Genomic DNA, 55,247 nt, shown 5'->3' with positions numbered 1-55,247 from the left:
TCGCCGCCCCCCTGCGGGTGGCCCTCGGGCTGCGCCGGAGGATCGCCGACCGCGTCGGACGCATGATCGACTGGCGGATCGTGCACCCCGTCGAGGGCAACCGGCTCTACGAGCTCTACGGGACCGTCGACGAGCAGCGGCGCCAGCTGCACGAACTGCGCGAGTCGCGGGACGACCTGGCCCACCGGCTCGGTGAGCTGGAGCGCCAGTGCGCCGAGATGGACCGGCTGCAGAAGTGGTCGGCCAACGAGCTGGAGCGGATCATCCCGCAGATCGCCGGGCAGGAGTCCCAGCTCGAGTCGTTGCGGGAGAAGATCGCCCCGGTGCCCGCCGCCGACCAGGCGCAGATCGAGGAGTCGCGGACCCTCATCGAGGAGATCCGCCGGGAGCACAGCCAGATCCGAGTCCGCCTGACCGCGGTCGCCCAGTACGAGGACCGCCTCCGCAAGCTGGAGGACCGTACTCCGAGTAACTGAAGCATCCTGTATACAACGCTGTGTTACCAGTGTTCACAGTTTACGGTTCAACTGTGAATTGTTGACCCGATTAATCCAGGGGTCAACGTGCCCACATGCCCGTCCGTGCGGGACCCTGGGGTTACACAGGCGGGTGTAAGGGGCCGGGACATGGTGGACGTGCAGTGGTGGCTGTCGGGCTACGACAACCGAGTGCATGCGTTCGGCTGCGCCGGAGCGGGACGCGAGTTCGGTGAGGCGCTGTGCGAGCACAGCGTGCCGAACGACAAGATCACGTGTACAGACGTGGGTGAGCGCTGTCTGGCCTGCCTGCTGATCTACGGCGACATGCTGGCCGACACACACGGCGATGCGGTCTGGCGCGCCTCCTAAGGGGTCAGATACAACACTCTCGAACATCTGTACGATACCCCACGAGTCCCCGCTCACGCCAGCGGCGGGCGCGAAGTTGCTTCGGGGGCGCCGGTACGTTGGGGCGCATGCGTGAGGTTCGGATCGGCAAGCACACGGTGGGGCAGGGGCACCCCCCGTTCGTCATCGCCGAGATGTCGGGCAACCACAACGGCGACCTCGACCGGGCGCTGGCGATCGTCGACGCGGTCGCGGCCACCGGTGCGCAGGCGCTCAAGCTGCAGACCTACCGCCCGGACACGATCACGATCGACGTCGACCTGCCCGCCTTCCGCATCTCCGACTCCCACGACCTGTGGGGTGGGGAGAACCTGTACCGGCTCTACGAGAAGGCGCACACGCCCTGGGAGTGGCACCGGCCGATCTTCGAGCGGGCGCTGGCGCAGGGGCTGACGGTGTTCTCGAGCCCCTTCGACCCCACCGCCGTCGAGCTGCTGGAGTCGCTGGACGCGCCCGCATACAAGATCGCCTCCGCCGAGATCGTCGACCTGCCGCTGATCGAGCTGTGCGCCAGGACCGGCAAGCCGCTGGTCATCTCCACCGGCATGGCCGACGTCGCCGAGGTCCACGCCGCGGTCACCACCGCGCGGGCGGCGGGCAACGACCAGCTGATCGTGCTGGGCTGCACCGCGTCCTACCCGGCCGACCCCGCCGACAGCAACCTGCGGGGCATCCCGCTGATCGCGGACACCTTCGACGTGGTGCCCGGCCTGTCCGACCACACGATGGGCATCGGCGTGCCGGTGGCCGCCGTGGCGTTGGGTGCCTGCGCGATCGAGAAGCACGTCACCCTCTCCCGCGCCGACGGCGGCGTGGACAGCGACTTCTCCCTGGAGCCGGCCGAGCTGGCCGCCCTGGTCACCGAGACCGAGCGGGCCTGGCGCGCGCTGGGCAGCCCGCGGATCGGCCCACGGGAGAGCGAGCGCGAGGTCCTGCGCCTGCGGCGCTCCCTGTACGTCGTCGCCGACGTCGCCGCCGGCGACGAGGTGACCAGGGAGAACGTCCGCTCGATCCGCCCGGCGGGCGGCCTGCCCCCGGCCGAGCTGGACACGGTTCTCGGCCGCCGCTTCCGGACCAACGCCGCCAAGGGCACCCCGCTCACCTGGGACATCGTCTAGCCCACGCCCCCGATGCCGACGTACGCGGCGACGGGATGCTGTCGGACCCCCGCCGTACTCTGGTGACCGGGGGCCGGAGGCCAAGCCCTACCGCAACCAGCGCAGCGCGGCCTCCGCCATCTCCTCCGGCGTCCGGTTGAAGGCGATTGCCGCATCGGGAGCGTGCCGGCGCACCAGGTTCAGGATCGTCTCGAACAGCTCGAGGTACGGGTCGTGCTTCCGGATCCCGCCGCCGACCACGACGCAGGCGTACTCCTTGCGGGTCAGCGCCTCGACGACCAACCCCTCGGTCGTGTCGTCCACCGGCACCAGGCACAGGTCGGCGTCGATGCCGTGCTCGTCGAGCCGGGCCCGTCCTCGGGCGATCGCCTCCCTGACCGGCTCGGGGTCCCAGCCCTCGAGCCGGTCGGGATCGAGACCGACAACCAGTACGCGTCCCTGTGCCATGCGTCCTCCTTCGACGACGTCAGTGCGCGAATTCCCACCGGGTCGCACCGTGCGGCTCGGCGCCGGCCACGCCGACCGCCGAGTGCAGCGTCATCCGGTACAGGAACCAGGGCGGAGGCCCCGCACTGGGCGCGCTGTACGGGGCGGTGAACGCGTTGCCCTCCACTCGTGCCGGCCAGCCACCGGAACGGTAGACCGATGCCACCCGCTCCAGGGTGGACGGGTCGAGCACGCGGACGGCCTCGCCCTCCAGCGTGAGGTCGATCCCGGGCAGGCGCACCGACACCGCGCATGCCGGGTTCACCGCCAGGTTCCGGGACTTGCGTGTGCCGGGGCCGCTGACGAAGTACAGCGTGTCGTCCAGCCAGATGGCGCCGATGCCGGTCACGTGCGGTCGCCCGTCCGGCCGCACCGTCGCCAGGAAGAACGGCAGGTTGGCGGCGGGGGTCTCGGTGGCGAGAAGGTCGCGCGGACGGCTCCAGGGCAGTTCGTCGGAGCCGTATCCACAGAGGTTGCGGGTCGAGCTTGTCTTGGTCATACCTCAGCGTCGAACGGGCCCGTCCCGCTTCGACACCTCTTCCAGAACAGTCAGCCGGCGGCGGGCGTACTCCGGCTCCAGCGTCCACGCGGCCGCCACCTCCCAGGCATCCACCGCCGCCCGCGCGATCCGGCCGCGGGGAGCGGGCAGGGGAGGGCCGGGAAGGTCGGCGAGATCGAGGTCGGGGTGGTCGACCCGAGCCTCGTCCCAGTCCAGCAGCCCGACGCCCTCTTCGGTGACCCGGACGTTGGGGCCGCACGGGTCGCCGTGCACCACCGTGTGGTGCCCGGCGAGTTGTTGCCAGGCATTACGGCACAGTGCCACGACAGCTGGCGGCATCGGATCGAGGTCGACATCGCCGCCCCGGTCCTCGGTCAGCAGCTCGCGGGTCGAACGGAACCCAGGCCGCTGCGGCCAGCCCGCCGTGAGCGAGTGGAGGCGAGCCAGCTCGGCGGCGACAGCGGGCCACTCCCGCTCGGTCGGCTCCCGGCCGGGCAGCCACCGCTGCACCACCACGCCCTCGACCTGCCGCCGCCCGTCGTCGGCCGGTACCAGCTCCGGGACCCGGAACCCGTGGTCGGCCAGGAACGCCAGCAGGTCCAGCTCCCACTCCAGGGCCGCCGTGGAGCGCCGGGGCTGCCGCGCGACCAGCCGCTCACGGCCCCGTCGCACCTCGAGCACCACGTTGCGGTTGCCGCCGAGCCGGTCAACGACCTCGACCCCCGCCCACGGCGACAGGTCCACTACGCGTGGCCGAAGAACGCGCGCACCTCGCCGATCACCCGGTCCACGTCCGCGTCGGACAGGTCCGGCCAGAGCGGCAGCGACAGCTCCTCGGCGTAGAACCGCTCGGCGCCCGGGCACATCCCCCGGCGGTAGCCGAGGTCGGCGAACACCGGGTGCCAGTACACCGGGATGTAGTTGACCTGCACGCCGATCCCGCGCTCGCGCAGGAACTCGTACAGCTCGCGGCGCCGGCCGCCGAGCACCCGCAGCGCGAACAGGTGCCACGCCGGCTCGGCGCCGGGCAGCGTCACCGGCAGCGCCACCCCCTCCAGGTCGGACAGGCCGGCCCGGTACCTGGCGTGCAGCTCCGCCCGCCGCGCGACGAACGACGACAGCCGGGAGAGCTGGCTCGAACCCAGCGCGCACAGCACGTCCGGCAGCCGGTAGTTCAGCCCGAACGCGTGCACCTCCTGGTGCCACCCGCCCTCGTCCGGGAAGCGCTGCCGCGACCGGTCCCGCACCAGCCCGTGGTTGCGGAACTCCTGGGCCCGCCCCAGCAGCTCGGGGTCGGCGGCGCACACCGCGCCGCCCTCGGCCGTGGTCAGGTTCTTGGTGGGGAAGAAGGAGAACGTGGTCAGGTCAGCCCACGACCCCACCGGCCGGCCCTGCCAGGAACCGCCGATCGAGTGCGCCGCGTCCTCCAGCAGCAGCGCGCCGGCCTCGTGCGCGAGCTCGCCCAGCGTGCCGAGGTCGGCCGGGTGCCCGGCGAAGTCCACCGCGGCGACGACCTTCGTCCGCGCGGTCACCGCCGCCTTGACCGCGTCCGGCAGCACGTTGGCGGTCTCCGGCGACACGTCGGCGAACACCACGGTGGCGCCGTGCATGGCCGCGGTCGCGGCCGTCGCGACGAAGGTCATCGGCGAGCACACCACCTCGTCCCCCGGCCCGACGCCGGCGGCGGCGTAGGCGACGTGCAGGGCGGCGGTTCCCGAGGTCACCGCGACCGCCGGCACGCCCCCGGTCCACCCGGCGAGGTCGGCCTCGAAGCGGGTCACCGCCGGGCCGGTGGTCAGCCAGTCACCCCGCAGCACCTCGGCCACGGCCTCGACGTCGGCCGCCACGACCGACTGCCGCCCGTAGGGCAGGAACTCAGCCATACTGCTGGACCAGGCCGTGCAGGTCCTCGTCGGTGAGCCAGAGATCGTTGGTGTCCGAGCGGTAGGCGAACCCCTCCGGCACCGGCCGGCCGTGCTCGGGCGGCTCGTAGCCCCAGCCGGCGATGTGCGGCATCACCACGTACCGGTCGTCGAGCAGCAGCGTCCGGCGGGAGTCGTCCGGGGCGATCATCTCCTCGTGCAGTTTCTCGCCGGGGCGGATCCCGACCTCCTTGAGCGGCGAGTCCGGCGCGATCACCCTGGCCAGGTCGACGATGCGCATGCTGGGGATGCGCGGCACGAACAGCTCGCCGCCGTGCATCTGGTCGAAGGAGTCGACGACGAACCGCACCGCCTGCGGGAGCGTGATCCAGAACCGGGTCATCCGCAGGTCGGTGATCGGCAGCGCCTCGCCGCGCTCGGCCAGCGAGCGGAAGAACGGGATCACGCTGCCCCGCGAGCCCATCACGTTGCCGTACCGGACCACGGAGAACCGGGTCGGGTGGCCGGCGGCGTAGTGGTTGCCGCTGATGAACAGCCGGTCGGCGCACAGCTTGGTGGCGCCGTAGAGGTTGATCGGGCTGGACGCCTTGTCGGTGGAGAGCGCGACGACCTTCTGGACCCCGCAGTCGATCGCGGCCTCGATCACGTTCTGCGAGCCGGTGACGTTGGTCTGCACGAACTCGAAGGGGTTGTACTCGGCGGTGTCGACCTGCTTGAGTGCCGCCGCGTGCACCACGTACTCGACGTCGTGCATGGCGCGCTCGAGGCGCCGCCGGTCCCGCACGTCCCCGATGAACCAGCGCAGGCGGGGGTCGTCGCCGAACACCTGGCGGGCCTCGTACTGCTTGAGCTCGTCGCGGGAGAGCACGACGAGCCGCCGCGGGTTGAGGTGCTCCAGGGCGTACGCGATGAACGCCTTGCCGAACGACCCCGTCCCGCCGGTCAGCAGGATGCCGGCTCCGTCCAGCAGCGCCATCGTTACCTCCGTCGGTTCACCGGCCGTACCGGTGCGCCATCATGGCACCCGTGCGCGTCAACGCGGTCATCCAGGCACGGTTGTCCTCGACACGGCTGCCGGGCAAGGTCCTGCGCTCGCTGGGTACCCGCAGCGTGCTGGCCTGGGTGATCAGGGCGGCCGAGCACGTGCCGGCCATCGGGACGGTGATCGTGGCCACCTCCGAGGCGCCGGACGACGACATGGTCGCCAACGAGGCGACCCGGGCCGGCGCGACGGTGGTGCGTGGACCGCTCGACGACGTCCTCGGGCGGTTCGAACTGGCCGCCCAGCAGCACCCCTGCGACGCCGTCCTGCGCCTGACCGCGGACTGCCCGCTGCACGACCCCGCGCTGATCTCGCAGGTGATCGGCCTCTGGCTGGCCGACCCCGATCTCCACTACGTCAGCAACGTGCTGGTCCGCCGGTTCCCGCGCGGCTTCGACGCCGAGCTGGTGCGCCGGGATGTGCTCGCCGAGCAGTACCGCAACGCCACCGGCGGGCACCGCGAGCACGTCACCTCGGGCATCTACGCCCAGCCCGACCTCTACCGGTGTGCCGGCGTGGTGAGCGGGGAGGACGACTCCGATCTGCGGGTCACCCTCGACACGCCCGAGGACGCCACCCTACTCGAGGCCCTGGTCGGCGAGCTGGGCGAAGGGCTGCCGAGGTGGCGGGAGGTGGTGGCGCTGCTGCGCGGTCGTCCCGACCTGGTCGCGCTCAACTCCGGCGTCGAGCAGAACCCGTTGCCCACGGCATGACCACGCTCCTGCTGCGCGCCGACGGCGGCGCCACGATCGGCGTCGGCCACCTGTCCCGCTGCCTGGCCTTCGCCGAGGCCGCCGTCGGCTGCGGCTGGCGGACGCTGTTCGCCGGCGACCTGGGCGGCGCGACCTGGCTCGCCGACCGCTTCACCGAGCTCGGCGTCCCGCTGCTGGCGCCGGCCGCGTTCGCCGAGGTCGACGCGGACGTGGTGCTGGTCGACCACTACGGCCTCGGTGAGCTGCCCGAGGTGCGCGAGCGGGCGCGGCTGGTGTCGCTGGAGGACGGCCACTGGGGCCGTCGCGAAGCCGATGTCGTCGTCGACCCGAGCCTGGCCCTGTCCGCCCGCCGCCCCGACGGCTCGCCGGTGCTCCTGGCCGGCCCGCGGTTCGCGCCGGTCCGCGCCGACGTGCGTGCTGCCCGGCGGTCCGGCTTCGCCGCCGGCGACCCGCCCAAGGTGGTCGTGGTGATGGGTGGTGGCGCCGCGGCGCCGACCGTCGCCGCCGCGCTGACCGCCCTGCGCGACACCGGCGTCCCGCTCTCCGCTCGGGCCGTCGCCGCGGGTCCGGTCCCGCTGCCCGAGCCCGCGCCCGGCCAGCGCTTCGCCGTGCACCCGCCGACACCGGACCTGCCCGCCCTGTTCGCCGAGGCCGACCTGGTGGTGAGCGCGGCCGGCGTGACGCTGACCGAGCTGTGCTGCATCGGCGTCCCGGCCGCCCTGGTCCAGCTGGTCGACAACCAGGCAGCCGGCTACACCGCCGCCCTCGACCAGGGGCTGGCGGCCGGGCTCGGCACCCCGGCCGACCTGCCGGCGGCGCCCGAGGTCCTTCGCCACCTCCTGCTGGAGCCGGCGCGGCGCCGCGAGCTGGCCGAGGCGGCCTCGGCGGCCGTGGACGGTGCGGGTGCCGCGCGGGTCCTCGACGCCGCCGAGCTGACCGTCCGCGAAGCAACCGAAGGCGATACCGAGACGCTGCTGAGCTGGCGCAACGACCCCCTGACCCTGGCCTGGTCGAGAGGCCGCCAGCCGGTCGCCCGCTCGGTCCACGAATCCTGGCTGCGGGTGTCGCTGGCCAACCCGGACCGGCTGCTGCTGGTCGTCGAGCAGTCGGGGATCCCGGTCGGCACCGTGCGCTTCGACCGGGATCAGGACGCGATCTGGGAGGTCAGCATCACGGTGGCGCCGGACCACCGCGGTCGCGGGCTGGCGGGCCGGGTGTTGACGATGGGCGAGGGCGCGCTGCACGCCCGGGCCGAACCGGACGCCGTCCTGGCCAACGTGCACGAGGACAACGAGGCGTCCCTGGCCCTGTTCCGCGGCGCCGGCTACCGGTCGGCGGAGCGCCCGGCCGACGGGCCGTTCACCTGGCTGACCAAGCCCACCCCGCGCAGGGTTGTCCACAGTTTCGGTGGTTGTCCACAGCCCACCTGTTGACAGTCCTGGCTCCCTCTCGAGAACGAGTCGAACCAGACTCCGGAGTGAGCCGCCGGACCGAGGATCTGGGGCACGCTCAGGCCATGGGCATCACTCTCGACACCGAGATCCGGGATCGGCTGTCCGAAGTGGAAGAGCGGCTGCGCAAGGTGCTCGCGGACGCCGAGCACCAGGCCGTCGCCTCCGGCACCTCCTACCTGATCGCCGCCGGCGGCAAGCGCGTCCGCCCGCGGCTGGCCCTGCTCGGCGCGCAGTTCGGCGATCCGGAGAACCCGCGGGTGATCGACGCGGCGGTGATCACCGAGCTGGTCCACGTCGCCACCCTGCACCACGACGACGTCATGGACGGCGCCCAGCGGCGGCACGGGGTGCCCACCGCCAACGCGCTGTGGGGCAACGGGATGGCCGTCCTGCTCGGCGACCTCCTGCTGGCCAGGGCGGCCGAGCTGGGCGCGGACCTCGGCCTGCGCGCCCTGCGCCTGCAGACCACCACGCTCGCCCGGCTCGTCCGCGGCCAGCTCCTCGAGGCCGCCGGTCCGCAGTCCGGGAAGGACCCGATGGAGCACGCGCTGGGCGTGATGGCCGACAAGTCCTCCTCGCTGATCTCGATGGCCGTCGAGCTCGGGGCCCAGGTGGCCGGTGCCGACGAGCTCACCTGCGCCGCCCTCGCCCGCTTCGGCGAGCACCTCGGCCTCGCCTTCCAGATCTCCGACGACGTGATCGACATCTGCTCGCCGGCCACCGAGTCGGGCAAGACGCCGGGCACGGACCTGCGGGAGGGGGTCGTCACGGTGCCGGTGCTGCACGCGCTGGCCGCCGACGGCCCGGCGGCGGACCGGCTGCGCACGATCCTCGCCCGCGGCCCGGTCACCGACCCGGACCTGCACGCCGAGGCGCTCGGCCTGCTCCGCGCGTCGCCGGGCATGCTCGCCGCCCGCGCCGACGTGGACCGCCACGTCCAGGCGGCGCGCGAGGAGCTGATGGCGCTGCCGGCGATCCCGGCGCGTGCGGCGCTGGACGGCCTCGCCGGGTTCGTTCGCACCCGCAACGCGTGAACTGGATCGCGCTGACCCCGGTACACCCCGTGTTACGTGCGACGATGCCGGCATGTCAGCTCGATTCAAGGACCTGGTCATCGATGCGGAGGACCACCACAAGCTCGCCGACTGGTGGTGCACGGCGATGGGCTACGTCCGCCGCGACGAGCACGAGCCGCCGGAGGGCGGCTGGCTGCGGCCGCACGACTGGCCGGTCCCGATCGTCGACCCGACCGGCGGCGGTCCGTTGATCTGGGTCGTGCCGGTCCCCGAGGGCAAGACCACGAAGAACCGGATGCACCTGGACGTGTGGGGACAGACGGAGGAACTGGTCGAGCTCGGGGCGACGGTGCTGCGCGCGCGGGACGGGGAGATCGACTGGGACGTGCTCGCCGACCCCGAGGGCAACGAGTTCTGCGTGTTCCCGCCGCGGTGACTCCGCTCGAGGGGTTTCTCGTCGCCCTGGCCGGGATGGTCGCCGGCGGGATGAACGCGGTCGTCGGGTCGGGGACCCTGGTGACCTTCCCGGTGCTGCTGGCGATCGGGTACCCGCCGGTGGTGGCGAACATCTCCAACGGCCTGGGCCTGGTACCCGGCTCGGTCAGCGGTGCCTACGGCTACCGCCGCGAGCTTGCCGGCCAGGGGCGCCGGGTGGTGCGTCTGGCCGCGGTGACCGGTGTCGGGGCGGTCGGCGGGGCACTGCTGCTGCTCGAGCTGCCGGCGGACGCCTTCGAGGCCGTCGTACCGGCGTTGATCGCCCTGGCGCTGGTCCTGGTGCTGCTCCAGCCGTGGCTGTCGCGGCGGCTGACCGAGCGGAGCGTCCGCCACGAGCACGGCGGGGTCGTCCTGGGGCTGGGCGTGCTGGGCGTCGGGGTCTACGGCGGCTACTTCGGGGCGTCGCAGGGTGTGCTGAACCTCGCCCTGATGGGGATCATGCTCGACGAGGACCTGCACCGGCTCAACGCGGCGAAGAACGTGCTGACCGCGACGGCGAACCTGGTGTCCGGTGTGGTCTTCGTGTTCGTCGCCGAGGTGGCGTGGCCGGTCGTCGCGCTGCTCGCGCTTGGCTCGGTCGTGGGCGGTCAGCTCGGTGCGCGGCTGGGGCGGCGGCTGCGGCCGGGCTGGCTGCGCGGGTTGATCGTGGCCGTGGGGCTCGTCGCGATGGTGCAACTGTTGATTTCCTGATTACTCCGATCGGATGGGTTTGGTTGACTCGCGTTCACCTCGCCGTGGTTGGGTGGCGAAATGCCAGAAACCCGCACCGAACCCGTCCGTCTGGCTGACGGGCGCGCGCTGCGCATGACGATCGCCGAACCGCCGGGGGTGGTTCGCGGCGGCCTGGTCGTGCTGCACGAGTCGCGGGGGATCACCGAGATGGTTCGCGTGCTGGCCGACGGGCTGGCCGCGGAGGGCTGGATGGTGGTCGCACCGCACATCTATCACGGCGAGGACGGCTCGACCGAGGTCGCCGAGGAGCTCGCGGCCGGGCGGGTGAGCGGCCTGTCCGGCGAGTCCGTGCTGGCGGACACCGACATCGCCTTTGGCTGGCTGGCCCAGCACGGCATCAGCGCGGACCGGATCGGCGTGGTCGGCTTCGAGCTCGGCGGGACCGTCGCGATGGTGGTGGCGGCGAGCAGACGCATCGGGGCCGCGGTCTCGGTGGCGGCCGGGGGCATTCTCCGACCGCTGTCGGCCGGCCTGCCGGCGCTCATCGACGTGGCGGACCAGCTGCGTTGTCCGTGGCTCGGCCTGTACGGGGACAAGTTCGCCGACGAGGTCGCCCAGCTGCGCGAGGCCGCGTCCAGGTCGGAGACGGCGACCGACGTGGTGATGTTCCCCGCGGCGGACCACCGGTTCGACATCCACCCCGACGGGGCGCTCGAGGGCTGGCAGCGGATGCTGAACTGGCTGGACGCCCACCTGCGCTGAGCGTCGCCGGTAGGGCATGCTTGGCGGCTGTGACCAGCCTGTCCCACCTGGAGTTCGACTTCATCTGGGAGCACCTCGGCGTCGGCGAGCAGCCGTACCCGCTCGACGTGGCCTCCCACGGCCAGACGATGGCCGAGCGGGTGGCGCTGCGTTCGCAGGTGCGGGAGTCGTTGCGCGCCAAGGGCCTGCATGACGGCGAGCGCCTCTCGGTCCGGCTCGAGGAGCAGCTGACGCTGCTGGTGCGCGCCGGGCTCACGGTGGACGCCCAGCTGTCGGTGGGGGAGTACGTGCGCGTGCTGGCCGCCGCCGACGGTGCCGTTGGCGTCCTCGCCGCCCAGACCGATGCGGAGATCCGCGTGGCCTCGGTCCGCGAGGGGAAGCTGGTGCCGGCCGTACTGGCCCTGGTCCCCGACGAGAAGCCCGGCCCCGGCGGCCCCGCCAGGCTGCCCGCCGCCGCCTTCGACCAGGCCATCGAGGAGTACCAGACCGGCGGCTACGTGGCGCTCGAGCGGGCCCTCACCGCCGCCGGCGTGGCCGGTCGCGAACTGCGAACTGTGGTCACCCTGGTCGAGTCCGCCCGCCACGGCGGCGGCCAGGTGGCCGCCAACCGGGTGGACGCGCTCGGCCGCCGCACCAGAACCCCCGTCGTGAACTGGTTCGACACGGCCGCCGGCCGCTACCTCGCCGCCACCGAGACCACCCGGGACGGCGTCGCGTGGTTGAGCGTGGTGCCCGCGGACACCGGCCGGATCGAGCAGCGCCTCACCTCGCTCGTCCACCCCTGAACGGTGTGTGGCCAACCACCATGGCCAGCTCAGGGGATATGGGATAGGAACTGGGCATGACCCAGAACGCGTCGACACCAGAGCTGCTGTGGCGCCCCGACCCCGACCGGGTGGCGGCGAGCCGAATGGCGGCGTTCCGCACGTGGCTGCGCGCGGAGCGCGGCGTGGAGGTGGCCGACTACCAGGCGCTCTGGGAGTGGTCGACCGGCGACCTCGAGGCGTTCTGGGGTGCGCTGGCCGAGTTCCTGGAGGTTCGGTTTCACCAGCCGCCCTCGCGCGTGCTGGCCGAGGACACCATGCCCGGCGCCAGCTGGTTCCCGGGCGCGACCCTCAACTACGCCGAGCACGCCCTGCGCCCGGGTCCCGGCAAGGCCGACGCCGACCTCGCCGTGATCTTCGACCGCGAGGACGGCCGGCACGAGGAGCTGACCTTCGGCGAGCTGCGCCGCCAGGTCGCCGCGGTCCGTGCCGCGCTGGTCGACCTGGGCGTACGCCGTGGTGACCGGGTGGTGGCCCTGGCCCCCAACACTCCGAGCACCCTGGTCGCCTTCCTGGCCGCGGCGAGCCTGGGCGCGACCTGGTCGTCCTGCTCCCCGGACTTCGGCGCCCGGGCGATCGCGGACCGGTTCACCCAGATCGAGCCGGTGGTCCTCTTCGCGGTGGACGGTTACGTCTACAACGGCCGGTCGTTCGACGTCCGCCCCACGGTCGCCCAGCTCCGCGAGGAGATCCCCACGCTGCGCGCTACCGTGCTGATCGACTACCTGTCCGCCGAGGCGACGCTCGACGCGGCCATCCCCTGGAACACCCTGCTCGCCGAGCACGAGAACGCCGAGCTGACGTTCGACCCGGTCCCGTTCGACCACCCGCTGTGGGTCCTCTACTCCTCCGGGACGACGGGGTTGCCCAAGGGCATCGTCCACGGCCACGGCGGCATCGTGCTGGAGCACCTGAAGGCGCTGGCCCTGCACTGCGACTTCGCCCCCGGCGACAGGTTCTTCTGGTTCACGACGACCGGCTGGATGATGTGGAACTTCCTCATCTCGGGCCTGCTGGTCGGCACCACCGTCGTGCTGTACGACGGCAGCCCCGCCCACCCCGACCTGGGGGTCCTCTGGCGCCTGGCAGCGGCGAACCGCGTGACCTACTTCGGCACGTCGGCGCCCTACATTCAGACGTGCCTGAAACAGCACCTCAGGCCCGCGCACGAGCACGACCTCAGCGCGCTCAGGTCGCTCGGCTCCACCGGCGCTCCGCTGAGCCCGGAAGGCTTCGACTGGATCGCCGAGGAGGTGGGCCGTGAGGTGCAGATCTGCTCGATCTCCGGCGGAACCGACCTCTGCGCGGCGTTCGTCGGGGCGTCCCCCGACGTGCCGGTGTGGCGGGGTGAGCTGAGCTGCCGAATGCTCGGTGCCGCGGTAGCCGCCTACGACGACACCGGTGCCCCCGTGACCGATGAGGTGGGCGAGCTGGTGATCACCCGCCCCATGCCCTCGATGCCGATCTACCTGTGGAACGACCCGTCCGGCGCGCGCCTGCACGAGGCCTACTTCGAGCCGTACCCCAACACCTGGCGCCACGGCGACTGGATCCGCATCACGCCGAGGGGCTCGGCGGTGATCTACGGCCGCAGCGACTCGACCCTGAACCGGGGCGGGGTCCGCATGGGCACCAGCGAGTTCTACCGGGTGGTGGAGTCGTTCGACGAGGTCCAGGACTCGCTTGTGATCGACACCTCAGCCGCCGGCACCGAGGGTGAGCTGCTGTGTTTCCTGGTCCTGTCCCCCGAGGTCGCGCTGTCCGAGCTGGAGCCCCGGCTACGGGCCGAGCTGCGCGCCAGCCTTTCGCCACGCCACGTCCCCGACCGGTTCGTGCAGGTAGAGGAGGTGCCGAGGACCTTGAACGGCAAGAAGTGCGAGGTCCCGGTCAAGAAGATCCTGGCGGGCACGCCCCCCGAGCGGGCGGTCAGCCGCGACGCCCTGGCCAACCCGGACTCGCTGCGCGCGTTCCTGGACCTGACCCGTTGGGAGTCGCCCAAGGTCCTGTAGTAGGCTCGTCGCCGAGCGGCCTGGGGCCCCGGGAGGCTTCGCCTAGTCTGGTCTATGGCGCCGCACTGCTAATGCGGTTGGGGGCAACCCCTCCCGGGTTCAAATCCCGGAGCCTCCGCCATCCGGCTCCGGCCGGATGACAACTGAACATGCGCCCGTAGCTCAACGGATAGAGCATCTGACTACGGATCAGAAGGTTAGGGGTTCGAATCCCTTCGGGCGCGCTCATTGCCCCTGGTTGAGGCAATCGTGGGGCCGATCGCTCAAGATCGGCCCCACACTTTACCCACACAAAATGGGCCAGTTCATCTTAGACCTGGCTCGCCGTGTAGCCCTCCACCGTGTCCGCCAGTCGGTTGATCGCGGAAGCGATGGCCAGCAAGGCGAAGACTGTCGCTTGAGCTGCATCCTCACCCACGGCATCTTGAGCGGCGTTCTCGTGGAGGCCTGGACCGATCATGCTGTTATCGCTCACCGCAGTCACCTTTCGTCACGGGATCACCACGAACCGTATCGATGTTGGCACGGTCCACCGACACTCAGCTCTCGTGGTCGATCACGCCCAGCAGTTTCGCCACCTCAGGACTCGGCTGCGCCCGACCGAAGTAAGTGTCTTGGGTGACGCTCACGCGCTTGTGTCCGAGCTGGTCGGCGATCTCCCGCACGGTCAACCCACCGTCGTTGAGCAGAGTCGCCGCGGTCTTCCTGAAGTTGTGGCTCGTCACCCAGTCAAACCTCAGCGGGTCAAGTGCCTCCCGCAGGTCAACGTTGGTGTTGGACCGGTCCCTCAGCTTGCCCAACGGCGAGGGGAACACGACGTTCCATGGGTTCCCGTCCCGCTCCCGAGCGCGTAACAACGTCACCAGCCACGGCGGCAGGTGGAGCGTCCGCCAACCGGCTTCGGTCTTCGGTCGAGGCTGGATCACCCAGCCCTTGCCCCGCTCGTAGGTGAGTGTCCCGCGCACCTCCACTGTGGCGGCGCCGAGATCCACGGCCTCCCATGTCACCGCCAGCGCCTCGCCGATCCGCAGGCCGGTGCCGAGCATGAAGTCCACGATCGCGGGGATGTCCCGAGCCACAGCACGCTCGTCGGCCAGCAGCCCAGCCCGCAACCGCCGTACCTCGTCCAATGTCAACGCCCGAGCGGCCTTCTTCTCGACCGTGATCGGCGAGACATTCCGGACAGGATTGTGATCGATCGCGTCGTGCCGCGCGGCCAACGCCATCACCTGACTGAGCACGGTTTTCGCGTGCTTGGCCGCAGACGGTCCGGTCTTATCCCGTACGGTCGCAAGGAACCGATCAGCGACCCCCACTGTGACTTCCCGAACCCGCAGAGAGCCGACACTGGGCAGAACATGCAGTCGAAGCACGTCTTCGTAGGTGTTCACAGTGGACGTCGCCTTCTTCTGCTGCTTCAACTCGTCGAACCAGATTCGACATACCTCGGAGATGCGCGTATCGGCTGTGATTTCCCTGCTGCTCGAAACCCGAGCGCGGGTCTTCAGATACTCGACTAGCGCCCGCTCGGCTTTCGCGCCCGTCTCGCGATGCCGCTCAATCCGACGAGTAGTGCCGTCATAATCGCGATAGTTCGCCGACGCCCGCCACAACCGGGGACCCATCTGATAACGACGAATCCGGCCCCATGTTCCGAGCGGTAAAGGAGGTCGCCCCATCACGCACTCTCGCTATGAAGCGACTCGACCCACGCGATGACGTCGGCCTGCTTGTAACGGATGTACCGTCCCACACGCCGAGCCGTCGGCCCGTACCCCCGATGGCGCCATTGGTACAACGTGTTCACCGGGACACCGAGGAACTCCGAGACATCCTGGACCGTCCACAGCGGCGCAATGCGCGTCGTATCCACCACTCTCCCCCTCGCTTAGGCCGCTGATGGTTGGGTTGCCGAAAGATGGGCGGGTGGCCCTCCGGGTGGTTCGCCGGCCGCGAGGAGCGCCTTGTCGTACTCGGCTTTCCACTTGATGCGTTCGGCGATGGCGTGCATGAGTAGGTGGTCTCGTGGTGGTTGGTGGGGGTCGCCGGGTTGGACCTTCTGCCACACCAGCCGTGACCGGTCCGGCTCGTCCTTGGTGATCCCGACCTCTGCGAGCGCGGCCAGGACGAACGCCTTGCGGTCTGCGCGGTGGTCGGCGAGAGTCTTGCCGGACCACTTGCGCGAGACGAGCACCCGCCGGCCCGGAAGCCCGAGCGTGGTCCGGCGATGGGCACGCCCCTTGCACCGTCCCGGGTGCGTGCGCCCGTTCGCTCCTAACGGTTGAATGCCGTAGAGCAGCCAGACCGCGCAGCGAGGTGAGCAGGGCGTGACCTGTAGCTCGTCGTGGAGCCGGTCGTGGTGGGCTCGTTGTCGGTCGGTGTCGGCGGTGATGACTTCGCCGGTGGATTTGGTGAGGTACTTGGTGAGGTAGCCGATGTGGCGGCCGGCCTCGTCGGAGCCGCCGAGGATGCCTTTGGAGTGGACCTGTCGGCCGAAGGTGACGACGTGGGCGGGTTCGTCGACCTGGTCCAGCGCTTCAGCCCACCCGGTGAGCGGTTGGCGGGTGTCGGGGTCGACGAAGGCGCCGTGCTCCCAGACCGGCAGCTGGTCGCCGGTGTAGACCAGTTCATCGTGGGCTGGCCACCACACCTGGTGATAGGTCGCTGCGGTGACCAGCCGCAGCACCTCGTGCGGCACTGAACCGCGGATCGCGGCGTGGAGGTGGGGTGCGCAGCGTTTCTGTGGTTCGACGGTGGCGAAGTACTGCACGTCCCAGCCGACGACGCGGCGGAGGTTCTGCCACCACCGGTCCACCAGGGCAGCGAAGTGCACCGCGTCGCGAGCCGCCCGCCGGTAGTCGTAGGTGCCGGGGTTGACCGGGGTGCCGTCCTCCCGCACCGGCCCGTAGCTGTCACAGGTCAGGGTCACGAACATCGACGGCCGGAACCGCCCCGCGAACTCCCGCCCCACCGTTCGGTTCTCCACTCGCCGCCGAGGCAGCTCGGGGGCGTCCTGGCGCCGCTTCGTGGACCGCTTCACTGGCCGCTTGTCCGGCCCCTCCGGTGAAGGCAACCGGCCGCGCATGCCTAGTTGCCGAAGTTCCTCGTCGACCGACCGGATCTCCTCGAGCAGCTCGTCGGCCTCACTCGCCCCCTGCTCCGCGGCGTGCCGGTAGGCCTGGACGAGGTCGGCGCGTAGCTCCATTAACGCCGTCTGCTCCGCCGTGGGTTGGTCGGGGGTGAAGTCGGGTTCGTCGGTGAGGTGCCAGCCCTCCCGGCACTGGACCATCCGCAGCGCCCGTGCTTTCCGCGCGCAGGGTCCGCACTGGGATTCGATGGTGGAGCCGCAGGGGACGGGGACGTAGCGCAGCTCCCCGGTGTCGAGGTCGCCGACTTCCATGGTGAACGGCCGGACACACACGCCGTGTTGTTCGGCGGTGGCGGTGATGATGTCGGAGGCGAGGGGTTGGCGCATCCGCTCCGCGCGGGTTCCGGTGTTCATGCGGCCTCCCGGGTGCTGTGGACCTCTCGGAGGAGGCAGACCAGCGCGTAGAGCTCGTCGAGGGACACCCCGTCCCGCTCACCCGCGTCGAGGTCCACGAGCCCCAGCGTGTAGGCGAACAAGCCGCCGCCGTAGACGCGGAACCGGGCGCCGGTCGTGGCCCGGCCGAGCACGGAGACGTGGAGACGGTGGTCGGTGGTGTGGCTCCATTCGGCGGTAACCTCGGCGAGGGTGTGAGCCCAGAGCAGCAGGTTGGCCAGCACGCGGGCGAGGTCCATGCCGCCCTCGGGCTGGATGGTCACTTCGCTCTCGTTGGGGTAGAAGCCCACCGCGACCGGACGCGGCAGGCTACGGCCGTGGACATGGGCGCGGTAGCCACCCATCAGCACATCGAGGGTTGAGGGCACGGGGTTGATGCTGGTCATGGCTAGGAAGCCCTTTCGGGAAGAGGAAAAGGAGACGGGGTTACGCGACGCCACCGGGTGCGGCGTCACGGCGCGCGCCAGGGGCGGGGAACGAGTGGACGGTGCCGGGTCGGCTCGGCGGGTAGTCGCCGGTGACGAAGGTTTCGAGGTCTTTGATCGTCTGGTCGGGGACCCAGCCGCCCCGGATGCGCAGGGGTTCGCGGATGCCGTGGCCGAACAGGTAGCCCACGCCGGGCTCCTGTTCGCCAATCCGGTTGGCCCACGCCCCGCGTTCGTAGGCCTGGTCCCCGAGGACCATCGCGACGTGGGACTTCGTGGCCACGCGCAGGCAGATGCGGCGGGGGAACAGCTCCCGCACCGGCACGGTGTCCTTGGTGGGCTCTTGGACGTAGCCGCGGACCGTGTAGCCCAGCGCGCGGCCTTGGGTGGTGAGCAGGGCTACCCGCTCGGTGATCGCTTCCCGGAGCTTGCGGTCTCCGATGTAGCGGATCAGGGCGCCGATCTCGTCGAACTCCACGATCTCCAACGGATGATCCCGCGAGATCGGCACCGATCGGAGCCGGCCGGCGAACTCGGCCTTGCGCTTGTCGGCGCCGTCGATGAGGTCGTCGAGCAGGGCGAGGGTGTCGCGGCCGGTGACGGCGTAGCGGTGGAAGATGCGACGGCCGTAGGCCAGCTCCATCCCTTTCGGGTCGATCCCCGACAACCGAACCAGCCCGTCCCGGATCGCGGGGGCGATCGAGACCAGCGGGCACCACATCTGCGCGCCTTTGCCGGCGCCGGTGACTCCGGCGTGCAGGGTGTGGGAGCCCTGCAACGATTGGTGCCAGTCGGTGCCGTAGTCGGTGCGGCCGCTCCACACCCGCCGCAGCTCCACATCCTCCCCCCGCACCGCCGCGAGGTCGGCCAGGTCGGGGCAGGGGACGGTGTCGGCGAGCAGGTTGCGGCGCTGGAAGTCGATCGAGATCACCTTCGGGCGCAGCTCCCGCACCTGACACCGCGCCACACCCCGAGCCGTGGCCAGAGCGCGGGCGGCGTCGTCGAAGTCCTCCGGCTTCTGCCCCGGCACCAACCGGACCCGCACCTCATCCCACGACGACCCCGACCGCACCCCCAACACCCGCGGCGTCAGATCAGCAGCCGGCTTGGCCTGCCGCCGGACCTTGCTCCGGCCCAGCAGGTTCGCCGTGAGCACGACGGTGCGCTCGTGGTTGCGGATGGTCAGGCCGCAGTTGTGCAGCCACTTCGGCAGCCGCGGGGCGTAGACCGTCCACCGCAGCCACCACGACCGCACCCACCGACCCACCCACGCCTCAAACGACGACCGGTGCCGCCACCGCCACACCAGGCCCACAGCCGTGAGGGCAGCAGCGGTCAGGGCGACGGGGAGCCAGCCCCACCACCACGCCCACAAGCCCACCGAGATCGCGGCGAGGGTGGTGCGCCAGTGCACCACTACCCACCGCACCAGCAGGAACGCGAGCTTGACCGTCAACCAGACGGTCACGAACACCACGGCGAGCGTGGCCAACGCCTCCGCCACCGCAGTCAGCGCGCGGCCGATCTTGTTCAGCACCCACACCGCCAGCGCGACACCACCACCGGCCACGAGCAGGGCCATGACGGTCCCGGGGCTCATCACCGGTCACCCCCGGCGGGGGCGAAGACCAGCGGCAGCAGGCCGGCACACCGGGCGCAGCGGGTTTCCCCCGCCAGGAGTCGAGCGAACCGCCGGCACCGTGCACACCGCGAGCGCCCGGTGCAGGAGCCGGGTTGAGAAGAAGGGGAGTGATTTGCCTCTGGCGCAGCAGGGTCGGAGGGCTCTAGCCTGTCCATTGTCTACTCCGAGTTGGGTGGACAGCGCAGGAGCGGAGAAAGGTTGGTAGCCAGGAATCCGCTTCTGCGCCTACGCACTTGTTGCAGCACAACGAAGACGTGCGGCATCGCCACACGACCCAGCGTGCGTTCATCTGTCTAAACAGGACCTATTGTTATCGGCTGGTGTAGGTCTCCAGCAGGTCGATCAGATCGTTCTCGATCGTCTGGGCTTGCCGCCGTTCGATCCGCGCCCACGCCATCGCCTCGTGACGATGTCCGGGGTCGGCGGTAGCCATGTCGTCGTAGGCCTTCGCGCACCGCCGGTGGTAGGCGATGAGGTCGGTCAACCCCGCGTCGGCTCCTGGACGTCGCGCCCACAGCTCGTCGTGCAAGTTCATCACCGGGCTACGTCCGTCGCCGGCCCATGACCTGTTCGACACTCCATTTCCTCCTCTCCGCAAGGTCGATGGGATGGGTGGCGCGGAGCGGACATGGCGGGATTGCCATCGGGGATGCCCGCCCCGCGCCGGCTCAGTTGCCCGCTCCGGAGTCGCCGAACTCGTCGCGCATCAGGATCGGCTCAGGTGTCGCGTCCTCGGGCGGTGCCGGTTCCCCATCAGGGTCGATCTCGGCGGCGAGCTTGCCGGCTTCCCGAGCCAGCTCGCGGCAGAACTTGGCCAGCACCTGGTCACCGCCCGGGAACGGCGGGAGCTGAATGGCCAGGTTCACCGGGTCCATGTAGATCACCAACGCCGGCAATAGGGGCGTGACCCGCATGAACGCCGCAGCCGCCTCCCGTCCTGGTGAGCACGTCACGTTGAAACCCACGGTCATGACTCCTTGCGTGGTGGTGTGTTGAGCCGGGCGAACTCCACGCCCGCCCGTCGGTCGAACTCCTCAGCGGCGACCGCCGCTGCGTGACGTGCCCACAGCGGTATGGCCAGCTCACCGGCCAGCCCACGCCAAGCGCTCGCGACCTCGTGGTAAGCCACAGCCAGACGACGTATCGCCTCTAGATCCGTGGCTCGCGCACGCATAGCCGCGAACAGAGCGGCTGTCTGTTCTGCGTAGGCGGTGTTCCAGCGGGCGACCGCTTCCCGAGACGCCCGCATCAGACTCACGCCGCCTTCTGCTCACGCGCTGCCGCCCGGCCGCCGCGAGCCCCTCCAGGCGCCTGCATCCCCTTGGCGCGGAAGCTGTGCGCGATCCGGCCCTTGTTGTTCGCGTACGGGGTGATGGTGAGCCCGTCGAACTCGACCGGCGCGAACGGGAACCCCGGGATCTTCTCCGGCGGCACCGGCTGGTGGTCGGCGGAGATCTTGACCTTGAACTCGGCCCCGAACCGCGCTGCTTCCTCGTTGGCGTCCAGCGCGCGCACGATCCACACGAGCTGACCGGTCTCCTTGTCCCGCTCCTGCTGCTTCACCGCGGACGGATCGGCCGAGAACGCCATGGAGGGCTCCACACCGAGGACGAACGCGCCGAACGGGAACACCTCCCCGAACTCGACAGCGAACCGCGTCGGAATGAGTGGCATCGAACCGTCTCCCAACACCGGGCTAGCCGGTCTAGCTGACCTGTACAGGTAGAGAGTAAGTCAGCCTGGCTAGACAAGTCAAGGAAGACGCTAGCGTGTCTAGCTCTCTAGCCCACCTAGACAGCCATCGATACGATGCAAGAGGACAACAAAGGTGGAGGACGGAGTGGCGATGGCACTGGACCCGGACGACCCGCGACCGCCGTACGTGCAGGTCGCGAACGCCCTGCGCGCCGCGATCCTGACCAAGAAGTTCACGCCCGGGGACAAGCTGCCATCCCGTACCGAGCTGGCCAAGACCTACAACGTCGCGCCCATGACGGTGCAGAACGCCCTCCGCGAACTCCGCGAAGAGGGCCTGATCGTCTCCAGGCAGGGCAGCGGCGTGTTCGTCCGCGAACGCACCGAACGCCCGGTCGGGCTCCGCCCCCACATCGAACGTGCGTTCCAAGCCGAGGACGTGACCATCGACTTCGCCGGCTTCTCCGGCGAGACCCTGCACGGCGCCATGCAGGAACCCCTGGACAAGATCCGCATCGGCCGACTCCGCCCCAAGTCGATCAGGGTTCGGATCCTCGTACCCGACACCACCGCACCGCTAGCGATCCCCTGTCGAGCCGACGACCTCAGCGACAGCCCTCAGTTCCGCGCCCGCGCCACCAAGATCATGCACCGCTACGTCGGCGCCATCACCGACACCGTGAACGAACTGGGCAGCCTCGGCCTGGTCGACGAAGCCACCGCAGAGGTCCACGTCCACCACGCCGCCCCCCTGTTCAAGCTCTACATCGTCAACAACGAAGAAGCCTTCTTCGGCTTCTACCCCGTCCGCGAACACGTCCTCACCCTCGGCGACGAACCCCACACCGTCTACGACCTCATGGGCAAAGACGCCATCCTCTTCCACCACTCCGCCAACGACGACGACACCTCCACCGGCTCCCAATACGTCGACCAAGCCCGCACCTGGTTCGACAGCATGTGGAACACCGTCTCCACGGAGTTCATCCCATGATCCCACCGATCGATGATCCCGAAACACTGCGGCGAATTCTCGTAGGGACCGAAGCAATGCTTCTCGACTTTGACGGACCCGTCTGCTCGGTCTTCGCGGGATTCCCGGCCCACGTCATCGCCGAACAACTACGTGACGTACTTGTTCAAGGTGGGCACGTCGATCTCCCGGCTGCAGTGAAGGGTGCAGTTGACCCGTTCGCCGTGCTTTTTCACGCAGCCACTCTTGGTGAAGCAGAAGCTCGTTATGTCGAAGCTGCGTTTCGAGGGCTTGAAGCGAACGCGATTCAAAGCGCTAAGCCGACGCCGGGCAGCAACGATCTAATTTACGGCTGGAAACAGAGTGGTCGATCGATCGCAGTTGTCAGCAACAACTCCGAGCACGCCGTGGCTGCCTATCTTGACATCCACAACCTTGGTTCAGTTATCGACGTTGTCTCCGCGCGAAGCAGTGCCGACGTCGATCTACTCAAGCCAAATCCATTTCTCGTGAACCAAGCATTGGTACAACTCGGCATTCAGTCGACCAGATGCATATTCGTTGGCGATTCTGTCACCGACGTGCAAGCAGCGCGCAAAGCCCAAGTTCCCGCGATCTATTATGCCAATAAGCCGAGTAAGCTGGCACTGATATCCAATGATGGGCCAACTGCTATCACAACGTCGATTTCCTTGCTTGGCTCGCTATTGTATCAGTGAGTAGCCGGAACGGAACGATGCGTCAGCTATTCATAAGCACTGAAGTTCGGAGCGCAGCGTTTGGGGCAGCAAGTTTAACAGCGCTTGTCGGGCTGCAGTGGGTGCTAGGTTCTCCATGCGGAACCCATCCTGCCTCAGCTGGGGAAGGATCGAAGATCCGACAAGTTCTTCTAATCGAGAAAGCGTAGCTCTCTTGACGATCTGAGGCCCCCCATTGCTCAACGCGATTTTCGGTTCGCCACTCGACATTATGGTTGCCGAGAAACCGCCGATCCAGGTCGACCAGTGTTATTTGTCGCGATGCATCGCCATATCTTCCAACTTCCTTTAGTTCCCACTCCTCCAATTGTTCGATCGGAATTAGCGAGCCCAGGTAGGCATTTCGGTGCAGCGAGGCGGTAGCGATAGGTAGAAAAGCCACGACACCGCGACTGATGCTCCGGCGACGGGCTCGCTCGTTGATAAGAAATAGACGCTTTCGCGGTTCATCGAAATGACACTTGACATCAAGCATAGTCGGAGGTGTCGTGTTGGTGACTAAATCTGGTCCATTGACCGATCCGTACAGGTCAAGTAGTCCGGCAGTGCTTCGCCAAAGGCCGGACCGTTCCAGCAGTTCCAGGCCCACCAGTTCTCCCAGTGCGCCCTGGAGATCATTCATAATATTGTTGGCACGCCCACGGTCGCGTTCGGTCCTGCGATACTCGTCGTTGATGGCAGTGCGTAAGAACCCTAGAATAGCAGCAGCAATCCACACCTGGTGTGATAACTTGATCTTACGAGGTATTATCAACTCTTCTTGCAACTCAGCTAACAACACGTCGAGGACCCCTCCTCGGGTGCGACAGAAGCTAAAGCCGGTGTGACTGTGGCAACTACATCGATGGCCGCTCGCGCTCATGGAGACCGTTGGCCGACGTCTCGGTTCCGGAGCGTGGCGCCTTGCCCGGTTGGTTTCTGGTCGAGCTGACTCGGCGGGCCGCAATTCGTCGTTCGTGAACGATGGCCGCTACCCGAACCGCGGCGGTAGTTGCATCTTCATGCTCCCAAACGACCTCCAATGCCCATCCGGCATCTTGCAGCGTCCGTGCGAGGTCTTCGTCTCGGCGAAGGTTCTGTTGGATCTTGTTCGCCCAGTAGCCACTATTCGTGCGCGGTTGCTTGTAGTGATCAACACAACCATGCCAGAAGCAGCCTCGAACCTCCACCGCGACCCGCGCGGAAGGAAACACCACATCGGCTGTCCGTCGCACGTTCGGTAGCGGTCTCGTACATACCCGGTAGCGCAAACCCAGGGCATGGAGGGCTCGGCGCAGAGCGAGTTCAGGGCGGGTGTCCCGACTCCGGTTGCCCTGCATGACCCGGCGGGCAGCTTGACTCGACGCTAAAGGAGCTCTTGCCACGGCATGAGCGTAGCGAACTGCGGCAACGAGGATGCTAGCTACGACACCTGATCCGCGACCGCCTCGATGACCTTCTCGGCAAGCAGCGGAGGAACCGAATTTCCAAGTTGAGCTTGAATACTGGCGCGGCTCCCGACGAAATCGAACTCAGAGGGAAAGGTAAATAGCGCCTTCATTTCAGGCACCCGAAGCCTACGATTCTCCCAATGAAACGGTCCGATATTCGGACCAGGTTGAGCTTGAATTGTTGGAGATGGCTTATCGGGACTCAGTTTTAGGAGAAAGCTCCAATATCGACTTCGCCAACGAAATACTGGGTCCGGGTGGCCTCGTTCTGCCGTGTAATGCAGGTAGTTATCGCCTGGTGGAATACCAGGAAGAAGGTGGGCGTACTGACCGCGGACGACTTCCTCGGGTTCTGATTCTGTAACAAGATCCTTTAGGGCTTCTCCTGCTGTAACGTGAGGACGTCCAGAATTACCCGTCGTACGTCGCTCCCAGTTGCCGCCATGTGTCGCATCGGGATGCAGAGGTAGCTTCTTCCCTTTTGGCACCCCTATGACGAACAGACGTGGTCTCGCTTGTGGCACGCCGTAGTCAGCCGCGTTAAGCACCTTTGACGAGAACGTATAACCAGCCTCGTCTATCTCACGCAACAATCGTTCGTACGCAGGCCTCGATGCTCGATTATTGTAGGTCAGTGCGTACACGTTTTCCAAAACGAATGCGCGGGGTCGAGTCTCCGCGAGCACTCTGGTGTAAGCCTGCAACAGCGATGCATCAGGATCCAGGCCAGCGCGTTTCCAGTCCAACCAGAAGCCACTCTTGCTGAAGGGGGTACAGGGTGGACCGCCGATGAGGAGGTCTGGACGACCTCGGCCCAGCTTGGCAGCGCTCTTGATAGCGCGAGAGGTTACATGGAGTATATCTTCGCGAATGACAGGCGACGCCAAGCCATGAAAGTTCTTCTCCATAGTGGCAGCCGCATCCTTGTCACGTTCGACTGCCGCTACGACTGTGTACCCAGCGCGCTCTGCGCCCAGGTCGAGCCCGCCTGCACCTGAGAAGAGGGAGATCGCTAGTCCCTTGCTGGCCACCACGACCGAAGCATGCCACACTGCACCGACAAGCGGTCGACGACACGATGTGCGCGAGGTCACATCATGGATGGTCGTCTTCGGACGCCCGATCCACGTTCATGAGCGTGAGCTGAGTAGCCGGGTCGTGTGCCTGAAGCAGCTTGTCCAACTGCTTCTGTACTACGTCTCCGATCTTGAACTTGTACTTCCGCCAGTAGGTGTAAAACTCCTCGGGTGTGTCGAACTCGCCTCGTCCCTCTCTGAGATCGGTGATGCCCATGACGGCGCCCAGGTACTCGCGGGTGGTGGATGAGCGCTTTTTGCTAGCAATCTTCCAAGGCGGTTGTACGATCAACTCGAGGTCGACTACTCTCGCCGCCGATTGCTCGTCGAGCGTATAGATGCCGATGATGTCCAGATGTGACTTGTATTCGTTGAACGGGCGAAATGTGCCCGGCCATTTCAACGTTGGATACCGAAAGTACGTATTTCCGGTATACAGTGTTATGCGACTTTGAGTTTGGCCACTAGGTGCTCCGTTTTTGTTAATTTTACGACGTGCTACTTTCACGTCAACCGCATGAAATCCGCCGCCAAATTTTGATCCCGAGATCTCGATATCAGGATAGCCGCGTTCCGTTCCCCGCTGACCCTCGGCGCCATCCTCCTCAGCTACGGCTGCAAGAACGAAGTCAACGATGCTAACTTCGAGAACATTTGCCAACGCCGCGGGCTCTTTGGGAAGAGGGAGAAGGTGCCCACCTTCCGCGAGCGAAGTTTCTAAAGCCTCGGCAGTATGCGCAACGACAGGCCATTCGTGTGAGCCAGCGCGGCGGAACACGCCCTTGATGTCAAACTCATACCCGCTGCATCGGGTACGGAGCCACTCCTCGAGATCCACAGCCACGCGTCGTAGCTTGCCAGACGTCGTCAGCCGGGTTAAGCAAGCAGGCTCTCTAGCGTGGCGACCTTCGTCCTAGGGGTGTCTAGGTGCTGTGACACGGCGGCCCACGAGCGCGGTTCGCCATCGGCTGCCGAATTTCGCTCTATGGGATCAAGGCGCGCCGCCGGCGGCGGCGCACTCGGCCCGTCGCGTTGGCAACGTGGCCCCGCATCCGACGCGGCACGGCCGGCTTCCGCTCCGCTCACGCCGGCCGGCCAGCGCGGCGCGGCCCACGAGCCCACGACGGCAGCGCCACCACCAGCGGCGCATTACCCGCAAGCAAAGACGTCAAGCTCCCTCGGCCTCGATCGTCGAACACCAGCTCGTCGACCTCAAGAGCGCCTAGCGGCGTCGCTCTGCGATGGCTCAGCCCCTCTTGACCTCGCCGACCTGGCGCTACGTGACGACCTGTACTAGGGAACAGCCGAGGACGCAGCTCGATCGACGTTGCAAGCCAGGCTCGACCCAACGCCGGACCGGAGCGCGGCAGGTTCCACTGAGCGACCACCGAAGCTGACCGCGCGCCCCTGCGGGGGGCATTGCGACTGGCGCGAAGCTGAGCTGAGTAGTACCAGGGGCGCCCCGCCCCTGGACCCTGGGGGCCATGGCACGATCCGCGCCCTACTCGGACGGCCAGTACAGTCCGCAGGCGCGGATCGCACCATGGGGCGAGCTTGTCTCTCGCCCGTGCGAACCCCCGCCGAGCATGATCGGACCCACACTTTACCCACACAAAAGGGTGTAAGACGCTGGTAGATGGTGACCGTTGACGGCAAGCGTCTTTCCTTGTGCCGCAAGGAAGTGCGCACTGATGAGAAGTGTCGGTGGCGAGCTGCCCCGAACAGAAGGTTAGGGGTTCGAATCCCTTCGGGCGCGCTCATTGCCATGGTTGAGGCAATCGTGGGGCCGATCCTTCAGGGTCGGCCCCACACTTTTCCCACCACAAAACAGTCAATCTGACGCAGTCAGCAACGCGAAGACCCTCGCGCTGGCGGCATCCTCCCGCACGGCCACTTGAGCGGCGTTCTCGCGGAGACCTGGCCCGATCATTGTTGGTGAGGCTGGCCCTGAACAGCACGAGACCCGGGCACCCAAACGGTGGGCACCCGGGTCTCGTAGGGAAGATCTACCGGACGAACTCCCCCTGGATCAGGTCAGCGAGTGCCTCCTGACCCGACGCGTTCAGGTGCAGGACGGCCTCCATGCCCTCCTGGCCCGGCGCGAGCGCCTCAAGACCGCGGTAGTACGGCTCGGTCGACTCGCACAGGGAGTGGCCCTCGAACGAGGGGTGGAGGTTCACCGAGTCCACGTACGGGCTGACGAACGTGGCGCCCGCGTGCTCGGCGGCGTGGCGGAGGTTCGCGTCGAGGGCGCGGGCGACCGCGTTGCCGTCGATCCGCTCCTGGCTGGAGAAGTACTGCGGTTCGCAGATCGGGTCGAGCGGGATGCCCGGCGCGTTCGCGCCCTCGGTCAGCTGGCTGCCGTACCCGGTCAGCACGATGGTCGCCTTCGGGCTGTAGGCCTTGATCTTGATCATCAGCGAAAGCACGTAGTCGCCCATGCGGGGCATGCGGGACAGCATCTCCTGCGCGGCCGGGCCACTGCAGTCGGCCGCGATGCACTGCGCGCCGTAGCCGGCGAAGTCGACGTCGCTGGTGCCGATGGTCAGGAACACGAGGTCCGTGTCCTTGGTGAGCGCCTTGAGCTGCGGCGGCTGGCCCTTGAACGACGTGATCATGTTGGTCGTCGCCGCGCCGCTGCATGACACGTTCTTGAACGACACCGACACGCCCGCGGCGCGCATCCGCTCGACCAGCGTCTCGGAATACGAGTTCGAGCTGCGCCAACAGCCGTTCGGGACACCGGTCCCGTCCTTGTAGTCACCGGCGCCGGTGCCCGAAGCGTAGGAGTCGCCCATCGCCACGACGTTCAGCGTCGTCGGACGAGCCTGCTTCGTGTCCGCCTGGGCGGGCGCGGACGCGCCCACCAGACACCCGGCGATCGCGAGGGCCGCGACCGCGGGCCTTGCCAAAGATAAACGCACGACCAGAACCCCCTGGAGTTCGTCTGCCTGTGTGGAGGCGCCGATGATGACATAGATCAACAAGGCGGATCACGAACCGATGTCGGTTGCCCCGGCGAACACGCGCCTCCCGGGCGAGTGTCGCGGGTGGACAGCTGAGGACCTCCAGGGCTGCCCTCACCTGGAGTGATCTCCGACAATCGTCCCACCAGCCGTGATGTTCGTGCGTCCGCCGGGGGTGACTATGAGTAGAACGCTCTCCTGGGACGGCTGCGCGAATATTTTGAACTCCTGCGGGTTGGGCAATATTGAAGTGGGGCGCGGGCTCCCGGCATCGCGTGCGCGGGAGCCCAGCCTCTGCGTCGTAGGTCAGCCTCGTTTACTGGAAGCGCTCCCACGCGCCTACCGCGGTGGCTCGTGCCCGCAGCAGTCCGTAGTCGTTGCCGCCCCAGCCCAGTTCGGCCGACACCAGGCGGTTGTTGGCCGTGGAACGGATGGTGACGCAGCCGGAACCGCAGGAGGCGAAGGAGAAGCGTTCCCAGGCGCCAACCGCGGTGGCCCGTGCCCGCAGCAGTCCATAGTCGTTGCCGCCCCAGCCGATCTCGGCGGAGACGTAACGGTTGTTCGCCAAGGAGCGGATCGTCGAGTTCGAACCGTTGAAGCACACCCGGAACCATTCCCACGCACCGAGCGCGGTCGCTCGTGCCCGCAGCAGCCCGTAGTCGTTGCCGCCCCAGCCCAGCTCGGCCGACACGAGGCGACCGTTGGCGAGCGACCTGATCGTGACGTTGTAGCACGCCGCGGCCGAGACATTCCGGTTCTGCTGGGCCACCGCCTCGGCCAGGCTCGAGGGTGGGGCCGCGGCTGCCGGCGTGGAAACCAACGCGGTCAGCAGGGCCAGTACCGAAAAAGTGATTCCCCACAGTCTTTTCGTCATTGCGATCTCCAGATCCCCAGTCCTGTCACGACGCCCCGATGCCTCGTGACAGTCGGTTGTTCGTCAACCGACGGCGGGCGTGACGGCGTGGGGGACGAGATCGCCTGATCGAAGGACAGGCTCAGGTGGACAGTCCGACCACCCGGCCGTCGGTGATCGTGAGCGGAGTGGCGACGGTGGCGTCCTCCAACGGACGCAGGTAGCCGATGAACTGGGGATTTCCGGCATCGCGTGCGTGGGCGGCGAGCCAGTCCACCAGAGCGCTCACGCGATCGAAGTCGTCGGGGTGGAGCTCCTGGCGGGACGTGACTGCCCAGCCGCCGTCCGCACGCGCCACCAACTGGGAGACGAGAGCACCGCCGGTGCGCCAGGCGGGTCCCTGCTCCCCCAGCAGCGGGCGCGGATGGCTCTCCACGATGGGCTCGCCCGCCTCGTCCACCATCACCTCGTCGAAGTCGGTGACGATGGTCAGGTTTTCCGGCTGTGGACCGAGTCCCAGGTGCCAGCGGAGCTCGTTGATCTTCTCCTCGGACACCTCGGGCCGGAGGTCGAGCACCAGCAGAAAGTCGTGAACGTCGCTCATCTTCGGGACGATAGCGCGACACTGTCGACAGTTCAGGCCGCCACGGCCGTTCCGCGTCTCGTGTGGGCGATCGCGGTACACTGCGGCGGCCAAGATCAATGAGTCGGCGCGATGGTGGTGGTGGGTGCGCTGACGTGTTCGCCGTGCCGCGAACGCGTCCGCACCCCGGTGGTGTGGTGCGTCCCGGGCACGGCCCGAGACGCACCAGGAGAGTGCATGAACCACCACACCACCGACGTTGTCCTCGTCGGCGCCGGCGTCGCCGGGCTGACCTGCGCGGACCGTCTCTCCCGACAGGGCTTCGACGTGCTCGTGTGCGAGGCGCGCGACCGCGTGGGCGGCCGCACCAGCAGCGTCCTCGCCGGGGGCGAGGTTGTCGACCTGGGCGGTCAGTTCGTCGGGCCCGGTCAGGACCGGGTGTACGCGCTGGCCGCGGAGCTCGGCGTCGAGGTCGTCCCCACCCACACCGCCGGCGACAACCTGGTCGAGACCGACGCCGGGCGCCTCCGGCGGTTCCGGGGGACCGTGCCGTCGCTCGGACCGCTCGCCCTGCTCGACCTCGCCCAGGCGCAGGCTCGGTTCGAGCGGCTGGCCCGCAGGGTCGACCCGCGGGCACCGTGGACGAGCCCGGGCGCGGCGCGACTGGACATGTCGACACTTGCCGGCTGGATTCGTCGGAACCTGCGCACGAGGATGGGGCGGCGACTGTTCACGCTCGCGTCCCGCGTGCTGTGGGCGGCCGACCCCAGCGAGCTGTCGCTGCTGCACGCCCTCTTCTACGTGCGGGCGGCCGGATCGTTGGGGGCCGTCATGGCCATCGAGGGCGGCGCACAACAGGACCGGCTGGTCGGCGGCGCACAGGAGCTGGCGGTGCGGCTGGCCGCGCGGCTCGGCGACCGGGTTCGGCTGCGGGCCGCGGTCCGCGCGATCAGCCAGGACGACGACGGAGTTCTGGTTAGTGTCGACAGTGGAGTGACCATCAGGGCGCACCATGCCGTCGTGGCGGTTCCGCCCCCGCTCGCCGCCCGGATCGAGTACAGCCCGCCGCTGCCCGCGCTCCGCGACGCGTTGACCCAACGCCTCGGTATGGGTGCGGCGATCAAGTGCATGGTCGTCTATCCGGAGCCGTTCTGGCGCTCGGCCGGGTTGAGCGGTTACTCGCTGAGCCTGGGCGGCCCCCTCGACGGGTTCGTGGACACCAGCGCTTTGACGAGTGAGCGCGGTGTCCTGGCGGGGGTGGTCGCCGGCGCCACGGCCCGGACGTTCGCGGTGAGGTCGGTGGACGAGCGGCGGACCGCCGTGCTGGCCCAGCTCACCCGGCTGTTGGGTCCGCGCGCCGCCGAGCCGATCGGCTATGCGGACCAGGACTGGAGCGCGGAGCCGTTCAGCCGCGGGGCGTACTCGGCGCTCTTCCCGCCCGGCGCCTGGACCGGCTTCGGAGCGGCGCTGCGCGAGCCGGTCGGCCGCGTCCACTGGGCCGGGAGCGAGATCGCCATCTGTTGGTACGGCTTCATCGAAGGCGCCATCCGCTCGGGAGAAGCGGTCGCGGCGAAGATCGCGGGCGGCTGACCTGTTCGCCCCGGCCGGCTGAACCGAACGGAGGAAGCGCCCTACACCCGATTTGGTGACACACCGCTGGCGGATTGCCGGGGACCGAGCGCGCCGACAGGCTACCTGGGTAGCTCAGCGTGCTCCTGTAGTCACACTACGGCGTTGCTCGGTCCCCTTGGAGTGGTGGATGTCCACATCGTCGATGTCGCGCGCGCTCGGTGAGCGGCGACGCGTTCCGGCAGCTCTCGGCACAGCGTTCCTGGTCACCGGTCTCGCGTTCACGGGGGCGCCGAGCGCGGCCGCGGACGTGCAGACCGGGCTGGGGTACGAGACCCGACCCGCTCAGCCCTACGCCAACAACCCGGACGCCGGCGACTGGATCGGCTCCTACATCGTTGGCGGCGAGCAGGTGTGGTGTGTGCAGTTCGCCCACCTCGCGCCGGACAGCGACGAGCAGTACCAACCCGGCGAGGCCCTGCGCACGAAGTGGGGCACCGCCCTGCCGCCGGAGGTGGCGGCGGACATCTCCTACCTGTTGCTGCGCTACCGCTCGACGCGCAGCCGCGACGAGGCCGCGGCGCTCGCGCACCTGATCCATGCCTGGACCTCCGGGCCGCAGAACCCCGCCCAGCTCGACCCGAGCAACGACTTTCGGCACATCGCCTACGACGCCCCGTTCCACCTCACGAAGCTGCCACCCACGGCCCAGGCTGCCGTCGACACTCTGACCGCGGACGCCGCGGCCAACCGTGGCCCCTGGACGGCGGCGGTCACCGCTCCGGACGCCCCCCAGACGATCGGCGTGGCCGCCGAGTGGACGTTCGAGGTCGCCAACGCTGCCGGCAGCGGCGTGGCCGAGGTGCCGGTGACGGTCACCGCCAGCGGGGCGACGTTCACCGACCCCGCGACCGGCGACCAGGTCACCACCGCGACGGTGTCGACACCCGAGGACGGCGCTCCGGTGACGCTGGCTGTCACCCCCACGGGTGCCGCACCTGCCCTGAACATCGCGTTGGCTGCCCCGGCCGCGGTCCCGGTCGTGCGGCAGGCCGTCGAGGTCGATACCCAGCGCGTGGTCAGCACGGGCGGGGAGGAGGAACTGACCGCCGCCGCCGACACGACAGCGAGCCCACCCCCGACCACCACCACGACAACCACGACGACGACCACCCCGCCCCAGATCCCCTCGACGATCCCGGCCGGCGAGTCGCCGCAGGCCGCCGTGGCCCAGGCAGCGCTGACCGACGACGCCACCCCCGCCGGTCTGATCCTGCTCGGCATCGTGCTCACGGTGGCGGCGGTGTTCGTCGCGCTGCTGATCGGGCACCGCCAGCCCCACCGCCGCGGCCGCCACCTCCGTCGGTGACCGGGCGCCATCTGCGCCGGCGGCGCGTGCCCACCGCCTGGGCCGCGCCGCTGGCGGCGGTCTCGGTGAGCATCGCCGTCATCGCGGCGGTTGTCGCCACCGGTGCGCGGGCCGCCCCCGTCGTCGGCACGGCGGTGCCGGCTCCCCGTGAGGCGCCCGTCCGCACCGTCGAGGAGCCACCCCTGAGCACCGCGCCGACACCACCGCCGAGCAGCCGGCCGGCGCCGCCCCCGTCGCCGACCCCCACACCCGCGCCTCCCGCCACCCCCACGCGAACCGCGGAGCCCGTACCGCAAAGTCAACCCCGCGGCACGGTCCGCCTCACCGAGGGCGGCACCGCGACCCTGGTCCGCCGCGAGGTCACCAACGGCGTACTACCCGTCCCCGACGACCTGAACGAGGCGACGTGGTGGGGGGCGGGCCCGAACGCCCCGAGCGGGGCGACCGTCCTGGCCGGGCACGTCAACTGGAACGGCGCCATCGGCCCCTTCGCCGAACTGTGGCGCAGCGAACGGGGTGACGGGGTGACGGTCGTCGACGCCCGCGGCGCCGTGACCCGCTACACCGTGACCGAGATCCTGACCCTCGACAAGGACGAACTACCCGCGCAGGCGGCGGACCTGTTCGCCCAGTCCGGTCCGCACCGCCTGGTCCTCGTCACCTGCGGCGGCCGCTGGGTGGGCGGCGCGGACGGCTACGCGGAGAACCGAATAGTCCTGGCCCAGCGCCAGTAGCCGCCGACCCGGACGGCCGCGTACCTCTAGGCGGACAGGGACCGCTCCATCAGCACCAGGTGCCGGACGAGCTCCACCTGCCCCGCCGGCTCCACGCTCACCTGCCCGTGGCCGTCGAACACCAACGCGAACCGCCCCTCGCTGGTGTCGGTGTACCGCAACGGCCGCTGCGCGCGCTGCCGCCGCCCAAGCTCGTCGCGGCGGGCGACCGACAGCTCGCCGTGCCCGCCGGACGGCAGCCGCGCGAGGTGTTGCGCCAGCCGCACCTCCGGGCCCGCCCGCCGCATGCCGACGCCGCTGGTCGTGAGCTGGCGGCCGTCCGGGGTGGTCGCCCGGACCTCGGCCGGCGAGACCGTGAACCGGGTGCCCGGCCCCGCCGGGACCGGCGGGGTCTGCTCGACCAGCCGCTCCGCGAGCTCGGTGTGGTGGATCGAGCGCATCCAGACGGTCGAGTCCGCCTCACGCACCGCGACGACCGCCTCCCGCCCGATGCGTGCGGCGAGGACGCCGATGGTGTGGCCGTTCTCGACGAGCCATCCGTAGTACTCGACCTGCGGCCGGCAGAGCACGGCCAAGGCCGCGGCGACCTCCCGGTCGAGCCGGCCGGTGCGGTCCCGCCAGCCAAGGGCGCCGAGCAGCTCCCGCGACTGCCGCCGCAACGCGTCGTGCCCGGCCGGCGGCAGCCAGCGGGCCTCGGGGGCGAGCACCTTGTGCGGCTCGCCGAGCCCGTGGTCGGTGAGCAAGGCAGCCAGCTGCGCGGCCGGCACGGTCACCGGCTTGGGCAGGACCACGCTAGTCGTCCTCGGCGCCGATGGTGGGCGGTGCGGTCAGCTCGTCGGTGTCGAACAGGTCGTCTGGATCGCCACCCTCGAGCCACTCCGGCCGCCGGTGCTCGTGGTCCTCCTCGTCACGACCACGCCCGGCCGCGCCCACCGGAAACCCCGACGCGCCGGCGTTCGCCCGGCCCGCGCCGAGCACACTGCCCGGGCCGGATCGCGATGCCGACCCGGTCTCCCCGGCGCCGGCGCCGGCACCGGGACCGCCGGCGACAGGGCCACCGCCAACTCCCCGGAGTCCACCGCCACCGCCACCTAACGGCCCTCCGGTGCCTGGCAGGCCTCCAGGCACCCCGCCGCCAGGCCCACTCCGAAGCGAGCCGAACGCCGGATCGGGTGTGCTGCCCACCGCCGGGACGCCGCCCGGTATCGGTGACCCCGACAAGCGCCCCGGATTCGGGTCGGCCGACAGTCCGTTCTGCCCGCCCGGTGAGGGCAGGAAGGTCTCCGGGGTCGTAGTGCCGGGAGAGACGCCGCCCGGGGAGATGCCACCGGGAGAAACACCGCCGGGGGAGACGCCGCCAGGAGAGGACGCTCCGGGAACGACGCCGCCGGGCGTGACGCCCGAACCTGAGTTACCTGACGGACGCCCGTCCGAGCTCGCGCGGTCGGGTCCGTTGCTCGGTGAACTACTCGAGTCAGGCCCGGTGCCCAGTGGAGCGATGCGCGGGCCGCCACCGGTGCCCCCGCGGTCCCCTCCTCCGCCGAAGTCGCTGGAGGCGATCGTCGTGCCGGGGCTGCCGATGTCGACGCCGGCCTCGTCGAGGGAGAGCTTGCCGTAGCTGTGGGGCAGGTTCGTCGTGTTGTACTCGGATGCGCCGCTGTACCCGTTCATCACGTCCACGTTGTGCTGCGCGGCGTTGTTGTACTCGTCGACCTGGCGTTCGAGTTCGACGACGGCGTTGGGGTTGGTGAGGATGACCATCGGGTTCACCGGCTCGGGCTTGGGAGGCACCGGGACGACCCGGCTCCTGGCCTCGCTGAACGATCCCGCCTGCCGGTTCGTCAGGTCCTGAGCCGTCGCGAGGGCCGTGGCCGACAGGTCGTGCTCGATGGCGAGCGGCCCCGCTCCCCGCAACGCCGCTCCGGACGCCTGGCCCTGCCAGGCCGCCTCCATCCTGGACATCAGCGCGCGGATCTGCGTCGCGCGGGCCTCGTAACCGCTGGCGACGTCCCGCACCATGTCAGCGCCGCCGATCAGCCCGTCCGGACCAGCTCCGGTGGTGAAGTTCTCGTAGATCTCGTCCCCGGTCATGCCCGACATCAGCCACCCCCGCCCATCGTCGTCACGGCGGCCGCCGCCACCTGCTTCGCCCGGTCACAGGCGCCTTGCGCGTCCAACTGACCCGTCTCGGTGGCCAGGATGGTCAACGTGTCGGCGATGCCGACGAAGAGGGAGCAGGAGCCGCTGTCCCTGAGGTCCGACCGATCCGAGAACACCGCTGGGTATCCCTCCACGGTGGTCGGCTCGAAGTAGGCGAACTCCTCGCGGGCGCGATAGTTGTCGGACAGGCCGTTCTTGTTGCCTGTGATGAACCCGATACCGATCGCGCCCCCCTGCTCGGAGATCAACCAGGTGCAGTACGGCCCGGCCCTCTCCGCGACAGCCCCCGACGTCGTCGGCACGCCGGGGCGACTCACACCGAGGGTGGAGAGTTGGTCCTGGGTCAGCGTCGTGCACGGTTGCTCGATGAAGATGCCCGCGTCGAGCGGGTTTTCCACCGGGGGCGCGCCTTCGCCGGGAGCCTCTCCGCTGGTGGCGCTCGTGGGAGCGTCGCTGGTCGTGACACTGGTCGGCGTGCCCCCTGCGGTCGTGGTGCAGGCGGCGACGAGCGGACCGGCGAGGAGCATCACCGCCGCCGAGATCGCGAGGCGGATGGTCGGGGGCTCAGTCGACATCGACGCCCCTCATCCGGGCGGCGTTCAGGTCGTCGTCGTGCCGGTACTGGTCTCGGGCGGCTGTCAACTTCTCGATGTAGTCGGTCGCGTACAACCGCATCCTCTCGTTGTGCTCACGCGCCGCGGTCAGAGAGTCACGCACCGCGGTCGCCTGCGCCGTGCTCATCTCGTCTCCGGCCGGCGAGGAGATCAACGACTGCGCCTGGACGATCTTCCGGCCGTCCGCCACCACGCCGTCACGAACAGCTTCCCACTCGGCGATGACTGCCCCCAGCTCCTCCAGCGAGGCGAAGACGTAGTCGCCGTTGCCTCCGCCGCCGCTGCCGGTGAGCACGTAACCGGCATTGCCCAGCGGTCGTTCGCCGGTCACTTCCCACCTCCACGGTTTCCTCCACCCCAGGCCCGAAGAATACGGGCAGTCACGGCCACCCGAAGGAATTCCGCCGAATTCCCCGATCCCCAACCAGCCGGGAATTTCTCAACATCTTCACCCCGCCGCCAGCCCTGCCCGACCACCCGGCGTTTGACTCCGGGGGAACACGGCAACCCGATCCGGTGTTCTGCCGAGTGAGACCAACGAGGAGGACTGGATGGCGACGGTCGAGTTGACCACGGAGAACTTCAACGAGGTGGTCGGGGCCGAGGGGACGGTGCTGATCGACTTCTGGGCGTCCTGGTGTGGGCCGTGCCGGAGCTTCGCGCCTGTGTTCGAGAAGGCGTCCGAGGAGAACGGTGACATCACCTTCGGCAAGGTCGACACCGAGGCGCAGACCGAGTTGGCCCAGGCGTTCGGCATCTCCTCCATCCCCACCGTGATGGCCGTCCGTGACGGGGTCGTGCTCTACGCGGAGCCGGGGGCGCTCCCCGCACCGGCGCTGGACGACCTCATCGGGCAGGTGCGGGCCATCGACATGGACGAGGTCCGCGAGTCCATCAAGGCGCAGGAGGAGGGCGGCGACGCCTGACTCACCGCCCGGGGGTGGTTTCGGCCACCCCTGGCCGCGGAACCCCTCCTCCTGACAGGTAGGAGGGACACGATGCCAGCCGAGCAGGAGATGCCGAGCACGCTGCGGCGCTCGCCGAAGAAGGCGCAGCACACCTGGGCCAAGACGCACGACTCCGCCGTCGAGACCTACGGCGAGGGGGAGCGCGCCCACCGCACCGCGTTCTCGGCGGTCAAGCACTCCTTCGAGAAGGTGGGCGACCACTGGGAGCCCAAGAAGAGCAAGGGACCGTCCGACAAGCAGGCCGCCCGCGGGACACCCCGCAAGGGCCGCACGGCCGGCGGTGTCGATGCCAACGCCAGCAAGCAGCACCTCTACGACCTGGCGAAGAAGCTCGACGTCCGCGGACGCTCCACCATGAACAAGAAGCAGCTGGTCGAGGCCATCAACAAGGCCAACCAGCGCGAGACGGCCAAGGCCAGGAGGTGACGATGCCGAGTCGCTCCGAGCAGCAGGACGGGCTCGAGCTCGAGCCGGAGGCCCCGGTCGACGAGCCGGAGTACTGGCGCGCGCACGACCCCGATCTGGCCGACAAGCCCGACCCGACCCTCGCCGAGCAGGTCAGCGCCACCGACGACGGCAGCCTGCTCGGCGACGACGAGCCGGACGCGGTCGCCGACTACCAGGGCACCGACTACCCAGGCGGACCCGAGAACCAGGCCATGCGGATCGACGAGGAACCCTGAGCCTCAGGAACCGATACCGATCACCGCGACCATGATCGGGATGCCGAGCATGATGAGGACCGCGCCCAGCACGTCGAACGACACGCCGGAGCGGATCATCGTCGTGATCGGGACGGCGCCCGAGCCGTAGACCACGGCGTTCTGTGGTGTCGACACCGGCAGCATGAAGCCGAACGACGCGGCGAACGTGGCCGCGAGCGCCGGCACCAGTGGGTCGACCCCGGCCGCGATGGCGATCGGGATCACGATCGGCACGACCACCGAGGCCGACGCGGTGTTGCTGGTGGTCTCCGAGACCACGATCGCCAGCAGCACCGCGAAGATCGTGATCGCCACGCTGCTGGTGAGGCCGAGGCTCTCCGACGCCGAGGTGCCCAGCGTCTCGGCCAGGCCCGTCGAGGCCAGCAGCGCGCCGAAGATGATGCCGGTTCCGAACAGAAGGATCGTGCCCCAGTCGATCTCGGCCGCGTCGCGCCACCGCAGCGTGAACTCGCGTGCCCGCCAGTCGACCGGGAGCAGGTACAGCAGCGACGCGCCCAGTACGGCCACCACGCCCTCGTTGAGGCGCTCGGAGATCTCCTCGTACACCGCCGAGTCGTTGCCGAAGATCAGCGCGACGATGCCGGGCAGGATCCACAGCGTCACCGTGATCCCGAACGCCAGCAGGGTGTTCCGCTCGGCCCGGGACAGCGGACCCATCTCCGCCCGCTGCTGCGCCACGTAGTCGGCGACGCCGTCGATCTGCTTGATCTCGGGCCGGTTGAGCAACAGCAGAACCGTCGCCAGGATCACGAACATCAGCAGGCAGATCGGCAGCGCCGTGCCGACCCACTGCGCGAACGAGATCCGCTCACCGGTCGCCTGCGCGATCAGGTCCCGGCCGATCAGGTTGGGTGGGCTCCCCACCGGTGTAAGCAGGCCACCGACCGACGCGCCGTAGGCGAGCATCAACATGATCGCCGCACCGACCCGCAACCGCAGCGGGTCGAAGTTCTCCGCCACCACACCGCGTTCCTGCAACAGCTTGGCGATCACCGAGAGGATGCCGAGCGCCGTGGGCAGCAGCATCGCCACCGTGGCCGTGTTCGACACGAACGCCGAGAGCAGACACGTGATCACGCCGAACGCGACGATGACGCCGGTCGTCGACCGCCCCACCCTGGGCAGCGCGAGGATGCGGAAGGCGAACCGCCGCGCCACGCCGTGCTTGAGCATGGCCTGCGCCAGGATGAACGCCCCGATGAACGTGAAGACCGTCGGCGAGCCGAACGGGCCGAGCGCGTCCTCCGGTGGCACCACACCGAGGATCACGATCGCCGCCACGCCGATCAGACCACCGACCGGGATCGGCACCGCCTCGGTCACCCACAGGACGATCACGCCGAGCAGGACACCGGCCAGCGTCTGCTGGTTGTCCGGAAGGTCCAGCGGTAACAGCAGGAACACCACGGTCACCAGAGGTGCGAGCCACAGGCCGGTCGTTCGGCGGCCCTTCTCGAACCGCTCCTCCGCCGGCGAGAGCCGTTGCTCCCCAAGGCTGCGGTAGGTGGCGTGGCCCAACAGGGCCTTGTCGACGTCGGTGCGCTCGACGTCACCGGTTCGTGCTTTCGACTCCTCCGACACGATGCCCTCCAGGTGGGTCCACCAACATCACGCGGAATGGACAATCTTCCCACGGAAGGGAAGAGGCCCGCCCGGCTTCGGTGCCGGACGGGCCTCTTCTCGCGTCAACGCGTCACATCCTCCTGCACTGGCCGACGATCGTGCCCCGAACGGTGTTCGGCCGGTCCTCGTCGGTCGGTGCCGGCTCGTTGAGCAGGCAGGAGAACAGGCCGCGGATGCTGTTCGCGGCGACAACGTGCGTCCCGCCCCGGTTCGCGGTCAGCGTGACCGGCCCGGTGATCGTCGAGCCGTCGACGCGGATCCCCGCCCGGTTGGCCAGCAGCGTGACCGGACCGTCGATCCGCGCGTCGGCGACGTCGACCTCGCCCGTCGCCCCGGCCACGGTGACCAGGCCGGTCACCCGGGTCCCGCTGATCGAGAACTGGCTCGGCTCGGCCCCGGTGACCGCACCGGTGATCGACCCGCCCTCGGCGAGGAGACCCGCGCCCCTGGTGACTGTGACGGTCCCCAGGATCGTGGCGTTGTCCAGGCACAGCAGGCCGGTCCGCACCTCGATCTTGCCGACCCGCCGGCCGGTGATCGTCTGGGTGCACTGCGGGCCCGGCTCGCCGACCGACGAGCGCGGTGCCGGGTCGGCGGTGACCGGCGAGTTCTCCCGGAGGTACTCGGTCAGCATCGTCAGGTCGTTGTCGCCGGTGGTCACCGGGTTCTCGCCCCCCTCCAGGGCGGAGAAGTTGTCCCCACCCGAGGCCAGGAACGAGTTGACCGTGACCCGGTAGGTGCCGTTCGGGTCGATCGGCGTGCCGTTCAGGGACATCGACGTGATCCGCTGTCCCTGCGGGTTGTCCGGCAGGTAGGTGTAGGTGAAGCCCTTCGACACACCCAGGTGCAGCTTGGGCCGCGACGCGCCCGGCGGCTGCCACTGCTCCTCGAGCGCCTGCTTGATCTCCGCGCCGGTGTAGGTCTTGGTCACCACGTCGTTGGCGAACGGCTGTACCGCGAACGCCTCGGCGTAGGTGACCACTCCGTCCGGTGCGTGCAGCAGGTCGGCCCGCAACCCGCCCGGGTTCATGAACGCGATCTGCGCGCCGCCGCGGCCGGGGTCGGCCGTGCCGGCGAGTTGGACGTCGGCGATGAAGTTGCCGAGGACGGACTCACTGCCGCGGTCCTCGGCACCCGCCGAGGTGAACGCCCGGCGGATGTCGGCGGTGATCGTGCCCAGCGGCTGCTGGCCGAGCACCTGCGCGTTCGCCTTGGCCTGCGCGACGAGCGCGGCGACCTCCGGGTCGGCCGGCGCGCCGACGACGTCGAGCAGCTCGGTTCCACTGTCCACGATGGACCCCGTGGTCGGGTCGACCGACAGTGTCACCTTGCCCAGCTTGCGACCGTACTCCTGGGCCTGGACGACCGGCCGGAGCCGGTCGGTGCCCGGGATCGGCGCCTCGAACGCGTACGGCTGGTGGGTGTGCCCGCTGAGGATCACGTCCACGTCGGCGCCGAGGTTCATGAACCGCCCGAACACCCGGTCGTTCTGCAGGTCCTCGACCGAGCCGATGTTGTCCTCCGCCGCGCCCTCGTGGGCGAGCAGCACCACGACGTCGGCCTCGCCGTTGGCGGCGTTGCCGTCCTTGAGCTCACCGGCGACCAGCGCGGCCTCGGCCACCGGGTCGCGGAAGGTCAGCCCGGCGATGCCGTCCGGGCTGACCAGCGACGCGGTCTGCTCGGTCACGACGCCCACGATGCCGACCCGCACGCCGGAAAGCTCGCGCACCTCGTAGGCCGGCAGCGCCCGCTCGCCACCCCGGTACACGTTCGCGCCGAGGAGGGGGAACTCCGCGCGCGGGACGACCCGGTCGGTCAGGTCGGCCATCCCCTTGTCGAACTCGTGGTTGCCCACCGCCGAGGCGTCGAGCCCCATCAGGTTCAGCGCGTCGATCGTCGGGTTGTCCTGGTCGATCGCGGAGATGAACGTCGACGCCCCGATGTTGTCGCCCGCGGACAGGAACAGCGTGTTCGGGTTGGCCGCGCGCTGCTGGTCGACCAGCCCGGCCAGCTGGGCCGCGCCGCCGACCGGCCGCCCGTCCGGGGCGTTGCCCGGCGACTCGAGCCGCCCGTGGAAGTCGTTGATGCCCAACAGCTGCAGGTCGACCGGGGCCGCGGCCGCGGTGGACAGCCCGACAACGATCGGGTTGTGGTCGCTGGCCCGGTACGGGTTCGCCGCGTAGAAGGCCGGCAGGCCGTCGTACTGGAACGCGTACGACTCGTGCGAGTTGATCTGCCAGACGTCCACCCCGGTCACCCGCTCGGCGAGCGACGGCGAGGCGACGGCGTGGTCGAGCGAGCCCGACTCGCCGCCGAACACGTAGCTGGCCTCACCCGTGGTGTTCAGGTCGACGAAGGACTCGTCGTAGAGGACCTGCATCGGGTCCTCGTGGGTGTAGGCGTTGAAGTCGCCGAGCAGCAGCACGTCCTCGCTGCCGCTGTCGGCCTGGAGCTGGTCGACGAACGCGGCCAGCGACCGCGCCTGGCGGACCCGGTCGCCGTTGAACGCGCCCTGCCCGTCACCGGCGTCGGCGTTGTCGCCGGTCGCCGCGTCGGAGGTCGACTTGGACTTGAGGTGGTTGGCCACCACGGTGAACGTGGCGTCCCCGGCGGTGAACGTCTGCGCGATCGGCTCGCGGGCGTTGAACCACACCGACTCGTCGTTGATCGTCCGCGACTCGCCGACCGGGGTCACCGCCGCCGGCCTGAAGATGATCGCGGTGGTGATGAAGTCCTGCTGGGCGGCCGCCGGCAGACCGGCCGGCGAGCGGACGTAGTCCCAGGTGCCGGCGCCGTCCTCGGCGTTGAGCGCGGCGACCAGGCGCTTGAGCGCCATCTGCGGGTCGTCGTCCTCGAACCGGACCGAGTTCTCGATCTCCTCGAGCGCCACGACGTCCGCGCCCAGGGCGCTGATCGCCTTGACGATCTTCGCCTCCTGCTTGGCCAGGCCGGCCTCGTCGGCGGCACCGCGGGCGTCCCCGCCGAAGTGAACGAAGTAGTTGAGCACGTTGAAGCTGGCCAGCCTGATGTCCCCGCCGACGTCCTCGGGGGCCGGGGTCCGCGGGTTGGTCGACTTGAACGTCGTGCGGTCGATCGCCGGCGTGGTCGAGGTCACCGGCCGGGTGGGCTGGAGCCGCCACTCGTCGAAGCCGTAGGACAGCACGCTCGGGCCGAACGCCTCCACCTGGTCGCCGACGCGCAGCGGGGCGTCCGGGTAGACGTAGGGCGGCGCCTGGCCGGCGTTGGACAGGTTGGTCGTGCGCCCGTCGTCGAGCAGCACCCGGCGGAGGTCGTTCTCCGCCGCCACGGCCCGCGCCTGCGCGGTTCCGGGACGGTGCAGATCGGTCGGGATCCGCGCGGCCTGGTCGCCCGCCGCGAGCACGACCTCGCCGAAGCGGTTGGTGTTGTAGACCTCGGAGACGGTGTACGCGCCGACCGGGGCGACGACCATCGACTCCACCGACTCGCGGGCGGCGGGGTCGAGCGGCAGGCTCAGCGGGGATGCCGCCGGCAGCGCGGCATCGTGCGCGCAGATCTGCACGTCGGCGCGGCCGCCGATGGTGATCTCGGTGAGGCCGAAGTACTCGCTGACCGAGCCGCGGACGCGGACCTGGTCGCCGATCGCCACACCGGGCTGGTTGGCGGTGTTGCCGCCGACGAACACGAAGATGCCGTCGGAGGCGACGCCGGCGGCCGGGGCGCGGTCGCCGCTGCCCGCGGTCTGCACGTAGACGCCGTTGTAGCCGCCGGTGCGGTGGTCGGCGGTGACAACGCCCTCGACGACGACCTGGGTGCCGACCAGCGGTGAGGCGTCGCCGGTGCCCTGGACCTCGGCGATGGTGTTGGTCAGCGCGAGGTCGCAGCCGACCGGGTCGGGACCGGTGTCCTCGCCGGTGGTGTTGCGTGCCCCGAAGGTGTGCGCGGCCGGGCCATGCCAGCCGCCGTCGATCTTCTGCAGCGAGCTGCCGACCGGCGTGGAGGACGTCTCGGCGACGCCGATGTCGGTCGCCGCGGTGCCGTTCGCCGGGCCGCCGGCCGCGGTGAGCGCGCCCTCGTAGCTGAGGAACTCGGCGAGCGTGCCGTCCGGTCGGACGAGCGCGACGCCGTCCGGCGCGCCGTTCTGGATGCCGTCGGTCGGATAGGTCTCGACGACCACCCCGGCCGCGGGCACGACGCCGGACAGGGCGCGGGTCTGGTAGACCGCGCCGCCGTTGCCGTTGTACAGCGCCAGCTGCCAGCCGCTCAGGTCGAAGCCGACCGGTGCCTCCACCTCGATCGCCTCACCGGTGTCGGTGCCGACGTTGTCGTAGTGGATCTCGCTGATACTGGGCGCGGTCGGCTGGGCGACCGCTGCCGGGGTACCGACCAGCGCGATCGCGACGATCGCGGTCAGTGACCCGGCGAGGGTTAACGGACGTCTGCTGCGTGGCATCGGGCGGGCCTCCATGGGGGAACGAACCTGCCGGAGCCTAAATACGATTCATGTACAGAAAAATGCGAGCAGGTGTACGTGACGCGATCGTTAGCTGCGTTCCGTTGAAGCGGCGCCGAAGCCGTTGTCGGTGCGCTCTTCTAGCCTCGCCTGGTGCTGACCACACTGGCCGTCGAGAACTACCGCTCGCTGCGGGACCTCGTCCTGCCGCTGGCCCGGCTGACCCTGGTGACCGGTGCGAACGGGAGCGGCAAGTCGAGCCTGTACCGCGCGTTGCGGCTGCTCGCCGACACCTCCCGCAACGGGGCGGTGGCGGCCCTGGCGCGGGAGGGTGGGCTCCAGTCCACGCTCTGGGCCGGCCCGCAGTACCAGCCCAAGGGGGGTGGACCGGTGCAGGGCACCGTTCGCCGGAACCCCGTCGCGCTGCGGCTGGGCTTCGGCGGTGACGACTTCGGCTATGCGCTGGACCTGGGCCTGCCGGTGCCGGGCAGCACGCAGTTCAACCTCGACCCCGAGTTCAAGCGGGAGTGCCTGTGGCGTGGCCCGGTGCTCAGGCCATCCGCCCTGCTGGCCGACCGGCATGCCGGTGTGGTGCGAGCCCGCGCCGAGAGCGGCGCCTGGTCATCGGACCAGCACCGCATTCGGCTGACCGACAGCATGCTCGGTGAGTTCGCCTGGCCCGAGGTCCTGCTGCTGCGCGAACGGATCCGCTCATGGCGCTTCTACGACCAGTTCCGCACCGACGCCGACGCTCCGGCGCGTGCCATGCGCATCGGCACCCGCACCCCGATGCTCGCCGCCGACGGTGCCGACCTTCCAGCCGCGCTGCAGACCATCCGGGAGACCGGTGACGCGTCCGGGCTCGACGAGGCGGTCGCCGACGCGTTTCCCGGCGCCCGGGTCGAGGTGGTCAACCACGACACGCGGTTCGGCCTCCGCCTGCACCAGCCGGGCCTGCTGCGGCCGCTGGACGCGGCCGAGCTGTCCGACGGGACACTGCGGTACCTGCTGCTGGTCGCCGCGCTGCTGACGACGCGGCCGCCGGAGCTGCTGGTGCTCAACGAGCCGGAGACCAGCCTGCACCCCGACCTGCTCCCGCCGCTGGCCGCGCTGGTGGCCGCCGCCGCCCGGCGGACGCAGGTCGTCGTGGTGACCCACGCCCAACCCCTGGTGCGCGCGGTGGAGGCGGTGGAGCCGGACGCGCACACGGTCGAGCTGGTGAAGACGGAAAGCCGGACGACCGTTGCCGGGCAGGGACAACTCGACCGTCCTTCCTGGCACTGGCCCAAGCGCTGACGCCGTACCCGCTACCTCGCCCGGGCCAGGCCTCGCCGGCTCGGCCGGGTCGTCGGCTCGTCGTCGGGGTTTTCCGGCCTGGACAGGCGTGTACGTACCTCGGCCGCGGTCGGCCGGGCGTGGGGGTCCCGCGACCGCAGCCGGCGGGCCAGGCGCTGGACCGGTGAGGGCCAGCGGCCGGCGGTCAGGTCGGCCAGCAGACCCCCGAGCGCGTACAGGTCCACCGCCGGACCCGGGACTGCACCGGCCGCCAGCTCCGGCGCCGGTGCCGGCCCGGCACGCAGTGCCTCCCTACCGCCCGGCGCCGCCGTGACCAGGTGAGCCGGTCCGACGTCGGTCAGCCGGACCTCGCCGGTGGGAGTGAGGACGACCGTGCCGGCGTCCACATGTCCGTGTGCCAGCCCGACCTCGTGTAGTGCCGCCAGGCCCGCCGCGACCCCCGCGCCAACCCCCGCGATCTCGGCGGCGGACAGGGCACCCGCACGCAGCCGGCCCCGCAGGGTCTGGCCCTCCACCACCTCCGAGACGACGGCCAGGACCGCACCCTCCTCGACCAGGTCCAGCACGGCGGCGAGGTGGGGGTCCCGGACCGCGACCAGCCGGGCGCGCTCCTCGTGCAGGCGGGCGGCGACGGCCCGGGTGGCGAGGGCGCCGCGCAGCAGGCGCACGGCCACCGGGCACCCGGTCCGCTCGTCCCTGGCCACGTGGGTCTCACCGAGCCGGTCCCGCCACACCGGGTGCACGACCTGGTAGCGCTCACCAAGTAGTGGTCCCATACGCGCCCCTCGGTTTGTTGAAACTTCATCATCGCCGTCGGAATGGACCAGGAGTGGATCCGAGCTGGATCGGGCATCCGTTTAACCCGGTGGGGGACGTAGAGTTCACCCTTGTGGGGGAGCTGCTCGAGCGAGGTATACGGCTGGATACTCCAGGCATTGGACGGGTGTCATGATCGAAACATCTCCCGCCTGGTCACGGCTCTCGTCGGTCGTGACGTTCTCTTCCCGGTGGTTCGAGGTTCGGCGGGACGCGGCGGTCCGGCCGGACGGATCCCGCGGCGTCTACGACCACGTCGTCGCTCCGGGTGCGGTCACGGTGGTCGCGGCCCGACCCGATGGTCGGATTGCGGTCACCCGTCAGTGGATCTACGTACACGAGCAGACACAGTGGCGCCTCCCGGCCGGGGGCATCGAGAGAAGCGACGCCGGCCCGGCCGCCGCCGCCCGGCGCGAGCTGGCGGAGGAGACCGGGATCACCGCGAAGCGCTGGGCGCCGCTCGGCGCCGTTCACTGCGCGGATTCCTTCACCGATCACCGGGACCACGCTTTCCTCGCCACCGACCTGACCGAGGGCGAACCGCGACTGGAGGCCGGCGAGGCCGATCTCGAGCTGCACTGGCTGCCGTTCGCGGAAGTGCTCGATCTCGTCCTCGCCGGTCGCATGCCACACGCCGGAAGCACGTTTGCGGTGCTCACGGCCCAAGTGCGCGGTCTCGTGGAATAATTGAGAAACAGTGTTGCCCGTTTCCCGGTGAATGGGGAAACAGGCAATATCTTGTTCCAGTAGGGTAGTTCGCGAAATTCTCTTGGTAATCCGCTGAAAGTGCTGGTGAACGGATCCAGGAGGAAATCATGTCGTTGTCCCGCGCTGCCGTTTTCACCGCGAGGATCGCTGCTGTGCTCGGCGCGACGGCCATTGCCGTCGGCGCCCCGATCGCCATCTCCAGCACGGTTTCGGCCGGCGACGCGCCCCCGTCGCAGGCTCCGACGGCCACCACGAACGGCCACAGTTGGATCGGCTGAGGACCCGGGACTGGTGACCGCCCGGATCCGGGCCCATCCGCCGAGAGGCGGGTGGGCCCGGATTGTTGCTATCCGCAATCCAAAATGCTGTACTGCGGGGCGTAGAACAGCTGGGAGGATTCGGTGGCCCATTCATTTGGCGCTCAGTTGCAGAAACTCCGCACCTCGGCCGGGATGTCGATGGGGGAGTTGGCCCGCCGGATCAACTACAGCAAGGGCCATCTGAGCAAGGTCGAGAACGACCTCAAACCGCCCAATGCCACCTTGGCGAAACTCTGTGACCAGGCATTAGGCACCGGCGGCGTGCTGTTCCGATCACTGCCGCCCGCGGCGGCCGGCTCGCCCGTCGCGTCCGGACCGGGCCCCGACGACGAGGTCCTGGTGGTGGCGTTCGCCGACACCGGCGCGCTGCACTACCGCCAGCTGTCCCGTCGCCTGCTCGAGGCCGGTACGGGCGAGCTCCTCGGCGACGCCCTGGTCCGCGGTTCCCGCGCCGCCACCGACCGCCGCACCGTGGACGCGCTGCGCGCGGGGTTCGACCAGCTCCGCGTGCTCGGCACGATGACGAGCCCGGTGCCCGTGCTCGGCCAGGCCCTGGCGCACCTGCAGACCGTTCAGACCCTCACCAGGCACGGCGACGAGCCGGTCCGGCAACAGCTGTGGGTGCTCGCGTCCCGGGTCGCCGAATACATCGGCTGGATGAGCCAGGAGGCCGGCGACGACGCCGGCGCCCTCGCCTGGACCGACCGGGCCGTCGAGTACGCGCTCACCGGCAGCGACCCGCACCTGGCCAGCTTCGCGCTCGTCCGCCGGGCCGAGGTCGCGATGTACCGGCTGGACGCGCTCGGCACCATCGAGCTGGCCCGGCGGGCCCAGGCCGACACCGGCGCCGGCCCCCGGATCCTCGGCCAGGCCGCCCGGTGCGAGGCGCAGGGCCACGCGCTGGCCGGCGACGCGCTGGCCTACGAGCGCGCGCTCGAGCGGGCGGAGTCGCTGCTGGCGACCGCGTCCGACGCGGAGGCACCCGTACTCGGCTCGGCGAGCGTGTCCGACCAGGTGCCGCTGGCCCGCGGTTGGTCGCTCTACGACCTGGGGCGGCCGGGTGAGGCCGCCGCGGTCCTGGACGAACAGGTGCCGCGCATCCCGGAGGTGGCTCGTCGTGCCCGGGCTCGGTTCGGCGCCCGCCGGGCCCTCGCCCACGCCCAGCACGGCGACGTGGAGCAGGCCTGCTCGGTGGCCCGGGACGTGCTCGTCGACGCCGCGCACGTGGACTCCGCGACGGTCCGGGTGGACCTGCGACAGCTCGTGCGCACCCTCGGTCGCTGGCACACCAACAGCGCCGTCCGGGAGATCCACCCCGACCTGATGTCCCTGCTGCACCTGCAGGAGGGCGTCGGCTGGCGGGGTCAGCCCGGCGTGCAGGCGCAGGCCAGCCCGTCGAGCTCGCTGCGCACCTGGGACGCCTCGGGCAACCCGAGCTCGTCGTAGCCGGCGATGGCCTCGAGCCAGTGAGCACCGGCCTGGCTGTGCTGGCCTGTGCCGTGCAGCACCGCGCCGAGCCGGGCGTTGGCCCGCGCCTGCTGGGCCCGGTCGCCGGTGCCCGCTGCCAGGTCCAGCGCGGCCCGGAAGGCGTGCAGGGCGGCGCGCGGGTCGCCGGCCCGGTGGGCGGTCTCACCGCGGTCGAGGTACAGCTGGGTCCGCAGGTTCGGGTCGACCACGAGGTCGGCCACCTTCCTGGCCAGCTGCTGGAAGCGGGCGGCCTCGTCCAGGTTGCCGAGCAGCCGGTGGGTGTTGCCCAGGTTGTTCAGCGCGTAGGCCTCGCAGGCCCGGTCGCCGATCTCCTCGGCCAGGTTCCTGGACTCCGTGTGGTCGGCGAGCGCCTCGGCCAGCCGGCCGAGCCGCTGGCGCACCCCACCCAGGTTGTCCAGCGAGTGCGCGACGCCCTGGCTGTGGCCGAGCCCGCGCAGCAGGTCCAGGGCCTCGACGTGCTTGGCCTCCGCCTCCACCAGCCGACCGCGTAGCTCGTCGAGCTGGGCCAGGTGGTCCAGGACGACCGCCTGCCCTCGGCGGTCGGCCTTGGCGCGGTAGCCGGCGAGGGCCGTGACGAGCTGCTCGCGGGCCTCCTCGTGGTTGCCGAGGTCCTTGGCCGCGGTGCCGATCGCGGCGCGGGTGTCCGCCTCCCCGCGCGCGTCCCCCAGCGACACCCACAGCGGCAGCGCGGCGCTGGCCAGGGCGTGCGCCTGGGTCAGGGCGCCGGCGCGCAACCGCGCACCGGACAGCCGCAGGCGCACGTGCGCCTGCCCCTCGGTGTTGTCGCCGCCCTCGAGCACCCCGTTGGCCAGCTGTAGCGTCTCGGCCCAGTCCCGCAGGTGCCCGGCGACGTAGAAGTACCGCCACAGCAGCACCGCGAGCCGCCAGGTGTGCTCCGGTAGGCCGTTGGCCGCCCCGTAGCGGATCGCGGCCACCAGGTTCACCCGCTCCTCGTCGAGCCACCCCCGGGCGTCACCCTGCTCGGCGAAGCGCGGGGCGGCCGGGCAGCCGCGCTCGACCGGCGGCTGGCGGTCGGCGTCGTAGGGGAACAGCACGGCTACCGCGGCGGCGGCCGAGACGAGGTAGAAGTCCAGCAGCCTGGTCACGCCGGCGCGGTCGGCCGGCAGGGTCAGCGCGTAGCCCCGCAGCGGGTCGAGCATGTGGAAGCGCTCCGGCGCGGACTCCTCGAGCAGGCTCGCCTGGTGCAGGTCGGCGAGCAGGCCGCGGGCCTCGCCGACCGGGCAGTCCATGAGCGCCGCGGCACCGGGCGCGGACAGGCTCTGCCCGGGGACCAGCGCGAACAGCCGGAACAGCGCCTGCTGGGCGACGGGCAGCTGCCGGTAGGACACCGTGCAGGCGAGCTGCGCGGTGTCGGAGAAGCCGGCCAGTGGGCCGGCCGTCGCCAGCAGGGTCACCAGGTGCTCCAGCGGCCACCTGGTGTGCCGGCGGAACTGCGCGGCCACGACGTGGATCAGCAACGGCACCCGGCCGCAGCGCAGCACGACCTCGCGCACGAGGTCGGCCCTGGCCCGGACCCGCTCGGCGTCGGTGAGGCGGCGGAACAGCTCCGTGGCGTCGGGGACCGGCAGCGGCTCGAGGTGGAGGTGGTCGGTGGCCTGTTCGGCGCCGAGGTCGCGGCTGGTGACGAGGGTGAGGCAGCCGTGCACGGCCGGCAGCAGCGGTGCGATCTGTTCCTCGGAGGCCGCGTTGTCGAGCACCACGAGCGTTCTCGTGTCCTCGAGCTTGCCCAGGTACAGCTCGCTGCGCGCGCGGGTGCCGGCCGGAATGGCCTCCGGCGGCACCCCGAGGTCGACCAGCAGCCGCTCGAGCGCGTCGGCCGGGTCGGTCGGCTCGACGTTCGGGGTGAAGCCGTTCAGCTCGACGAACAGCCGACCGTCGGGGAACTCCTGGCCCAGGCGGTGCGCGGCGTGCACGGCGAGCGCGGTCTTGCCGACGCCGGGCATCCCGCTGATCCACAGCACCGCGGCGCCGTCGTCGGTCGCCGTCCTGGCGACGTCCTCGACCTTCGCGATCTCGGCATCGCGGCCGGTGAACCGCGCCGGCCGGGCCGGCAGCGAGCTCGGCCGCTCTCCGTACTGGGCCAGCCAGGCCATGTCCCGCAGCTCGCGGGCGGTCTCCATGCCGATCTCCTCGAGCGCGTCCCGGGTCTGGTGGTAGACCGCCACCGCCCGCACCTGGTCGCCGCCCGCGATCAGCGCCCGCATCAGGGCCGCGGCCACCCGCTGCTGGCTGCGGTCCTCCTCCCACACGGCCCGCAGCCGATCCCGGATCGGGCGGTGGTCTCCGGCGGCGAGCTCCAGCTCGGCCAGGTCCACCAGCGCGTCCGCCCTGGCCTCCTCGGAGGGCGCACCGGCGGCGCCCCCGGCGCGGTCGAGGTCGAGGTCGGACAGGAACCGGCCGCGCCACAGGTCGAGCGCCTCGGTGAGCAGCCGGCGGGCCTGAGCCGGCGGGGCGGTTCGCGCCCGGGTGCACAGCCGGTCGAACCGAACCGTGTCGATGAGCTCGTCGTCGATACGCAACAGATAGCCGGTAGGGGTTTTGTCTATCGAGATCTCGTCGGCCCCCGCGTCGCGAAAGATCTTCCGCAGGCGCGCGACATAGCTCGTGACCAGGTCAGAACGCGGCTGTTCCTGGCCGAGCCAGACGGTCTCCTGAAGGTAGTCCCGCGACACCGCGCGGTTGGCGTTGCGCAGCAGGATCACCAGGACGTACCGCTGCTGCAGGTCGCCGGGGTCGACCGGGGTCCCGTCCTGCCACAGCTCGAACGGGCCGAAGAGCCGAAAATCCATGCCGGTCAACCTCTGATCCAGGGCTGGTCCAGGAGAGCGCGCGATCCTCCGCGGGGGAGGAGGAAAAAATGCCCGAACAGATTTTGCCGTTCTACGTCGTGTGCGACCAGTCCTACTCGATGGCCGACCACGTCGACGGGCTGAACGACGGCCTGCGTGAACTGCACCGGGCGGTCGGTACGGATCCGGTGGTGGCCGACAAGACCAGGTTCTGCCTGATCGGCTTCTCCGGTGACGCCGAGGTGCTGCAACCCCTGTGCGCGCTCAGCGACGTGGTGGGGATCGCCGATCTCGTGGTGAGCCCGGCGACCAGCTTCGGCGCGGCCTTCACCGTCCTGCGCGAGACCATCGAGCGGGACGTCGGGCGGTTGAAGTCGGCGGGGCACCGGGTCTACCGGCCGGCCGTGTTCTTCCTCTCCGACGGTCAGCCCACCGATCCCGGTACCTGGCCGGCGGCCTACGACCGCCTGGTGGACCCGGCCTGGCACCTCCGGCCCAACATCATCGCGTTCGGCATCGGGGACGCCGACGAGGAGACCATCCGCCGGGTGGGCACGGTCCGCGCCTTCATGAGCCAGGGCGGGCTCGGCCCGGGCCTGGCCCTGCACGAGTTCGCGCGGGCCCTGACCTCGTCGGTGGTCAGCTCCGGCGAGGTCACCGAGGCCGGCGACCTGGTGCTGCGCATACCGCGCACCGTCAGCGGGTTCACCGCGCTCCAGGTCGACCAGGTCTGAGGGGGGTGGGTCGATGAACGAGTGGGGAGACCGCGACGTGCTCCAGCCGCGGGAGGCCGCGCACGCGCCCTGGCTTGGCCCGGTGACGGGTGTCCCGGACACGGTGCTCGAGGCCGGCCGGGTCGGCTCGCTGGAGGTGCGGGCCGCCTCGAGCAGGGGAGCCGCCCACCGGGGCGAGGGCGAGGTACGCCAGGACGCGGTGGCCGTGACCGCGGTGCAGGACCGGCTGGTGCTGGCCGCCGTGGCCGACGGCCTCGGTCCGGCCGCCGAACCGCACCGAGGCGCCCAGCTGGCCGTACGGCACGTCGTGGGCCACCTGGCCGCCGCACTGCCGAGCGCCCCGCTGGAGCAGGTGGACCTGGCGGCGGCGCTCCGGGCCGCGGACGGGGTGGCGCGCGACGCCGGTCCCGACCAACGGCACCGGTCGACCACGCTGGCCGTTGCCGTGGCCGTGGTCAACGCCAGAGCGGTGGCGGGCGGGCACCGGTTCCGCGCGGCACGGGTGGGGGACAGCCCCGCCTTCCAGCTCACCGGCGGGGAGTTCCGGCAGTTGTTCGGCGCTCCGGTCACCGGGGTCCTCGACCCGCTGACCGACGGCCTGCCCTTCTCGAGCGAGCCGGCGGAGCAGATCGACGGCCTGCTCGCACCGGGTGAGGCGTTGGTCCTCGCCTCGGACAGGATCGGGGTGCCGCTGCGGCGGACCGAGGCGGGTAGTTGCCTCGCCCGGTCGTGGTCCCGGCCACCGGGGCCCTTCGCGTACCTGCACCAGCTGCGGTTCACGCTCAGCTCCTACGACGACGACCGCACCGCCGCGGTGATCTGGGCCCGTCATGGCCGGTGACGTCCAGCTGGCCGACCTGGGGGTGGCCAGACAGATCGCCGACGGTGGCCAGGGCGTGGTGTTCCGCGTCGCCGGCCCGGACGGCCTCTTGCTCAAGCTCTACCACGACGAGGTCAGGGTGAACGCCGACGAGCTCGGCCGGCTGATCGCGCTGCCGGAGGGGTTCGCACCCCCCGACCGGCGCCTGGTCGCCGCGTCGACCGCCTGGCCGTGCGGGCGGGTGTTCCACCGCGGGCGGTGTGTCGGCCTGCTGATGCGCGAGGCACCGCCCCGCTTCGTCACCTCGATCGCGGGCGCGCCGCGGCTGCTCGAGCTGCAGTTCCTGCTCTACCCGCGCCGGCCCATGTGGCGGGAGCTGGTCATGCCCTCGGCCGACGAGCGCCGCCGGCTCGCGGTCCGCTACGCGCGGCTGTTCCAGGTGCTGCACGGCAACGGCGTGCTGGTCGGGGACGTGTCGATGCGGAACCTGCTCTGGTCGCTCGTCCGCGGACCCGGCGTGTTCGCCCTGGACTGCGACGGCTTCCGGCTGCTCGGCCGGCGGCCGGCCGTGCGCCAGGCGGACACCGCGGGTTGGGTGGACCCCGCCGCGAGGATCGGCCTGCCGACCCTGGACTCCGACCGCTACAAGCTCGCGCTGGTCGTGCTGCGGCTGCTGCTCGCCGACCACGCCGTGACGCCCACCGACGATCTCGGCGGACGACTCGACCCGGAGCTGCTCGAGCTCGCGGACCGCGCCGCGCGGCCGGGCGAGCGCCCCGCCGCGGCCGACTGGCTGCCCGCCCTCGCCGGGGTCCAGGTCTGATCCATCCGGAGTACGGGTGCTTCGCGCATGCTCGGGCGGGGTCGGGGAGCCCGGCGGGGGGCTCGGCGGCGAAGCGTGGGAGAGCGTCGCATCGGGCGGTGCGATGTGGCGCACTCGGGGGCCGCCACATCGCACCGCCCGTCCCCGTCGCCGGACGGGAAGTGCGATACGTGGGGAGGTTAGGCGATGGGCGTGCTCGTTCCGATCTCGTTGCTCGTTCGGTTGGTGGCCCTCTTCTTCGTGCTGGGCATGGTGTTCGGCCTGTGGGTCGGTCTCGGGGGTCTGCGCGACGCCGGCGGCGACCGGCCGATGGCCCCCGCGGTCACGACGGTCATCCCGCCCGACCACCTGGCCGCGCGCTGAGGCGCGGTGGCGGGAGAGCGGTCAGCCGCGGGCGCGCTGGTCCTGGCCGAGTGCCGGCTGCCGCGGGAGCTGGACGTGTTCGGCCAACGCGTCGCGGGTGAGCTGGTACCAGGCGCGCAGGTTCGTCGGCGGGTGCCAGTCCGGTAGCGACTCGGCCAGGTAGCGGTGCTCCGCGAGCGCGTTCCCACACAGCTCGTGCCAGGCGGCGGCGGGCACCGGCCGCCGGCAGAGCCGGTCGTGCAGGGTGAGTTGGGCGCTCAGCGAGTGCCGGAACGCCGACGCCTCCGGGCGTTGGGAACGCGCCAGCGTGATGAGCGGGCGGCCATCGCACTCGGGGCAGTCGCAACGCCAGGCGGGTGGCGTCTGGGTCGCGATCGTCGGTAGTGGGCGGTAGTCGAGCAGTCGGGGCACGAAGGCGGCGATCGACGGTAATCGCGGCGCACCGCGGCCACCTCGGGGGTACAGGTGGCGCAGGGCGCAGGTGGTGCCGATGGCGGCCGTGTGGGCGCCGTGGCAGAGCGCGCCGAGTGCGGAGACGTTGGACCGCAGCAGCAGGATCGGCACCTCGGCCTCGAGCAGCTCGAGGAAACCCCGGATCAGGTAGCGGACGCTGAACGGGTCCCTCGGGTGCTCGATCGCCACCGCGGCGGGGAGCCCGAAGTGGTTCAGCTCGGCGACGAGGCCGTCCACCGAGTGCTCGAACCAGCGGGCCGCCAGCGGCAGCATCGGGATGACCGGGCCGCGCTGGCGGGAGGCGTCGGTGAGGATGCGGCGGAGGCCGAGCCAGTCGTGCTCGCCGAGATAGCCGGAGTCGGTCACCGCGACCAGCCCCAGGTCCTGCTGCTCGGCGGTCCAGGAGGCACGCAGCCCGGACACCGCCGGCGAGCGACGGCGCCCCGAGTAGCGGTTGGCGTCGCACAGGATGGGGCCGGTGAAGCCGTGCTCACGCAGGGCACGTACGACCGGTCCCGGGGTCCGGCCGGTCAGCACCAGCCCGGTGCCGTGCGTGCTCGCCACCCGGGCGGCGTTCTTCGCCTGCCCCGGCTGGCACTGGACTAACAGCCGACTCCGCA

The 55,247-nt window shown here is 70.1% G+C and carries 57 protein-coding genes and 2 tRNA genes (2 of these 59 only partly in view); 29 read left to right on the top strand and 30 right to left on the bottom strand.

Annotated elements, in window-relative coordinates; all coding sequences use genetic code 11:
- The 3 genes from BU204_RS13600 to pseI form a co-directional block, all read left to right on the top strand.
- Positions 1-476: the 3' portion of a hypothetical protein gene (locus BU204_RS13600; RefSeq protein ID WP_083661291.1), read on the top strand. The gene continues 22 nt to the left of window position 1, outside the view; only the last 476 of its 498 coding nucleotides appear in the window; its start codon lies beyond the left edge, outside the window; its stop codon occupies positions 474-476.
- Positions 477-626: 150 nt separating this feature from the next.
- Positions 627-848: a hypothetical protein gene (locus tag BU204_RS13595; protein WP_075126001.1), complete on the top strand. Its 222-nt coding sequence runs from the start codon at positions 627-629 to the stop codon at positions 846-848.
- Between the two features lie 107 nt (positions 849-955).
- A complete protein-coding gene (pseI, locus tag BU204_RS13590; RefSeq protein ID WP_075126000.1) occupies positions 956-2,005 on the top strand; it encodes a pseudaminic acid synthase in 1,050 nt (349 codons plus the stop codon).
- Between the two features lie 87 nt (positions 2,006-2,092).
- Here the strand turns inward: pseI and BU204_RS13585 are convergent, their stop codons facing one another.
- The 5 genes from BU204_RS13585 to pseB are packed head-to-tail and all read right to left on the bottom strand — an operon-like array spanning position 2,093 to position 5,849.
- Complete coding sequence (locus BU204_RS13585; RefSeq protein ID WP_075125999.1) at positions 2,093-2,452, bottom strand: hypothetical protein; 360 nt, start codon at positions 2,450-2,452, stop codon at positions 2,093-2,095.
- A 19-nt stretch (positions 2,453-2,471) separates the two neighbouring features.
- Positions 2,472-2,990 carry a pyridoxamine 5'-phosphate oxidase family protein gene (locus BU204_RS13580; RefSeq protein ID WP_075125998.1) on the bottom strand — a complete coding sequence of 173 codons (519 nt, stop codon included), beginning with the start codon at positions 2,988-2,990 and terminating at the stop codon, positions 2,472-2,474.
- A 3-nt stretch (positions 2,991-2,993) separates the two neighbouring features.
- The gene (locus BU204_RS13575; RefSeq protein ID WP_075125997.1) at positions 2,994-3,734 is read right to left on the bottom strand and encodes a phosphotransferase; all 741 of its coding nucleotides are present in this window, start codon (positions 3,732-3,734) and stop codon (positions 2,994-2,996) included.
- On the bottom strand, positions 3,734-4,873 hold the full coding sequence (locus BU204_RS13570; RefSeq protein ID WP_075125996.1) for a DegT/DnrJ/EryC1/StrS family aminotransferase: 1,140 nt from the start codon (positions 4,871-4,873) through the stop codon (positions 3,734-3,736). The genes BU204_RS13575 and BU204_RS13570 overlap by 1 nt, the downstream gene beginning before the upstream one ends.
- The gene (gene pseB / locus BU204_RS13565; protein ID WP_075125995.1) at positions 4,866-5,849 is read right to left on the bottom strand and encodes a UDP-N-acetylglucosamine 4,6-dehydratase (inverting); all 984 of its coding nucleotides are present in this window, start codon (positions 5,847-5,849) and stop codon (positions 4,866-4,868) included. Before pseB ends, BU204_RS13570 begins: the two co-directional genes overlap by 8 nt.
- Positions 5,850-5,890: 41 nt before the next feature.
- Here pseB and BU204_RS13560 point away from each other — a divergent pair, with 41 nt between their 5' ends.
- The 10 genes from BU204_RS13560 (at position 5,891) to BU204_RS13515 (ending at position 14,084) form a co-directional block, all read left to right on the top strand.
- On the top strand, positions 5,891-6,628 hold the full coding sequence (locus tag BU204_RS13560; protein ID WP_075125994.1) for a cytidylyltransferase domain-containing protein: 738 nt from the start codon (positions 5,891-5,893) through the stop codon (positions 6,626-6,628).
- Positions 6,625-8,061, top strand: a complete 1,437-nt coding sequence (locus BU204_RS42155; protein ID WP_075125993.1) for a bifunctional UDP-2,4-diacetamido-2,4,6-trideoxy-beta-L-altropyranose hydrolase/GNAT family N-acetyltransferase — start codon at positions 6,625-6,627, stop codon at positions 8,059-8,061. The genes BU204_RS13560 and BU204_RS42155 overlap by 4 nt, the downstream gene beginning before the upstream one ends.
- Before the next feature lie 83 nt (positions 8,062-8,144).
- On the top strand, positions 8,145-9,116 hold the full coding sequence (locus BU204_RS13550; RefSeq protein WP_083661289.1) for a polyprenyl synthetase family protein: 972 nt from the start codon (positions 8,145-8,147) through the stop codon (positions 9,114-9,116).
- Between the two features lie 52 nt (positions 9,117-9,168).
- Positions 9,169-9,534, top strand: coding sequence for a VOC family protein (locus BU204_RS13545; protein ID WP_075125992.1), 366 nt, complete (start codon positions 9,169-9,171; stop codon positions 9,532-9,534).
- Positions 9,531-10,283, top strand: a complete 753-nt coding sequence (locus BU204_RS13540; RefSeq protein ID WP_075125991.1) for a sulfite exporter TauE/SafE family protein — start codon at positions 9,531-9,533, stop codon at positions 10,281-10,283. The genes BU204_RS13545 and BU204_RS13540 overlap by 4 nt, the downstream gene beginning before the upstream one ends.
- Before the next feature lie 60 nt (positions 10,284-10,343).
- Positions 10,344-11,027: a dienelactone hydrolase family protein gene (locus BU204_RS13535; protein WP_075125990.1), complete on the top strand. Its 684-nt coding sequence runs from the start codon at positions 10,344-10,346 to the stop codon at positions 11,025-11,027.
- Positions 11,028-11,056: 29 nt separating this feature from the next.
- On the top strand, positions 11,057-11,812 hold the full coding sequence (locus BU204_RS13530; RefSeq protein WP_158073462.1) for an ESX secretion-associated protein EspG: 756 nt from the start codon (positions 11,057-11,059) through the stop codon (positions 11,810-11,812).
- Between the two features lie 56 nt (positions 11,813-11,868).
- The gene (locus BU204_RS13525; protein WP_075125989.1) at positions 11,869-13,860 is read left to right on the top strand and encodes an acetoacetate--CoA ligase; all 1,992 of its coding nucleotides are present in this window, start codon (positions 11,869-11,871) and stop codon (positions 13,858-13,860) included.
- A gap of 31 nt (positions 13,861-13,891) precedes the next feature.
- Positions 13,892-13,981: transfer RNA gene (locus tag BU204_RS13520), tRNA-Ser, on the top strand.
- 30 nt (positions 13,982-14,011) lie between these two features.
- Positions 14,012-14,084: transfer RNA gene (locus BU204_RS13515), tRNA-Arg, on the top strand.
- 86 nt (positions 14,085-14,170) lie between these two features.
- Here the strand turns inward: BU204_RS13515 and BU204_RS40080 are convergent.
- The 9 genes from BU204_RS40080 to BU204_RS13470 form a co-directional block, all read right to left on the bottom strand.
- Entirely contained in the window at positions 14,171-14,335 is a 165-nt protein-coding gene (locus tag BU204_RS40080) for a hypothetical protein (RefSeq protein WP_158073461.1), read from the bottom strand.
- 64 nt (positions 14,336-14,399) lie between these two features.
- On the bottom strand, positions 14,400-15,485 hold the full coding sequence (locus BU204_RS13510) for a tyrosine-type recombinase/integrase (protein WP_158073460.1): 1,086 nt from the start codon (positions 15,483-15,485) through the stop codon (positions 14,400-14,402).
- 53 nt (positions 15,486-15,538) lie between these two features.
- Positions 15,539-15,733 (bottom strand): helix-turn-helix domain-containing protein, encoded by a 195-nt coding sequence (locus BU204_RS13505; RefSeq protein WP_332888575.1) that lies wholly within the window; start codon positions 15,731-15,733, stop codon positions 15,539-15,541.
- 15 nt (positions 15,734-15,748) lie between these two features.
- Positions 15,749-17,362, bottom strand: a complete 1,614-nt coding sequence (locus BU204_RS13500; RefSeq protein ID WP_075125988.1) for a replication initiator — start codon at positions 17,360-17,362, stop codon at positions 15,749-15,751.
- On the bottom strand, positions 17,359-17,769 hold the full coding sequence (locus BU204_RS13495; protein WP_143229495.1) for a hypothetical protein: 411 nt from the start codon (positions 17,767-17,769) through the stop codon (positions 17,359-17,361). The genes BU204_RS13500 and BU204_RS13495 overlap by 4 nt, the downstream gene beginning before the upstream one ends.
- 58 nt (positions 17,770-17,827) lie before the next feature.
- Positions 17,828-19,426, bottom strand: a complete 1,599-nt coding sequence (locus tag BU204_RS13490) for a cell division protein FtsK (RefSeq protein ID WP_233160189.1) — start codon at positions 19,424-19,426, stop codon at positions 17,828-17,830.
- A gap of 352 nt (positions 19,427-19,778) precedes the next feature.
- The gene (locus BU204_RS13485) at positions 19,779-20,003 is read right to left on the bottom strand and encodes an AMED_5909 family protein (RefSeq protein WP_075125986.1); all 225 of its coding nucleotides are present in this window, start codon (positions 20,001-20,003) and stop codon (positions 19,779-19,781) included.
- A 133-nt stretch (positions 20,004-20,136) separates the two neighbouring features.
- Positions 20,137-20,439 (bottom strand): hypothetical protein, encoded by a 303-nt coding sequence (locus tag BU204_RS13480; protein ID WP_075125985.1) that lies wholly within the window; start codon positions 20,437-20,439, stop codon positions 20,137-20,139.
- Positions 20,440-20,722: 283 nt separating this feature from the next.
- Positions 20,723-21,142 carry a hypothetical protein gene (locus tag BU204_RS13470; RefSeq protein ID WP_075125984.1) on the bottom strand — a complete coding sequence of 140 codons (420 nt, stop codon included), beginning with the start codon at positions 21,140-21,142 and terminating at the stop codon, positions 20,723-20,725.
- A 172-nt stretch (positions 21,143-21,314) separates the two neighbouring features.
- On the opposite strand from BU204_RS13470, the gene BU204_RS13465 reads away from it, so the two are divergent.
- Both BU204_RS13465 and BU204_RS13460 read left to right on the top strand, forming a co-directional pair.
- Entirely contained in the window at positions 21,315-22,157 is an 843-nt protein-coding gene (locus BU204_RS13465) for a GntR family transcriptional regulator (protein ID WP_198942863.1), read from the top strand.
- Positions 22,154-22,855 carry an HAD family hydrolase gene (locus BU204_RS13460; RefSeq protein WP_075125983.1) on the top strand — a complete coding sequence of 234 codons (702 nt, stop codon included), beginning with the start codon at positions 22,154-22,156 and terminating at the stop codon, positions 22,853-22,855. The genes BU204_RS13465 and BU204_RS13460 overlap by 4 nt, the downstream gene beginning before the upstream one ends.
- 22 nt (positions 22,856-22,877) lie before the next feature.
- On the opposite strand, the gene BU204_RS39130 is transcribed toward BU204_RS13460, so the two are convergent.
- The 7 genes from BU204_RS39130 to BU204_RS13430 all read right to left on the bottom strand — a co-directional run bounded on the left by BU204_RS39130 (position 22,878) and on the right by BU204_RS13430 (position 29,823).
- A complete protein-coding gene (locus tag BU204_RS39130; RefSeq protein WP_143229493.1) occupies positions 22,878-23,675 on the bottom strand; it encodes a hypothetical protein in 798 nt (265 codons plus the stop codon).
- Positions 23,676-23,730: 55 nt separating this feature from the next.
- Positions 23,731-24,258: a very short patch repair endonuclease gene (locus BU204_RS13455; protein WP_269844643.1), complete on the bottom strand. Its 528-nt coding sequence runs from the start codon at positions 24,256-24,258 to the stop codon at positions 23,731-23,733.
- A 38-nt stretch (positions 24,259-24,296) separates the two neighbouring features.
- Complete coding sequence (locus BU204_RS13450; protein WP_075125981.1) at positions 24,297-25,358, bottom strand: DNA cytosine methyltransferase; 1,062 nt, start codon at positions 25,356-25,358, stop codon at positions 24,297-24,299.
- Between the two features lie 61 nt (positions 25,359-25,419).
- Positions 25,420-26,244, bottom strand: a complete 825-nt coding sequence (locus BU204_RS13445) for a type II restriction endonuclease (protein WP_198942862.1) — start codon at positions 26,242-26,244, stop codon at positions 25,420-25,422.
- A 1,162-nt stretch (positions 26,245-27,406) separates the two neighbouring features.
- Positions 27,407-28,324 carry an SGNH/GDSL hydrolase family protein gene (locus BU204_RS13440; RefSeq protein WP_143229492.1) on the bottom strand — a complete coding sequence of 306 codons (918 nt, stop codon included), beginning with the start codon at positions 28,322-28,324 and terminating at the stop codon, positions 27,407-27,409.
- Positions 28,325-28,682: 358 nt separating this feature from the next.
- Positions 28,683-29,240 (bottom strand): fascin domain-containing protein, encoded by a 558-nt coding sequence (locus BU204_RS13435; protein WP_143229491.1) that lies wholly within the window; start codon positions 29,238-29,240, stop codon positions 28,683-28,685.
- A 121-nt stretch (positions 29,241-29,361) separates the two neighbouring features.
- Positions 29,362-29,823 carry a hypothetical protein gene (locus BU204_RS13430; RefSeq protein ID WP_075125977.1) on the bottom strand — a complete coding sequence of 154 codons (462 nt, stop codon included), beginning with the start codon at positions 29,821-29,823 and terminating at the stop codon, positions 29,362-29,364.
- A 216-nt stretch (positions 29,824-30,039) separates the two neighbouring features.
- Between BU204_RS13430 and BU204_RS13425 the strand changes: the two genes are divergently transcribed.
- The 3 genes from BU204_RS13425 to BU204_RS13415 all read left to right on the top strand — a co-directional run bounded on the left by BU204_RS13425 (position 30,040) and on the right by BU204_RS13415 (position 33,474).
- Complete coding sequence (locus BU204_RS13425; protein ID WP_075125976.1) at positions 30,040-31,392, top strand: flavin monoamine oxidase family protein; 1,353 nt, start codon at positions 30,040-30,042, stop codon at positions 31,390-31,392.
- A 169-nt stretch (positions 31,393-31,561) separates the two neighbouring features.
- On the top strand, positions 31,562-32,740 hold the full coding sequence (locus tag BU204_RS13420; RefSeq protein WP_143229490.1) for a hypothetical protein: 1,179 nt from the start codon (positions 31,562-31,564) through the stop codon (positions 32,738-32,740).
- The gene (locus BU204_RS13415) at positions 32,737-33,474 is read left to right on the top strand and encodes a class F sortase (protein WP_075125974.1); all 738 of its coding nucleotides are present in this window, start codon (positions 32,737-32,739) and stop codon (positions 33,472-33,474) included. The genes BU204_RS13420 and BU204_RS13415 overlap by 4 nt, the downstream gene beginning before the upstream one ends.
- A gap of 26 nt (positions 33,475-33,500) precedes the next feature.
- Here the strand turns inward: BU204_RS13415 and BU204_RS13410 are convergent, their stop codons facing one another.
- Genes BU204_RS13410 through BU204_RS13395 form a run of 4 tightly spaced genes read right to left on the bottom strand, consistent with a single transcriptional unit; the run spans position 33,501 to position 36,579 of the window.
- Positions 33,501-34,265 (bottom strand): ESX secretion-associated protein EspG, encoded by a 765-nt coding sequence (locus BU204_RS13410; protein WP_075125973.1) that lies wholly within the window; start codon positions 34,263-34,265, stop codon positions 33,501-33,503.
- A 1-nt stretch (position 34,266) separates the two neighbouring features.
- Complete coding sequence (locus BU204_RS13405; RefSeq protein ID WP_075125972.1) at positions 34,267-35,574, bottom strand: PPE domain-containing protein; 1,308 nt, start codon at positions 35,572-35,574, stop codon at positions 34,267-34,269.
- Positions 35,574-36,161, bottom strand: coding sequence for a DUF3558 domain-containing protein (locus tag BU204_RS13400; RefSeq protein WP_233160234.1), 588 nt, complete (start codon positions 36,159-36,161; stop codon positions 35,574-35,576). Before BU204_RS13400 ends, BU204_RS13405 begins: the two co-directional genes overlap by 1 nt.
- Before the next feature lie 37 nt (positions 36,162-36,198).
- On the bottom strand, positions 36,199-36,579 hold the full coding sequence (locus tag BU204_RS13395) for a PE domain-containing protein (RefSeq protein ID WP_083661284.1): 381 nt from the start codon (positions 36,577-36,579) through the stop codon (positions 36,199-36,201).
- 220 nt (positions 36,580-36,799) lie between these two features.
- On the opposite strand from BU204_RS13395, the gene trxA reads away from it, so the two are divergent.
- The 3 genes from trxA to BU204_RS13380 all read left to right on the top strand — a co-directional run bounded on the left by trxA (position 36,800) and on the right by BU204_RS13380 (position 37,899).
- Positions 36,800-37,174: a thioredoxin gene (trxA, locus tag BU204_RS13390; protein WP_075125970.1), complete on the top strand. Its 375-nt coding sequence runs from the start codon at positions 36,800-36,802 to the stop codon at positions 37,172-37,174.
- 72 nt (positions 37,175-37,246) lie between these two features.
- A complete protein-coding gene (locus tag BU204_RS13385; protein ID WP_075125969.1) occupies positions 37,247-37,642 on the top strand; it encodes a ChaB family protein in 396 nt (131 codons plus the stop codon).
- Between the two features lie 2 nt (positions 37,643-37,644).
- Positions 37,645-37,899 (top strand): hypothetical protein, encoded by a 255-nt coding sequence (locus BU204_RS13380; protein ID WP_075125968.1) that lies wholly within the window; start codon positions 37,645-37,647, stop codon positions 37,897-37,899.
- A 3-nt stretch (positions 37,900-37,902) separates the two neighbouring features.
- On the opposite strand, the gene BU204_RS13375 is transcribed toward BU204_RS13380, so the two are convergent.
- Both BU204_RS13375 and BU204_RS13370 read right to left on the bottom strand, forming a co-directional pair.
- The gene (locus tag BU204_RS13375; protein WP_075125967.1) at positions 37,903-39,522 is read right to left on the bottom strand and encodes an SLC13 family permease; all 1,620 of its coding nucleotides are present in this window, start codon (positions 39,520-39,522) and stop codon (positions 37,903-37,905) included.
- Positions 39,523-39,634: 112 nt separating this feature from the next.
- Positions 39,635-43,996: an ExeM/NucH family extracellular endonuclease gene (locus tag BU204_RS13370; RefSeq protein WP_083661297.1), complete on the bottom strand. Its 4,362-nt coding sequence runs from the start codon at positions 43,994-43,996 to the stop codon at positions 39,635-39,637.
- Positions 43,997-44,149: 153 nt separating this feature from the next.
- Between BU204_RS13370 and BU204_RS13365 the strand changes: the two genes are divergently transcribed.
- Entirely contained in the window at positions 44,150-45,292 is a 1,143-nt protein-coding gene (locus BU204_RS13365) for an AAA family ATPase (RefSeq protein ID WP_075125966.1), read from the top strand.
- Between the two features lie 11 nt (positions 45,293-45,303).
- On the opposite strand, the gene BU204_RS13360 is transcribed toward BU204_RS13365, so the two are convergent.
- Positions 45,304-46,068 carry a protein kinase domain-containing protein gene (locus tag BU204_RS13360; RefSeq protein ID WP_075125965.1) on the bottom strand — a complete coding sequence of 255 codons (765 nt, stop codon included), beginning with the start codon at positions 46,066-46,068 and terminating at the stop codon, positions 45,304-45,306.
- A gap of 172 nt (positions 46,069-46,240) precedes the next feature.
- On the opposite strand from BU204_RS13360, the gene BU204_RS13355 reads away from it, so the two are divergent.
- The 3 genes from BU204_RS13355 to BU204_RS13350 all read left to right on the top strand — a co-directional run bounded on the left by BU204_RS13355 (position 46,241) and on the right by BU204_RS13350 (position 48,582).
- Positions 46,241-46,795, top strand: coding sequence for an NUDIX domain-containing protein (locus BU204_RS13355; RefSeq protein ID WP_075125964.1), 555 nt, complete (start codon positions 46,241-46,243; stop codon positions 46,793-46,795).
- Between the two features lie 128 nt (positions 46,796-46,923).
- Positions 46,924-47,094, top strand: coding sequence for a hypothetical protein (locus BU204_RS40075; RefSeq protein ID WP_158073458.1), 171 nt, complete (start codon positions 46,924-46,926; stop codon positions 47,092-47,094).
- A gap of 123 nt (positions 47,095-47,217) precedes the next feature.
- Entirely contained in the window at positions 47,218-48,582 is a 1,365-nt protein-coding gene (locus tag BU204_RS13350) for a helix-turn-helix domain-containing protein (RefSeq protein WP_143229489.1), read from the top strand.
- Here BU204_RS13350 and BU204_RS13345 read toward each other — a convergent pair.
- Positions 48,501-51,434, bottom strand: coding sequence for an AfsR/SARP family transcriptional regulator (locus BU204_RS13345; protein WP_075125962.1), 2,934 nt, complete (start codon positions 51,432-51,434; stop codon positions 48,501-48,503). The two genes, BU204_RS13350 and BU204_RS13345, sit on opposite strands and share 82 nt — an antisense overlap.
- A 68-nt stretch (positions 51,435-51,502) precedes the next feature.
- Here BU204_RS13345 and BU204_RS13340 point away from each other — a divergent pair, with 68 nt between their 5' ends.
- The 4 genes from BU204_RS13340 (at position 51,503) to BU204_RS40070 (ending at position 54,174) form a co-directional block, all read left to right on the top strand.
- Positions 51,503-52,168, top strand: a complete 666-nt coding sequence (locus tag BU204_RS13340) for a vWA domain-containing protein (protein WP_075125961.1) — start codon at positions 51,503-51,505, stop codon at positions 52,166-52,168.
- Positions 52,169-52,181: 13 nt separating this feature from the next.
- On the top strand, positions 52,182-53,009 hold the full coding sequence (locus tag BU204_RS13335) for a protein phosphatase 2C domain-containing protein (protein ID WP_075125960.1): 828 nt from the start codon (positions 52,182-52,184) through the stop codon (positions 53,007-53,009).
- Entirely contained in the window at positions 52,999-53,811 is an 813-nt protein-coding gene (locus BU204_RS13330) for a hypothetical protein (RefSeq protein WP_075125959.1), read from the top strand. Before BU204_RS13335 ends, BU204_RS13330 begins: the two co-directional genes overlap by 11 nt.
- Before the next feature lie 186 nt (positions 53,812-53,997).
- Entirely contained in the window at positions 53,998-54,174 is a 177-nt protein-coding gene (locus BU204_RS40070) for a hypothetical protein (RefSeq protein WP_158073457.1), read from the top strand.
- Between the two features lie 21 nt (positions 54,175-54,195).
- Here the strand turns inward: BU204_RS40070 and BU204_RS13325 are convergent, their stop codons facing one another.
- Positions 54,196-55,247: the 3' portion of a hypothetical protein gene (locus tag BU204_RS13325; RefSeq protein ID WP_075125958.1), read on the bottom strand. Its footprint extends 25 nt past the window's final position; the window shows 1,052 of its 1,077 coding nt (coding positions 26-1,077); the start codon falls outside the window, past its right edge — the gene reads right to left on this strand; it ends in the stop codon at positions 54,196-54,198.

The sequence above is a fragment of the Actinophytocola xanthii genome (assembly GCF_001921205.1).
In the GTDB taxonomy this organism is placed as follows: domain Bacteria; phylum Actinomycetota; class Actinomycetes; order Mycobacteriales; family Pseudonocardiaceae; genus Actinophytocola; species Actinophytocola xanthii.
This window is presented reverse-complemented; position numbering and strand designations above follow the sequence as displayed.

What these genes read in the sequence shown, in the direction of transcription:
- BU204_RS13435 (WP_143229491.1), bottom strand. Translation starts at nt 29,240, where the DNA reads ATGACGAAAAGACTGTGGGGAATCACTTTTTCGGTACTGGCCCTGCTG.
- BU204_RS13355 (WP_075125964.1), top strand. Translation starts at nt 46,241, where the DNA reads ATGATCGAAACATCTCCCGCCTGGTCACGGCTCTCGTCGGTCGTGACG.
- BU204_RS13345 (WP_075125962.1), bottom strand. Translation starts at nt 51,434, where the DNA reads ATGGATTTTCGGCTCTTCGGCCCGTTCGAGCTGTGGCAGGACGGGACC.
- BU204_RS13545 (WP_075125992.1), top strand. Translation starts at nt 9,169, where the DNA reads ATGTCAGCTCGATTCAAGGACCTGGTCATCGATGCGGAGGACCACCAC.
- BU204_RS13405 (WP_075125972.1), bottom strand. Translation starts at nt 35,574, where the DNA reads ATGTCGGGCATGACCGGGGACGAGATCTACGAGAACTTCACCACCGGA.
- BU204_RS13425 (WP_075125976.1), top strand. Translation starts at nt 30,040, where the DNA reads ATGAACCACCACACCACCGACGTTGTCCTCGTCGGCGCCGGCGTCGCC.
- BU204_RS42155 (WP_075125993.1), top strand. Translation starts at nt 6,625, where the DNA reads ATGACCACGCTCCTGCTGCGCGCCGACGGCGGCGCCACGATCGGCGTC.
- BU204_RS13370 (WP_083661297.1), bottom strand. Translation starts at nt 43,996, where the DNA reads ATGCCACGCAGCAGACGTCCGTTAACCCTCGCCGGGTCACTGACCGCG.
- BU204_RS40075 (WP_158073458.1), top strand. Translation starts at nt 46,924, where the DNA reads ATGTCGTTGTCCCGCGCTGCCGTTTTCACCGCGAGGATCGCTGCTGTG.
- BU204_RS13400 (WP_233160234.1), bottom strand. Translation starts at nt 36,161, where the DNA reads ATGCTCCTCGCCGGTCCGCTCGTCGCCGCCTGCACCACGACCGCAGGG.
- pseB (WP_075125995.1), bottom strand. Translation starts at nt 5,849, where the DNA reads ATGGCGCTGCTGGACGGAGCCGGCATCCTGCTGACCGGCGGGACGGGG.
- BU204_RS13480 (WP_075125985.1), bottom strand. Translation starts at nt 20,439, where the DNA reads ATGACCGTGGGTTTCAACGTGACGTGCTCACCAGGACGGGAGGCGGCT.
- BU204_RS13510 (WP_158073460.1), bottom strand. Translation starts at nt 15,485, where the DNA reads ATGGGTCCCCGGTTGTGGCGGGCGTCGGCGAACTATCGCGATTATGAC.
- BU204_RS13585 (WP_075125999.1), bottom strand. Translation starts at nt 2,452, where the DNA reads ATGGCACAGGGACGCGTACTGGTTGTCGGTCTCGATCCCGACCGGCTC.
- BU204_RS13570 (WP_075125996.1), bottom strand. Translation starts at nt 4,873, where the DNA reads ATGGCTGAGTTCCTGCCCTACGGGCGGCAGTCGGTCGTGGCGGCCGAC.
- BU204_RS13525 (WP_075125989.1), top strand. Translation starts at nt 11,869, where the DNA reads ATGACCCAGAACGCGTCGACACCAGAGCTGCTGTGGCGCCCCGACCCC.
- BU204_RS13465 (WP_198942863.1), top strand. Translation starts at nt 21,315, where the DNA reads ATGGCACTGGACCCGGACGACCCGCGACCGCCGTACGTGCAGGTCGCG.
- BU204_RS13420 (WP_143229490.1), top strand. Translation starts at nt 31,562, where the DNA reads ATGTCCACATCGTCGATGTCGCGCGCGCTCGGTGAGCGGCGACGCGTT.
- BU204_RS13380 (WP_075125968.1), top strand. Translation starts at nt 37,645, where the DNA reads ATGCCGAGTCGCTCCGAGCAGCAGGACGGGCTCGAGCTCGAGCCGGAG.
- pseI (WP_075126000.1), top strand. Translation starts at nt 956, where the DNA reads ATGCGTGAGGTTCGGATCGGCAAGCACACGGTGGGGCAGGGGCACCCC.
- BU204_RS13335 (WP_075125960.1), top strand. Translation starts at nt 52,182, where the DNA reads ATGAACGAGTGGGGAGACCGCGACGTGCTCCAGCCGCGGGAGGCCGCG.
- BU204_RS13385 (WP_075125969.1), top strand. Translation starts at nt 37,247, where the DNA reads ATGCCAGCCGAGCAGGAGATGCCGAGCACGCTGCGGCGCTCGCCGAAG.
- BU204_RS13560 (WP_075125994.1), top strand. Translation starts at nt 5,891, where the DNA reads ATGGCACCCGTGCGCGTCAACGCGGTCATCCAGGCACGGTTGTCCTCG.
- BU204_RS13500 (WP_075125988.1), bottom strand. Translation starts at nt 17,362, where the DNA reads ATGAACACCGGAACCCGCGCGGAGCGGATGCGCCAACCCCTCGCCTCC.
- BU204_RS13360 (WP_075125965.1), bottom strand. Translation starts at nt 46,068, where the DNA reads ATGGGACCACTACTTGGTGAGCGCTACCAGGTCGTGCACCCGGTGTGG.
- BU204_RS13550 (WP_083661289.1), top strand. Translation starts at nt 8,145, where the DNA reads ATGGGCATCACTCTCGACACCGAGATCCGGGATCGGCTGTCCGAAGTG.
- BU204_RS40070 (WP_158073457.1), top strand. Translation starts at nt 53,998, where the DNA reads ATGGGCGTGCTCGTTCCGATCTCGTTGCTCGTTCGGTTGGTGGCCCTC.
- trxA (WP_075125970.1), top strand. Translation starts at nt 36,800, where the DNA reads ATGGCGACGGTCGAGTTGACCACGGAGAACTTCAACGAGGTGGTCGGG.
- BU204_RS13580 (WP_075125998.1), bottom strand. Translation starts at nt 2,990, where the DNA reads ATGACCAAGACAAGCTCGACCCGCAACCTCTGTGGATACGGCTCCGAC.
- BU204_RS13460 (WP_075125983.1), top strand. Translation starts at nt 22,154, where the DNA reads ATGATCCCACCGATCGATGATCCCGAAACACTGCGGCGAATTCTCGTA.
- BU204_RS13340 (WP_075125961.1), top strand. Translation starts at nt 51,503, where the DNA reads ATGCCCGAACAGATTTTGCCGTTCTACGTCGTGTGCGACCAGTCCTAC.
- BU204_RS13490 (WP_233160189.1), bottom strand. Translation starts at nt 19,426, where the DNA reads ATGAGCCCCGGGACCGTCATGGCCCTGCTCGTGGCCGGTGGTGGTGTC.
- BU204_RS13485 (WP_075125986.1), bottom strand. Translation starts at nt 20,003, where the DNA reads ATGAACTTGCACGACGAGCTGTGGGCGCGACGTCCAGGAGCCGACGCG.
- BU204_RS13430 (WP_075125977.1), bottom strand. Translation starts at nt 29,823, where the DNA reads ATGAGCGACGTTCACGACTTTCTGCTGGTGCTCGACCTCCGGCCCGAG.
- BU204_RS13595 (WP_075126001.1), top strand. Translation starts at nt 627, where the DNA reads ATGGTGGACGTGCAGTGGTGGCTGTCGGGCTACGACAACCGAGTGCAT.
- BU204_RS13330 (WP_075125959.1), top strand. Translation starts at nt 52,999, where the DNA reads ATGGCCGGTGACGTCCAGCTGGCCGACCTGGGGGTGGCCAGACAGATC.
- BU204_RS13535 (WP_075125990.1), top strand. Translation starts at nt 10,344, where the DNA reads ATGCCAGAAACCCGCACCGAACCCGTCCGTCTGGCTGACGGGCGCGCG.
- BU204_RS13470 (WP_075125984.1), bottom strand. Translation starts at nt 21,142, where the DNA reads ATGCCACTCATTCCGACGCGGTTCGCTGTCGAGTTCGGGGAGGTGTTC.